The following is a 57,671-nucleotide window of genomic DNA, read 5'->3' on the forward strand; positions in this document are numbered from 1 at the left end:
CGATCGCCAGTACGAAAAACGCCGTTGCGGCCAGCCGACGAATCAACGTCAACGGCAGCTTCTCCGCCGCAAAATTCCCCGCCAGCACCACCGGCACGTTGGCAATCAACATCCCCAGCGTAGTGCCGATAATCACCAGCCATAGTTCCGGGTATTGCGCGGCCAGCATCACCGTGGCGATCTGGGTCTTGTCGCCGATTTCCGCGATGAAAAATGCAATCAGCGTGGTCAGGAATGGCCCGAACTTGCGCGTGGTGCTGGCTTCGTCATCGTCGAGTTTGTCCGGCACCAGTGTCCACAGCGCCGTGGCACAGAAGCTGGCCGCGAGAATCCAGTGCAGCACCGCATCGGAGAAGAAACTCCCGAACCAGGCGCCTACCGCACCGGCAGCCGCATGGTTGGCCAGGGTCGCGGCGACGATGCCGGCGATGATGGGCCAGGGCTTGCGAAAGCGAGCAGCGAGAATGAGCGCGAGCAGTTGCGTCTTGTCGCCGATTTCGGCCAGGGCAACGATTGCGGTAGGTACGAGCAGTGAATCCAGCATCAGGTAGGTTTCCAGGGGCGGGTCGACACGGCTATGACACGTACAGCCTTCCCGCCCCGGGTAAGGTGTGCGTGTCATAGGTCTTGTCAAACCCCGGTCCGTCTGTGCGGACTCCTGGGTCGCATACGCCATGGTCTGCTGACCAAGTATGTTGACGTATGCCGGACGAGCGTGGGCTCGTGGGAGACTACTCCCCTAGGACGGAGCGGATTCTGCCTAGGCAAAACCCATTCGGCAAGCCTTCTTTTTCAAACGCCCGTCAGGGACGCTTGGCCCGATAGATGCGAAAACCATTGCCTTCGGCTTTGACGGCGCAGATGCCCAAATGCTCTTCGATCAGCGGCTGGTACTTCAGGAAACTGTTGGCGACCAGGCGCAGTTCGCCGCCTTTTGCCAGATGTTTTGCTGCTTTTCGCAGCAAGTTTTCCGTAGCGAAGTAATCGGTGTGCACCCCGACATGGAACGGTGGGTTGCTCAGAATCGCGTTCAAGCCCATCGGCGCGGCGTCGATGCCGTCACCGGTCAACACTTCGGCGTCCAGACCATTGGCAGCCAGGGTCAGGCGACTGCTGGCGGCGGCGAAGGCGTCCACATCGAGCAGCGTCACGGTGTTATGCGGATAGCGACGTTTTACCGCAGCGCCCAATACGCCGGCGCCGCAACCAAAGTCGAGCAAATGCCCGCTGGGCAGCTTGTCCAGGTGTGCCAGCAACAGTTCGGTGCCACGGTCCAGGCGGCCATGGCTGAACACGCCTGGCAGGCTCACTACCTTGAGCGGCCCGTCGGCGAGCGGTACGTCGAAGATCTGCGCCAGGCTATCCAGTTCGAGCGCTTGCGGCGCGTTGCCCACCGTGACTTGCCAAAGCTGACAATGCCGCGCGTTATCCAATTTGCGCGGTTTGCCGAAGGGGATCATCTGCTTGGCGGCGCTTTCGATGCCGGCTTTTTTCTCGCCGACCAGAAACAGTTCGGCACCGGGCAGGCGCGCGGCCACGGCGTTGAGCAGGTAGTCGGTGAGGTCTTTGGACTTGGGCAGGAAAATCACCGCCGCATCGAATGCGCGCTCAGGCACAGTCACGCCGAACTGGCTGCGCTCGGGAAAACGCGCCGCAAGCGCCGCCTGATCGCCGGCATGCCAGCACCAACCGTGGGCATCGGGCAGGCGCCCGAGCAAATCGTCGGCCGGCAAACCGACCAGCAGCAGGTTGCCTTGAAAAAGTTCGGCCTGGCGAAGCAGTACTTCACTGCGCGGATCCATGGTCTGCTCCTTGAAAAGGGGCGCAGTTTATCAACTGAAGACGCGAAGCGGGGCACCGTTGAAAAAGCCCAGGGCGTTTTCGCGCAATTGCCCGACGATCCGTTGCCGCGCTTCACGGCTGCCCCAGGCGTTATGGGGCGTGACGATCAGCCGAGGAATGTCACCGGCCAGCAGCGGGTTGCCCTGGACCGGAGGCTCGACACTCAGCACATCCGTGGCCGCACCGCCCAGGTGCCCGCTGCGCAGCGCATCGGCCAGCGCCTGTTCGTTGATCAAGCCACCGCGTGCAGTGTTGACGACAAACGCGCCGGGCTTGAGCAGCGCCAGTTCGCGCGCGCCGATAAGGTCGCGGGTGTGCTCGTTGAGCGGGCAATGCAAGGTCAGCGCATCGACCTGCGCCAGCAGTTCATCCAGCGGCACGCGGTTGGCGCGGGCAGGGCGCCCGGGAATCGCGCCGAGCATCACGCGCATGCCGAAGGCTTCGGCCAGGCGCGCCACGGCACTGCCCAGCTCGCCATGCCCGAGCAGGCCGAGGGTTTTGCCTTCCAGCTCGACAATCGGGTAGTCCAGCAGGCAGAACTGCCTGGCCTGCTGCCATTTGCCCGCGGCCACATCCCGTTGATAGTCGTTCAGGCGCGTGGCGAGGTTGAGCAGCAGCATGAGTGTGTGCTGGGCCACCGACGGCGTGCCGTAGCCCTGGCAGTTACTCACGGTGATGCCTTGGGCGCGGGCGGCGTCGAGGTCGATGTTGTTGGTGCCGGTGGCCGACACCAGGATCAGCTTGAGGTCGGGGCAGGCCGCCAGAGTCTCGGCGTTGAGCGGGATTTTGTTGCTGATGGCGACGTGAGCGCCCTGCAAGCGTTCGAGCACATTCTGCGGCGTGGTCTGCTCGAACAGCTGCAGCTCGCTGAAGCAGTCGCGTAGGCCGCTGAGGTCGAGGTCGCCGAGGTCCAGGGAGGGGTGATCGAGGAAGACGGCGCGGCGATTGTTCATGATCAACTGTACCTTTTGCGACGAGGTTTGAAGGCGTAATCTGCTGAGCCTATCAGATGAAATAATCCGTTACTTCAGGGAGCGCGCATGTACGTCGCCGAGTTTTTAACCGTAGCTTTGATTCACCTGTTGGCGGTGGCCAGCCCTGGGCCGGACTTCGCCGTAGTGGTGCGCGAAAGCGTGACCCACGGTCGGCGCGCCGGTACCTGGACCGCGCTGGGCGTCGGTTCGGCGATTTTTCTGCATGTCGGTTACTCGCTGCTGGGCATCGGCTTGATCGTGTCCCAGTCCATCGTGCTGTTCAATGCGCTGAAATGGGCGGCAGCGGCCTACCTGCTGTATATCGGCTTCAAGGCGCTGCGCGCGCAGCCGGCCAAGCCCGTGGCCGATGGCGAACTGCATCGCGAGGCAGGCGAGCGCACCCCACGCGGCGCGTTCACGGCGGGTTTTGTGACCAACGGCTTGAACCCCAAGGCCACGCTGTTTTTCCTGTCGCTGTTCACGGTGGTGATCAACCCGCACACACCGTTGGCGGTGCAGGCCGGTTATGGCGTGTATCTGGCGGTGGCGACGGCGCTGTGGTTTTGCCTGGTGGCCATGCTGTTCAGTCAGCAGCGCGTGCGCGCCGGGTTTGCGAAGATGGGGCATTGGTTTGATCGCACCATGGGCGCGGTGCTGATTGCGATCGGGGTGAAGCTGGCGTTTACCAGCATGAAGTAAACCTGATCTGTGTGGGAGGGGGCTTGCTCCCGATGGCGGTGGATCAGCTAATGAATGCTTGGTTGACACACCGCTATCGGGGGCAAGCCCCCTCCCACATTGGACCTCAGTGGGTTCAAGATGATGGCTAAAAGCTAGCATTTGCTGGGCCCTGCAAATCATTCCTTTGGCTGATTTGGTTGAAACATAACGTCTCTACAGTGCAGGTCTTCACGCCAAGACCGCGCAGTCATAAAAGGGATTCGTATGTTGCAGACCCGTGTCATTCCCCCCGCCGAAGGCGCTTACCAGTACCCGCTGTTGATCAAACGCCTGTTGATGTCCGGGACCCGTTACGAAAAGACCCGGGAAATCATCTACCGCGACAAACTGCGCTACACCTACCCGACCTTGATCGAGCGCGTCGCGCGCCTGGCCAATGTGCTGACCGAAGCAGGGGTCAAGGCCGGTGACACGGTGGCGGTGATGGATTGGGACAGCCATCGTTACCTGGAATGCATGTTCGCCATCCCGATGATCGGCGCGGTGATCCACACCATCAACGTGCGCCTGTCGCCGGAACAGATCCTCTACACCATGAACCACGCCGACGACCGCTTTGTGCTGGTCAACAGCGAGTTCGTTGGGCTTTACCAGGCCCTCGCCGGGCAACTCACCAGCGTCGACAAGACCTTGCTGATCACCGACGACGACAGCAAGACCGCTGACCTGCCCAACCTGGTGGGCGAGTACGAAACCCTGCTGGCCGCAGCGAGCCCGACGTACACCTTCGAGGATTTCGACGAGAATTCCGTTGCCACCACCTTCTACACCACCGGTACCACCGGCAATCCCAAGGGCGTGTATTTCACCCACCGCCAACTGGTGCTGCACACCATCGGCGTGGCGACCATCATGGGCAGCGTCGACAGCGTGCGTTTGCTTGGCACCAACGACGTGTACATGCCGATCACGCCGATGTTCCACGTACACGCCTGGGGCCTGCCGTATGTGGCGACCATGCTCGGCCTGAAGCAGGTCTACCCCGGCCGCTACGACCCCGAATACCTGGTGGCGCTGTGGCGCCAGGAAAAGGTCACCTTTTCGCACTGCGTGCCGACCATCCTGCAAATGGTGCTCAATGCCAAGGCCGCCCAGGGCGTGGATTTCGGCGGTTGGAAAATCGTCATCGGCGGCAGCGCGCTCAACCGTTCGCTGTACGAAGCCGCCAAGGCCCGTGGCATTCAGTTGACGGCCGCGTACGGGATGTCCGAGACCGGGCCGCTGGTGTCCTGTGCCCACCTCAATGACGAGCTGATGGCCGGCAGCGAAGATGAACGCACCACCTATCGCATCAAGGCTGGCGTGCCCGGCCCGTTGGTGGAAGCGGCGATCATGGACACCGACGGCAACTTTCTGCCTGCCGACGGCGAATCCCAGGGCGAACTGGTACTGCGTGCGCCCTGGCTCACCGAAGGCTATTACAACGAGCCGCAAAAGGGCGCCGAGCTGTGGGCCGGTGGCTGGATGCACACCGGCGATGTCGCCACCCTGGACGCGTTCGGCGTGATCGATATCCGTGACCGCATCAAGGACGTGATCAAGACCGGTGGCGAATGGATCTCCTCGCTGGCCCTGGAAGACTTGGTCAGCCGTCACCCGGCGGTACGTGAAGTAGCGGTGGTGGGCATTGCCGACCCGCAGTGGGGCGAGCGCCCGTTTGCCCTGTTGGTGCTGCGTGATGGCCATGTGATAGGCGCCCGTGAGCTCAAGGAACACCTCAAGCCGTTCGTTGAATTGGGCCACTTGAGCAAGTGGGCGATTCCGAGCCAGATCGCCGTTGTTACGGAAATTCCCAAGACCAGCGTCGGCAAGCTCGACAAAAAACGTATCCGTATCGACATCATCCAATGGCAGGCCAACAACAGCACCTTCCTGTCGACCCTCTGACACCGCTCGCCGCGCCCGTTCGGGCGCGCGCTGCTCTATCTCAAGCCTTTACTTGTGATTTGCCGAATTTCAGCCATCCTTGCCGCGTCGACCTTCGTCGGCGTGGCGAAAGGGTCGTGGCAGACGGGTTGGTGATGCAAATCACACTTTAGAGGGATCAAGCACTACCCCCTGCTGGCTATAGTCCCTTCCAGAGTTTTTCGTGGATGTTGCGCTTCGGGCGAGGGTCGCCTGGTTGTCGCTCGGCATTGGAATCGTTGTATCCCGGCCGTTACATGCATCTTCCGAAAGAGCTCACTGCCATAACAATAAAATGCACATGGAGTAGCGTCGATGACCTCAGTAAACCAGTTCTGGCGCCGGGCACGACTGCCCCTGGCCGTCAGTCTCGCTTCTACGCTCGCCGGGCCCGCATTCGGCGTCAGTTTCAACATCGGTGAAATCGAAGGGAGTTTTGACTCATCCCTGTCGGTAGGCGCCAGTTGGAGCACGTCCAAGGCCAATCGCGACCTTATCGGCGCCAACAACGGCGGCAAGGGCTTGTCCCAGACCTCCGATGACGGGCACCTGAACTTCAAGCGCGGAGAAACGTTCTCGAAGATTTTCAAGGGCATCCACGACCTGGAACTGAAGTACGGCGACACCGGTGTGTTTGTGCGTGGCAAGTACTGGTACGACTTTGAGCTCAAGGACGAAAGCCGTCTGTTCAAGGACATCAGCGACAACAACCGCAAGGAAGGCGCCAAATCATCGGGCGGGCAGATCCTCGATGCGTTCGTCTACCACAACTACTCGATCGCCGACGCACCGGGTTCCGTGCGGTTTGGCAAGCAGGTGGTGAGCTGGGGCGAAAGCACCTTCATTGGCGGCGGTATCAACTCCATCAACCCGATCGACGTGTCGGCGTTTCGTCGTCCAGGGGCCGAAATCAAGGAAGGCCTGATTCCGGTCAACATGTTCTACGTGTCCCAGACACTCACCGACAACCTGTCGGCCGAGGCGTTTTACCAGCTGGAATGGGACCAGACCGTCACCGATAACTGCGGCACCTTCTTCTCCCAGCCGGACGTGATTTCCGATGGCTGCAGCAATAACCTGCGGGTACTGAACAAGCGCTCGACCATCCCCGCCGCCGCATTGCCGACGTTGGGCGCCCTGGGTGTGGACGTGAACAGCGAAGGCGTACTCGTGCGCCGTGGCCCGGACCGCGATGCCCGCGACAGCGGCCAGTTCGGCATGGCCATGCACTACAACTTCGAGCCGCTGGATACCGAATTCGGCGCCTACTTCATGAACTACCACAGCCGTGCGCCGATCTTCAGTGCACAGGGTGCGCCGTCGTCGGCCTACACCCGTCCACTGGGTCCGCTGGGGGCCTTGCGTCCGTTGATCGTGGCGGGCAGCTCCAACTACTTCGTCGAGTACCCGGAAGATATCCGCCTCTACGGTTTGAGCTTCTCCACCACCCTGCCTACCGGCACCGCCTGGAGCGGTGAGTTGAGCTACCGTCCGAACGCGCCGGTGCAGTTGAGCACCACTGATATCCTGTTTGCCGGCGTCACGCCGATTCCGGGCTTTGGCAACGCGTCGGTGCTCAAGGGCTCGCCAGGCCAGGACCTGCACGGTTACAACCGCAAGGAAGTGACCCAGTTCCAGACCACCTTCACGCACTTCTTCGACCAGGTAATGGGCGCCAGCCGCCTGACCACCGTGGGTGAAATCGGCGTGACCCACGTGGGTGGCCTGGAAAGCAAATCCCAGGCGCGCTACGGCCGCGACCCGGTATTCGGTCCCGGCACCTTGCCAGGTGGGTTCTGCAACGCGCTTAACAACTCCACCGCCAACGGCGCCGGCTTGCCCAATGCGGCGGGCCTGAACACCAACTGCAACAACGACGGCTATACCACGGCAACCTCCTGGGGTTATCGCGCCCGTGCCATCTGGGAATACCCGGACGTGTTCGCCGGCGTCAACCTCAAGCCCAACGTGGTCTGGTCCCATGACGTCAAAGGTTACTCGCCGGGCCCTGGCGCCAACTTCGAAGAAGGGCGCAAGGCGGTCAGTCTGGGCCTGGATGCCGAATACCAGAACACCTACACCGCGAGCCTGGCCTACACCAACTTCTTTGGTGGCAAGTTCAGCACCGTGGATGACCGTGACTTTGTCGCGTTGAGCTTTGGCGCCAACTTCTAAGCACACTCTTTTCAAGTGGCATGTATTCAGGAAGACCAGAGTATGAAAATAACTAAAAGTCTGTTGCACGTGGGTGTGCTTGGGCTGTCGATCCTGGCGAGCAACGTCATGGCGGCGGTCTCGGCCGATGAAGCAGCCAAGCTCGGCACCAGCTTGACCCCGATGGGCGCCGAAATGGCCGGTAACGCGGCCGGCACCATCCCGAAATGGACGCCGATGGCGACCAACGCGGGCGCCGTGGATGCCAAAGGCTTCCTGGCCAACCCTTATGCCAGCGAACAACCGCAGTTCACCATCACCGCGCAAAACGTCGAGCAATACAAAGACAAGCTGGCGCCGGGGCAGTACGCGATGTTCAAGCGTTACCCGGACTCGTTCAAGATGCCGGTCTATCCGACCCATCGCGGCGCCACGGTGCCGGCGGAGGTGTTCGCCGCGATCAAGAAAAACGCCACCACCACCAACCTGGTGTCTGGCGGCAACGGCCTGGAAAACTTCGAGACGGCCGTGCCGTTCCCGATTCCGAAAAGCGGCGTGGAAGTCATCTGGAACCACATCACCCGTTATCGCGGGGGCAGCGTCACCCGCCTGGTCACCCAGGCCACACCGCAAACCAACGGTTCCTACAGCCTGGTGTACTTTCGCGATCAGTTCGTGTTCCGCGACAAGATGAAGGACTTCGACCCGAAAAACCCAGGCAACGTGCTGTTCTACTTCAAGCAGCAAGTCACCGCGCCGGCGCGCCTGGCCGGTGGTGTACTGCTGGTGCACGAAACCCTCGACCAAGTGAAGGAGCCGCGTTCGGCGTGGGTCTACAACGCCGGTCAGCGCCGTGTGCGCCGGGCACCGCAAGTGTCCTATGACGGGCCGGGGACTGCCGCCGATGGCCTGCGTACTTCCGACAACCTCGACATGTACAACGGCGCGCCGGACCGCTACGACTGGAAACTGGAAGGCAAGAAGGAAATCTACATCGCCTCCAACAGCTACAAGATCGATGATCCGAAACTCAAGTACGCCGACATCATCAAGGCCGGCCATATCAACCAGGATCTGGCGCGCTATGAGCTGCGCCGTGTCTGGCATGTGGTCGCGACCTTGAAGGAAGGCCAGCGGCACATCTACGCCAAGCGTGACTTCTTCATCGACGAAGACACCTGGCAAGCGGCGGTGATCGACCACTACGACGGCCGTGGCCAACTGTGGCGCGTCGCCGAAGCCCATGCCGAGAACTACTACGACAAGCAGGTGCCGTGGTATGCCCTGGAAACCCTCTACGACCTGCAGTCCGGCCGCTACCTGGCCCTGGGCATGAAGAACGAAGAGAAACAGGCTTATGACTTCGGCTTCACCGCCACCACCAGCGACTTCACTCCAGCGGCCCTGCGCCAGGATGGCGTGCGCTAACCTGAACCTATGTTGATACCCCTGTGGGAGGGGGCTTGCCCCGATAGCGGTGGTTCAGTCAACTAAGCGTTGGCTGACACACCGCCATCGGGGGCAAGCCCCCTCCCACATTTTTGTTTGGGGCGTTTGCGGGATATTTTTTGTCGCAGTTCTTTTTCAGGCATTTGTTGCAAAGATCTACAATCCAGCCGCTTTTACCGCTAGTCTGCGGACATCTGCAGTGCCGACAACAGCCTTCTACAAGAGCCCGGCGATGACTGATCTGTCCCGAATCCAAGGGCCTGCCAGCGCGGTGATTCCGACCCTGGAAGGCCGTTTCTACAGGCCGCCGCTGCCTGACGGCTACGTGCTGCGCCCACGCCTGTGCGAACGCCTGGGCGCCGGCCTGGAAGGGCGACTGTTGCTGGTCAGCGCGCCGGCGGGGTTTGGCAAGAGTTCCCTGGCGGTGGAGTTCTGCCAGAGCCTGCCCGCCCACTGGCAAAACCTGTGGCTGGGCCTGAGCCCACGGGACAGCGACCCTGGCCGTTTTCTCGAGCGCCTGCTCGAAGGCTTGCGCCAGTACTTCCCGCAACTCGGCGCCCAGTCACTGGGCCTGCTGAAAATGCGTCAGCGTCACCAACCCTTCGCCTTTGAAGAATGGCTCGATGGCCTGCTCGATGAGCTGACGGTGCACCTGTCCGTCAAGGCGCCGCTGTTACTGGTGCTGGATGACTACCACCTGGCCCAGGGGCCGGTGCTGGACCGTTGCCTGCAGTTTTTTCTCAATCATTTGCCCGCTGGCCTGGTGGTGCTGGTCACCAGCCGCCAGCGCCCGGATTGGCACCTGGCGCGCCTGCGCCTGTCGCGGCACCTGTTGGAATTGCATGAGCAAGACCTGCGCCTGACCCATGACGAATCCCTGGCTGTGCTGGACCGGCACAGCAGTTCGTTACGGGGCGAGGCCCTGGAAAACCTGATTCGCCGCAGCGAGGGCTGGGTCGCCGGGCTGCGCTTCTGGCTGCTGGCGGCTTCCGAAGCCGGCAATGACGGCGCCCTGCCGCAGGACCTGAACGGTGGCGAAGGGCTGATTCGCGATTACTTGCTGGAAGAAGTCATCGACTGCCTGCCTGCAGAGGTGCAAGCGTTCCTCTACGACACCGCACCCCAGGAGCGCTTTTGCAGCGAGCTGTGCGATGCGGTCCGCGAGGCCCATGACAGCCCGGAAATCCTGCGCTACCTGCAGGCCCATCAGGTGTTTCTGGTGCCGCTGGATGAACACGGTCACTGGTACCGTTATCACCACTTGTTTTCCGACCTGTTGCGCGCCCGCCGCGAAAAGAGCGCCACGTTACCGTTGGCCAGTCTGCACCTGCGCGCCTGTCGCTGGTTCAACGCCCAGGGCCTGATCGATGAGGCGGTGGAGCAGGCGCTGCGGGCCGGGCACCTGGATGTGGCGGCGAACCTGGTGCAGAACCTCTCCGAAGAACAGCTGCTGGCCGAGCAGAATGTCGGCATGCTGCTGCGCTGGAAGATGGACTTGCCCGACAGCCTGTTGATCAGCACCCCGCGCTTGATCGTGCTGTACAGCTGGGCGCTGGGGCTGGCGTGCCAGTTGGATGCGGCGCAGGAGCTGTCCGGCTACCTCAGTCGCTTCCTGCCGGCGCCGTCGGCCACCGCGCAAAAATCCATGCTGGCCCAATGGCTGGCACTGAGCGGGATCATCGCCCGTGGGCGAGGGGACCGCGAATTGACCCTGCGCTATTGCAACGAGGCGTTGGAGAGTCTGCCGCACAAGCGTTATGGCCAGCGTTTGATGTGCCTGTCGACGCTCTCCAACCTGGCGATCGTCGATGCCGATCTGTGGCGGGCTCGTGGCCTGAACCGCGAATCCCTGGAACTGGCGCAGCGCGTCGGCAACCCGCTGTTTGAAGCCTTGGCCCATTACGACCGGGCGCGGGTGCTGCAGGCGCGGGGCGAGATCCTGCGCGCCCTCGACGAAGTGCGCCAGGGCCTGCTGCGCCTGCAGGGGCTGGCACCCCAGCGGCTCTACGCCGTACGCGCGCGGTTGTCGTTGTATGAAGGCTACCTGCTGCTGCTGCGTTACCAGCCCGAAGCCGGGCTTGCGCGTTTGCGTGCTGGCCTGACCGAAGCCCGTGCCTGCCGGGATATCAGTGTGCTGATCGGGCATTGCGTGATCGCCAGCTTCGAAGGGCGGCGAGGCGATTTCTCCGCTGCCTTTGCCGAGTTGGCCGAGGCTGAGCGCTTGATGCATATCTGGGACGTGCCGCCGATCTACTACTTGGCGATGATCACCCTGATAAAATGCGAGCTGTGGCTGGCCCAGGACCGTACCGACCTGGCCGATGCCTGGTTGACGCGGCTGGGGCAAACCTACACGGGCGAGCAGGCGGCCGCCGCACCGGAGTTTCATCCGCACTTGCCCCAACATGTGGAGCTGCAACAGGCCGCGCTGGATGCCATTCGCCATCAACCCGATAGGGCATTGCGACGGCTTGATGACCTGGCGCAACAGGCGCTCGGCAGTGGCCGCCAGATGATTGCCCTGATGGCGCTGACCCAGCAGGCCCAGGTGCTGCTGGCGTGTGGCCAGGAAGCCAAGGCCAGGCCGGTATTGGCCCGCGCACTCGAAGCCGGCGCGGGCGGCGCGTTGCAACCGTTCCAGCGGTTGCTCGAGGACTATCCGGATTGGCTGCGCGAGCAGTTGGGCAAGCCGCCCCATCAGCCGTTGCACCAGGCCTTGCTGGCGCTGCTACCGGCAAGCGCCGTCGTTGCGATCGCGCCTCACCATGAAACCCTGAGTACACGGGAGCTGGCGGTCCTGCAGTTGATCGCCCAAGGCTGTTCAAACCAGGAGATCAGCAACCAGTTGTTCATTTCCCTGCACACAGTGAAAACCCACGCCAGCCATATCAACAGCAAGCTGGGCGTGGAGCGCCGCACCCAGGCGGTGGCGCGCGCCAAGTCGATGGGCTTGCTGAGCTGATTGCGCCACCGTTCACTGCGCGCTCGGGCACTGCTTCAGGGACGAGCCTGCAGCGCGGTTGATCAGCGCGGCGAAGCGCTTGAGGTTGTTCTGGTGCGCCACCACCACGTCATCGATGCTCGGGCCCGCCGGTGACTGCAAGGTCGAGCGGCAGGTCAGCGCAGGGCGATCACCGCCGCCAGCCGGCCTGAGGCGCCAACGCACATCGAGCAGCGCGTATTGCCCAGGCACCGAATCGAAGCGCTGTACTTCCACGCGCAATGACACGGCTTGTCGGGTATCGCTGCCGGCCAACTGGTCGACCAGCGCGCTCCTCAGCTCATCGGCGAGGGTGGCGGCCCACCACTGGGTTTCGAGGATCGCCAGGCCACTGTCGCCCTGGCGGATCACGATCTGTGCGCGGTCGACTTGGGGCGGCACAGTGATGCTTTCAATGCTGATGCCACCCCCCTCCGTGCGAGTGGCGTTATCCCAGTGCGCCGGGGTCAGGGTATGGAATGCAATCGGCTCGCTGCGGCATGCCGCGAGCAGTAGCAGGGCGGTCACCAGGGTGATTCTCAACGGCACTGTCATGGCGGCTCCAATGGTCATTTGCGGGGTGGCCCTTGCAGGTCAAGGGGCGCGGCATTATCGGCGCGACCGCGAATCAGCGACTCCGGATGCCGGCCCAGGTAATCCGAAAGTTCGCGCAGGGAGCGCGACATGCGCGCCAGTTCATCCAGAGTCTGGGTCAGTTGTTCGCGCTGCGGCGAGTCTTCGGCCAGGGTGGAACTGGCCGACTGCAGGGTCTTGCTCACGTCGCCCAGGGTCGTCTGCACGCCGGGCAGGGTCTTGGCATTGAATTGCGCCAAGCCCTTGCGCAGCTCGACCAGGCTGGCATCGAGATTGCCGGCGATACGCTCGACCGGCAGTTGGCTGATCTTGTTGACGATGCCTTCGAATTTCTCTTGCAGTTGTTCCAGGTTGCCGGGAAGGGTGGGGATGCCCACGGGGCGCTGGTTCGGGTCAAACGCGACTTTCTCGGCCTTGGGGTAGAAGTCCAGGGCGATGTACAGCTGACCGGTCAGCAGGTTGCCGCTGCGCGCCTGGGCGCGCAGGCCGTTTTCGATGAAGCTGCCGATCAGGCGTACGCCGGCCGCTTCATCGTCAGGGTTATTGTTCATCGCCTTGAGCAGCTTGGTGTGCGCCTGGCCGAGCAATTGCGGGTAGATCACGATGCCGACGTTGACCGGGAAGCTGCGCTTTTTGGCATCGAAATCCAGGTTGATCGAGACCACTTTGCCAAACTCGACGCCGAGGAATTCCACCGGTGCGTCGACTTTCAGCCCGCGTAGGGCCTGATCGAAGCGCAGCACCATGTATTGCCCCTTGCCATTGGGCGGGGCGAGGGCACTTTGCTGGTCTTCAAACAGTTCAAAGTTGCGGTTTTCCTCGGCAGGCTTGTCGTTGGGGTTGTAGGGCGGAGCCTGGAAGGAGACGCCGCCCATCAACATGGACGACAACGATTCGGTCTTCAGCGCGAAGCCATTGGCGCCGACGCTGAGGTCGACACCGCTGGCGTTCCAGAAGCGCGTGTTCTCGGTGACGTACGCATCATTGGGCGCATGCACGAACACCTCGATATTCACGCCCTTGCCCTCGCTGTCCAATTCATAGGCAACGACCTGGCCGACCGGGATCTTGCGGTAATAGACCGGCGAGCCGATATCCAGCGACCCCAGGCCCTGGGTATGCAGGGTGAAGCGTTTGCCTGGCTCGCCATAGGTGATGGGCGGCGGGTTTTCCAGGCCTTTGAACTGTTTGGCACGGGTGTCGGACTGGCCGATATCGGCACCGATGTAGTCGCCGGAGAGCAAGGTGTCGATGCCGGACACGCCGCCGGCGCCGATGCGCGGCCGCACCACCCAGAATTTCGAATCTTCGCGGGTGAAGCTCTCCGCCTGCTTGGCCAACTCGACGGTGGCGTTGACGCTTTTCTGGTCATCGCTCAAGGCGACACCGGTGACCTGGCCGATGACCACGTTGCGGTACTTGACCTCGGTCTTGTTGGCGACCAGCCCGCTGCCGGTCTTGAAATTGAGGGTGATGGTCGGGCCCTGTTGCAGCACGCTATGGACCACCAGGGAGATACCCACCAGCACGGCGACAATCGGCACGATCCAAACCAGCGAAACGCTGAAGCGACGCGTCTTGATTACGGGTGTTCCCGCAGGGGTGTCAGCATCAGCCTTGGATGAGCTCATCCGAGGTCTCCTCATTGTGTGGATTTTCCCAGATCAGCCGGGGATCGAAACTCATGGCCGCGAGCATCGTGAACACGACCACCAAACCAAAAAACAGAATGCCCAGGCGCGGCTCGATGTCGCCCAGGGCCTGGAACTTCACCAGCGCGGCCACCAGTGCCACCACGATCACATCCAGCATCGACCAATAGCCGATCAGCTCGATAAACCGAAACAGCTTTGAGCGTTCCTTGCGCGCCCACTGGCTATTGCGTTGCACCGTGATCAGCAGCAGCCCCAGGGACACGAACTTGATGCCCGGCACGGCAATGCTGGCGATGAAAATGATCAGCGCAATGTCCCACGCGCCATGCTGCCAGAATTCCAGCACGCCGCTCATGATGGTGCTGTCCGCCCCGGAGCCGAGCATGGTGGTGTTCATCACCGGCAATATGTTCGCCGGCACATAGAACGCCAGTGCCGTGAGCAGGTAGGCCCAGGTGCGGGTCAAGGACTGAACCTTGCGCCGGTGCAAGGGGGCGCCGCAGCGATCACACTCGGTGGGTTCGCTGCGCATGTCGCACGGCTGGCCGCAGGTGTGGCACAGGCACAGGTTGAGTTCGCGGGCGGTGGGCGGTGAATTCATAGGGTGTCCCACAGATCACGCACATCGCGCCCGGCGATGCGGATCAGCAAAAGGCTGAGGGCGGCCAGCGCGAACAGGCCGATGCCGGGTATCACATCGAGCATGCCGGCCAGCTTGAAGACCGCCACCATCGCGCCCAACAGGCACACCTCCAGCATGCTCCAGGGCCTGAGGGCTTCCAGCCAGCGCATGCACAGCTTGAAGGCCGGTGAGCGCCTGCCGGAGAGGGCAAAACTCAACACCCAGATCAGCAGCAGTAGCTGAAACACTGGCGCGATGATCATGGAAATCGCTGCCACCAAAGCGATGAATGTGATCGGCCCCTGGCTCAGCGCAACCACCGAATCCCAGAGTGTCGCGCTGTTCTTCAGGCCCTGCAGGCTGATGCTCATCACCGGATAAAAATTGGCGAACGCCCACAACACCGCTGCGGTGAGCGTCAGTGCGAGGCGCTGCTGCACCGACAGGCCGTTATAGCGCTGCAGTACTCCCTCGCAGCGTACGCACAGGGCTTTCTGATGCTTGGCGAGCGTGACTTTCTGGTACACGCAGTCGCAGTGTTCGCAGATGATCTGTTGATTCGCCATGCGTGTTGCTCCAGATGCGACTGCCTGCGGTGTGGGTCATGCCGTGGGTTCAATGGCGTTTGCGTAGCTTAGCAGCCTCGCAGGCTGTAAGACGATGAAGAACGGGGCTGTGGCTGCGGCGTGACGTTACTCACTCCAGGGCATGGTCCGGATACATGCCTGGGCGAGGCGTAAGAATCCTTTTGTGCGTGCTTGATTGATGAGCGTCGGCCCCATTTGAATCCCCTTGGCTCAGGCGAAAGTCGCTATGCTTTGTTACACCAGCAAGCGGCGCCCACGGAATTTTTACCGCTTGCCATGTTCCAAACCCGGCACAGGTCCGTTGCCCATGTCCTCTGCATCACAGAATGCAAAAGTAGGAGCTTCCTTCATGTTCACTCCGCGTCGTCTGCTTGTTGTCGCCACCGCCGTAGCCCTGTTGTCCGGCTGCGCTTCACCCAACCCTTATGACGGCAGCCAGGGACAGGCCGGCAATGGTTCCGAAAGTGGCATGAGCAAAACCGCCAAGTACGGCGGCCTCGGCGCGCTGGCCGGGGCATTGGCCGGTGCGGCCATCGACCATAACAACCGTGGCAAGGGCGCGCTGATCGGCGCAGTCGTTGCGGGTGCCGGCGCCGCCGGCTATGGCTACTACGCCGACCAGCAAGAGAAAAAACTGCGCGAAAGCATGGCCAATACCGGAGTTGAAGTGCAGCGCCAGGGTGACCAGATCAAGCTGATCATGCCCGGCAATATCACCTTCGCCACCAACTCCGACGCCATCTCCAGCAGCTTCTACCAGCCGCTGAACAACCTGGCCAACTCCCTCAAGCAGTTCAACCAGAACACCATCCAGATCGTTGGCTACACCGACAGCACCGGCAGCCGTCAGTTGAACATGGGCCTTTCCCAACGCCGTGCGCAGAGCGTGGCCAACTACCTGACCTCCCAGGGCGTCAGTGCTGCCAACCTGAGCGCACGCGGCGCCGGCCCGGATAATCCGATCGCCAGTAACGCTGACGTCAATGGCCGTGCCCAAAACCGTCGCGTAGAAGTGAACCTCGGCCCGATCCCAGGCCAGCAGTACGGCCAGCCGGGTGCCCAGCAACAGGCGCCACAACAGAACAACCAGTTCCAGGGCAACCCGTACTCGCAGTACCAGTAAACAACCGCCACGAAAAAGGGCGCCGTGCAGCAATGCATGGCGCCCTTTTTTGCGCTTGCGGTTACATCAGTCGATGTATTCGAACACCTTGACGATTTTCTGCACTCCGGACACACCCTGTACCAGGTTGGCGGCGCGAGTGGCTTCAGCCTGGGTCAACAGGCCCATCATGTAGACGATGCCGTTGTCGGTGACGATCTTGATACGCGAGCCCGGAACGGCGCTGTCGGTGAGCATTTGCGCCTTGATCTTGGTGGTCAGCAAGGCATCGTTGCTGATGGCCAGCAGCGTGATCGGGTCCATGACCTGCAGTTCGTTGTGCACCTTCTTGACCCGTTGCACCGCCGAGGCGGCTTGTTCAGCCTGGGCCTTGAGTTCGGCGCGCGGGGTTTGCCCGGCCAGCAGCACGACGCCGTTGAAGCTGGTGACCACAATGCGTGACGCGCCATTGCCCAGGTCCGTAGCCGCTTTGGCGACGTTGACCTTGACCTTGGTTTCAATCAGCGAGTCGTCGATGGTGCTGCCGAAGGTCCGTGTGCCCCGGTCGTCCTGGATGGGGGTGTCCCGTGTAGCGGTGATTGCCGTACTGCAGCCGCTGATGGCGAGGCACAGCGTGATGGCCAAAAGGCTGAGGCGATTAACGGTCATTCTTCACTCCCGAACAGTTGGCTGTCGATCAGATCGCACAGGCAGTGGATCGCCAGCAGGTGGACTTCTTGAATGCGTGCAGTGACAGTGGCCGGAACGCGAATCTCCACGTCCTCAGGCAGCAGCAACGAGGCCATGCCGCCGCCGTCGCGCCCGGTCAATGCTACGACAATCATTTCGCGATCATGTGCGGCCTGGATCGCTTGAATGATGTTCGCCGAGTTGCCACTGGTGGAAATCGCCAGCAACACATCGCCCGGCTGGCCGAGGGCACGGATCTGTTTGGAGAAGATTTCGTTGTAGCTGTAGTCGTTGGCGATCGAGGTGATGGTCGACGAATCGGTGGTCAGGGCGATCGCCGGCAGGCTCGGACGCTCGCGCTCGAAGCGGTTGAGCAGCTCGGAGGAGAAATGCTGGGCGTCACCGGCCGAGCCGCCGTTACCGCACGAAAGCATTTTGCCTTCGTTGAGCAAGGCGTTGACCATGACCTGACTGGCTTGCTCGATGTGCGGTGCAAGTACGTCCATCGCCTGTTGCTTGGTGTCGATGCTGGCCTGGAAAAGCTGGCGAATTCGGGATTGCATGTCCATCTGTGTGACCTTAATGAGCGCGGCTGTTTGGCACAGAAATGTGCAGCCCGCAAAGCAAAGAGCAAAAGTGTGGGGTGAAGGTGCCGGGTGAGTCAGCTGTCGAAGGCATCTTTGAGCCAATTCAAGTCAGCTGGACCCGACGGTGTGCTTTCCATGGCAACCACATCGAAACGGCAGGGGCTGTCGGCCCAGCGATGCTCTTTTTGCAGGAAAAACTGCGCGGCGAGTATCAGCTTTTGACGCTTGCGCCCATCGATACTGGCGAGCGCGCCACCCCATTGTGCGTGTTTTCTGTAGCGGACTTCGACGAATACTACTGTATCGCCGTCAAGCATGACCAGATCCAGCTCACCGCGTTTACATAACCAGTTCTGCGCCAGAAGGCGCAGACCCTGTTGTTGCAGATAGTTCAGCGCGTAGCGTTCGGCATCCTTGCCGCTTTGTGCGCTGGACCGCTCGGGCATCAGCGCGGGGTATCCGGCAGGCGCTGGATCTCGCCACCCACGAACTTCGCCCACGGCATCTGACGGTCAACGCGCTGGTTGGCGCTGATGCCCAGGTTACCGGAGAGGCCGTCGACACGGGTGTCCGGCAACGCCTTGAGCTGGCCCAGGCGTGGCGCCAGGCGATAGGCATCCACGCCCATCGCATACAGGCGACCGAGGCTGCCATTGGCTTGCGGCCATTGTGCGGCGACCTGGTTGCGCAGTGGGTCGGTGGTGTTGAGCAACCAAGGGGTTTCGCAGAACATCACGTTGGTCATGTCCAGGTACTGGTTGCGGTCGCCACTGGCGCTGAAGACGTGGGACGTCGCATAGACAGGCACGTCACCGGCGTATTGGAAGTTCAGGGTCGGCTTGATCTGCTGAGCCAGTTGCGGGGTGACGGCCAGGAAGATGAACTCGATGTCCTGGCGACGCGAAGGCTGGGCGGCAACGTCAGTGCCGACGGTGTTTTGCAGGCTCTTGGCGCGGCCTTCGCTTTTGCGCAGCTGGAACAGGTCGGCGATCTGCTGGGCCAGGGCCACAGGCTGGTCGACATACTCGACACCCATGACGGTGCCGCCGTTGGCTTCCCAATCCTGACGGAAAGCTTTGTAGACACGCTCGCCCCATTCGCCACGTGGCACCATGGCGGCGGCGCGATGCAGGCCGTCGGCACGGGCGCGGCGGGACACTTCACGGGCTTCGTCTTCAGCGGCCAGGCCGAACTGGAACAACTGCGCCGGGGCTTGATCGCCTTCGCTGTAGTTCAGCGCCAGGGTGGTGATCGGCAATTGCGGACGTGCACTGAGCTGTTTGACCAGTGGCTTTTCCAGCGGGCCAACCACCAGTTGCACGCCGGCGGCCTGGGCTTTGGCGTAGAAGTCGTCGATGGAGGTCAGGCGCGAGCTATCGTAGAACTCAATCACCGGCGGCTTCTGCCCGGCCTGTTCGGCCTGGTAGTGAGCGGCCATGAAGCCTTCACGCAATGCCTTGCCGACCGACGCCAAGGCGCCTTCCTGCGGCAGCAGCAGGGCGATCTTGGTCAGAGGCTGGCTGGCCAGTTCCTTGAGTTTGGTCAAGGGCGTTGGCAATTGCACGGCCGCCGGATGGCCCGGGTTGCGCGCGCGCCAGGTGTCGATGGCGGTTTGTTGCTGCTCCAGCGTGCCGGCGCCCTTGACCGCCTGGGCCAGGGTGATCCAGCCGTCCAGCGTCGGGTTGCCGGTGGCTTGCAGCTGCTCGGCGGGCAGAGCGGCAATCAACACCCAGATCGCTTCGTGGTTGCTGTTGGCGGCGTCACCGGTGAGCAGCGGCGCCATGGCGACACGCTCCCGCGCTGCCGCCAGGGTCTGGCCGTCGGCTTCATAGGCACGGGCATGCACGGTGCCGGTGCGCACTTGTTGATCGACCGGCAGCTCCTTCAGGCTTTGCAGGCTGGGGTGGTTCAGCGCCGTCAATGCAGCCTTGGGCTGGTTGCGGGTCATCGCCAGCTCGGCGGCCAGGGTGCTGGCGAACACTTGCGCGGCCGGTTTCAGGACATCCAGGGGCACCTGCGCAAGAATCTGCGAGGAACGGCCGGGGTTGTTCTGCTGGTAGGCCAGGTCAGCCGCACTCAGGCGCAGCAATGCGGCCTTTTCTGGCGTCTTGGCGGCCGTGGCCTGTTCGAGCAGTTGCTCGATACTGGCGTCGGGCGTGCGTGGTAGGTCGCCAAGGCTGGACGAGGGCGAGCTGGCGCAAGCGGCCAGCAAGGCAGCGAGGCAGAGGGCGGAGAGCAGCCGCAGGCAAGCGATCATGTAAGTGTTCCTGATACCGATCAAATTAGCGTGGAAGTGTACCCAAGCACTGGCCCAGGCGCGATGTTCGTGGCGTGAAACCGTGGATTTAGGTCGTGCAATTGTTGCGTTTTACTGACAATGGCTGAAACGACATCCGCCGTGACGGCATATTTTCAGCGCATTGACGCGCTACAATGTGGCTTTTGCCAACCATCGAGGTGTGCGTTTTGACTGCTCCAGGTCCTTTGAATTCCACTGCAGGCTCGCTTTTTGTCGTGGCGACGCCCATTGGCAACCTGGACGACATCAGCGCCCGGGCATTGAAAGTGTTGCGCGAGGTTAAATTGATCGCGGCGGAAGACACGCGACACTCCCAACGGTTGATGCAGCATTTTGGAATCCCCACGCCACTGGCGGCCTGCCATGAACACAACGAGCGCGAGGAGGGCAGCCGTTTTATCACCCGTTTGCTGGCAGGTGATGATGTTGCGCTGATCTCCGATGCGGGCACGCCGCTGATTTCCGACCCGGGCTACCATCTGGTCCGCCAGGCGCGCGCCGCTGGTATCAATGTAGTGCCTGTTCCAGGCGCGTGCGCGCTGATTGCAGCATTATCTGCAGCGGGCTTGCCGTCGGACCGCTTTATCTTCGAAGGCTTCCTGCCCGCCAAGACGGTAGGGCGTCGCGCGCGTCTGCAGGCGCTGAAGGAAGAGCCGCGCACCCTGATTTTCTACGAAGCTCCGCACCGCATCCTGGAGTGCCTGCAGGACATGGAGCTGGTGTTCGGCGGAGCGCGCCTGGCGCTGCTGGCTCGCGAGTTGACCAAGACCTTTGAAACCCTCAAGGGCCTGCCGCTGGAAGAGCTTCGCGGGTTTGTCGAAGGCGACAGCAATCAGCAGCGCGGAGAGTGCGTCGTGCTGGTGGCCGGCTGGACGCCTCCAGAGGATGAAGATGCAGTCGGCAGCGAAGCCATGCGCATCCTCGATTTGCTGCTCAAGGAGATGCCGCTCAAGCGGGCTGCCGCCCTCGCCGCGGAAATTACCGGGGCGCGCAAGAATGTGTTGTATCAGGCGGCGCTGGATAAACAGAAAGCCGAATAGTTCCGGGGCCGGGCCGGTGTTTCGTCCGAAGGTGATGGCAATGCTGCACTTTTAATACTTGTCCTGAGGCCGTCGTGCCGTTAACCTGCGCGGCGGAGAGTCGATTGGACAGTCGCTGCCCTCTATGAAAATTAGGGGGGGGAGGAAAGTCCGGGCTCCATAGGGCGAAGTGCCAGGTAATGCCTGGGAGGCGTGAGCCTACGGAAAGTGCCACAGAAAATAACCGCCTAAGCACTTCGGTGCCGGTAAGGGTGAAAAGGTGCGGTAAGAGCGCACCGCACGACTGGCAACAGTTCGTGGCTAGGTAAACCCCACTTGGAGCAAGACCAAATAGGGTCCCAAGGCGTGGCCCGCGCTGGGACCGGGTAGGTTGCTAAAGATGTCCAGTGATGGCCATCGTAGACGAATGACTGTTCAAGACAGAACCCGGCTTATAGATCGACTCTCCACCTTTTTCCTTCTGCCTGAACCTCGGGCAGAAAACCCGGTAGTAACGCAAGAATCCCTCCTTGCCAAATCATTGGCAGATGCGTCTTCGTAATACCAAAAAAATCTTACTCTTAATAAATTACTTTAACTCTGGGCCATAGTGCTTTGAGTTATTTGTGCTTGTTGAGTCAAAAACCACGCTGAACTCGGGTTTCTCCTCCCGTTACGCTCGTAAATCTCCGTTCTGTAAGGCTTTTCCTTGTATCCGCGCCTTGACGGTGTGGTGGGCGCATTCCTATAGTGTGCGCAAGTGGCGGAAAGTGGCACAAAGTGGGTTTTTTGAACGTAAAACGCTAAAAATTGGAGAAACGCACCTGTGTTTCGCGGAGCTAACGCTATCAGTCTCGATGCAAAAGGCCGTCTCGCCATGCCGAGCCGGTATCGTGACGAGCTCATTTCGCGAAGTTCGGGGCAGTTAATCATCACGATTGACGCGGTTGACCCTTGTTTGTGTGTTTACCCCCTCGATGAGTGGGAGTTGATTGAAACCAAATTGCGCGCTCTGCCTTCATTGCGTGAAGAAAACCGCCGCCTGCAGCGTTTGCTGATCGGTAATGCCGTCGACCTTGAACTCGATGGCAGCGGTCGTTTCCTGGTGCCGCCGCGTTTGCGCGAATACGCCAGGCTCGACAAGCGCGCAATGCTGGTAGGCCAACTGAACAAGTTCCAATTGTGGGACGAAGATGCCTGGGATGCTGTTTCTGCAGCTGACCTGGCTGCTATTCAACAACCGGGCGCCATGCCTGATGAACTGCGTGATTTGATCCTGTGACTATTGATAGCGGCTTTAACCACATCACCGTACTGCTTGACGAAGCCGTTGAGGCTCTCGCCGTACGCGCGGATGGCTGCTATTTGGATGGCACCTTCGGCAGGGGCGGGCACAGTCGGTTGATACTCAGCCAGCTCGGGCCCAACGGTAAACTCCTCGGGTTCGACAAAGACCCTCAAGCGATTGCCACCGGGCAAGCGCTAGCGGCCGAAGACGGCCGCTTTGTCGTTGTGCAGCGCAGCTTTGCCGAGCTGGGCGCCGAAGTCGCCGAGCGCGGCATGGCGGGCAAGGTGGCCGGGATTCTGCTCGACCTCGGCGTGTCTTCGCCGCAGCTCGATGACCCGGAACGCGGCTTCAGCTTCATGAATGATGGCCCCCTCGACATGCGCATGGACCCTACCCGTGGCGTCAGCGCCGCGCAGTTCATCGCCACCGCGCCGGTGGAAGAAATTGCCCGGGTGTTCAAGGAGTACGGCGAAGAACGCTTCGCCGGTCGCATGGCCCGCGCCGTGGTCGAGCGCCGCGAAATCCAGCCGTTCGAACGCACCGCTGACCTGGCCGAAGTGCTGAAGGTGGCCAACCCTGCATGGGAGAAGGGCAAGAACCCCGCTACCCGCGCATTCCAGGGCCTGCGCATTCACGTCAACAACGAATTGGGCGATCTGGAGGCTGGCCTCGAGGCTGCCCTGGACGCGCTGGAAGTGGGCGGTCGCCTGGTGGTGATCAGTTTCCATTCCCTGGAAGACCGTATCGTCAAACTGTTCATGCGGCGTCTGGTCAAGGGCGAGTCCGACAACCTGCCGCGCAATCTGCCGGTGCGTTTCGAAGCCTTTGTGCCGAAAATCAAAATCCATGGCAAAGCGCAGTTCGCCTCCGAAGCTGAACTCAAGGCCAACCCACGTTCGCGCAGCGCCGTCATGCGCGTCGCGGAGAAATTGCGGTGAGCAAGCTTTTCGCCAAACCCCTGCCGGGCGGCAGCTTCTTTATGTTGCTGCTGTTTATCGGCGTGCTGGTGTCCGCGATTGCGGTGTCCTACAGCGCGCATTGGAATCGTCAATTGCTCAATACCCTCTATGGAGAGTTGAGCGTGCGCGACAAGGCGCAGGCGGAATGGGGCCGGTTGATCCTGGAGCAGAGCACGTGGACGGCCCACAGCCGTATCGAAGTGCTGGCCACCGAACAACTGAAAATGCACATTCCGGGCGCGGCCGACGTACGCATGGTGGCGCCATGATGAAACTTGAAGGCGCACTCTACCCATGGCGCTTCCGCCTGATGCTCGGCTTGCTGGCATTGATGGTGGGGGCGATCGTCTGGCGGATCTTCGACCTGCAGGTCGTCGACCGTGACTTCCTGATCGGCCAGGGCGACGCCCGTAGCCTGCGGCATATTCCGATTCCTGCGCACCGCGGCCTGATTACCGACCGCAACGGCGAGCCTCTGGCCGTGAGTACCCCGGTGACCACCTTGTGGGCCAACGCCAAGGAACTGCAGGTAGCCAAGGACAAGTGGCCCGAACTCGCCGCTGCCCTGGGGCAAGACCGCAAAGCGCTGACCGAACGCCTGGAAGCCCAGGCCAATAAAGAATTTATCTATCTGGTTCGCGGGCTCACCCCGGAACAGGGCCAGCAAGTGCTCGACCTGAAAATTCCGGGTGTCTATGGCATCGAGGAATTTCGTCGTTTCTACCCGGCCGGTGAAACCACCGCGCACATGGTCGGCTTTACCGATATCGACGACCATGGCCGCGAAGGTGTCGAGCTGGCCTACGACGAGTGGCTGGCCGGCGTTCCCGGCAAGCGCCAGGTCATCAAGGACCGGCGCGGCAGACTGATCAAGGATGTTCAGGTCACCAAGAACGCCAAGGCCGGCAAGCCCTTGGCGTTGTCGATTGACTTGCGTCTGCAGTACCTGGCCAACCGTGAATTGCGTAACGCGATCATCGAGAACGGCGCCAAAGCCGGCAGCCTGGTGATCATGGACGTGAAGACCGGCGAGATTCTCGCCATGGTCAACCAGCCGACCTACAACCCGAACAATCGTCGCAACCTGCAACCGGCGATGATGCGCAACCGCGCAATGATCGACGTGTTCGAGCCGGGTTCGACCATGAAAGCCATCTCCATGAGTGCCGCCCTGGAAACCGGACGCTGGAAGCCCAGCGACAAGGTCGAGGTGTACCCAGGCACTTTGCAGTTGGGCAAATACACCATCCGCGACGTGTCGCGCACCGAGGGCCCGGTGCTGGATCTGACAGGCATCCTGATCAACTCCAGTAACGTGGGCATGAGCAAGGTCGCCTTCGATATCGGCGGCGAAACCATCTACCACCTGGCGCAGAAAATCGGCCTGGGCCAGCCCACCGGGCTCGATTTCCCAGGTGAGCGCGTCGGCAACCTGCCGAACTACCGCGACTGGAAAAAGGCCGAGACCGCCACGCTGTCGTACGGCTACGGCCTGTCGGTGACCGCGATCCAACTGGCCCATGCGTTCTCGGTATTGGCGAATAATGGCCGAATGGTTCCGCTGAGCCTGATTCACGTGGACGAAGCGCCGAAAGCCACCCAGGTGATCCCGGAAAAAGTCGCCAAGACCATGCAAGGCATGCTGCAACAAGTGATCGAGGCGCCGCGTGGCGTATTCCGCGCCCAGGTGCCGGCCTATCACGTGGCTGGCAAGTCCGGTACTGCGCGTAAAACCTCAGTGGGCACCAAGGGTTATGCGGAAAATTCCTACCGTTCATTGTTCGCCGGTTTCGGCCCGATGAGCGATCCGCGCTACGCCATCGTCGTAGTGATCGATGAACCGAGCAAGGCCGGTTACTTCGGTGGCCTGGTCTCGGCGCCAGTGTTCAGCAAAGTGATGTCCGGCACCCTGCGCCTGATGAACATCACGCCGGACAATCTTGCGCCAACCCAGCAAGCGAACGCCGCACCCCCGGCCGCTGCTGTAAAAGCCAATGGAGGGCGCGGCTGATGTCTCTTAGCCTGAACAAGATTTTTGCCCACGCCGGCCGCGATCTGCTGATTCGCGAGTTGAGCCTGGACAGCCGCAACGTGCGCGCCGGCGACCTGTTCCTGGCCGTGCCCGGTGGCAAGTTCGATGGCCGTGCGCATATTGCCGACGCCCTACAACGTGGTGCTGCCGCTGTTGCTTATGAAGTGGAAGGCGCTACTGTGCTGCCGATCACCGATGTGCCGTTGATTCCAGTCAAGGGCTTGGCCGCGCAGTTGTCCGACATTGCCGGGCGCTTCTACGGTGAACCGAGCCGTCACCTGAACCTGGTGGGCGTGACCGGCACCAACGGCAAGACCAGCGTGACTCAACTGGTCGCCCAGGCCCTGGACCTGCTGGGTCAGCACTGCGGCATCGTCGGTACCCTGGGCACCGGCTTCTATGGTGCGCTGCAAAGCGGCCTGCACACCACGCCGAACCCGATTGCCGTGCAGGCGACCCTGGCCGACCTGAAAAAAGCCGGCGCCAAGGCGGTTGCCATGGAAGTGTCGTCCCATGGTCTCGACCAGGGCCGTGTCACGGCCCTGGCGTTTGACGTGGCGGTGATGACCAACCTGTCCCGCGACCACCTCGATTACCACGGCACCATGGACGCGTATGCAGCGGCCAAAGCCAAGCTGTTCGCCTGGAATCACCTGAAGTGCCGGGTAGTGAACCTGGATGATGCCTTCGGTCGCCAACTGGCAGCTCAAGACAGCGAAGCGCGCTTGATCAGCTATAGCCTGGAAGACACCCGTGCGTACCTGTACTGCCGCGAAGCCCAGTTCAGCGACGAGGGCGTGCGCGCCACCCTGGTAACGCCACAAGGCGAGCACCATTTGCGCAGCACGCTGCTCGGGCGTTTCAACCTGAGCAACGTATTGGCAGCCATCGGTGCCTTGCTCGGCCTGGATTACGCCCTCGACGAAATTCTGAAAGTACTGCCCAAACTGGAAGGCCCGGCCGGCCGCATGCAGCGCCTGGGTGGCGGTACGCAACCGCTGGTGGTGGTCGATTATGCCCACACCCCTGACGCATTGGAAAAAGTCCTGCTGGCCTTGCGCCCGCACGCCAAGGGCAAGCTGCTGTGCCTGTTCGGCTGCGGCGGCGACCGTGATCGCGGCAAGCGTCCGTTGATGGCCGAGATCGTCGAGCGCCTGGCCGACGGCGTGCTGGTGACCGACGACAACCCGCGCAGCGAAGACCCGAGCCGGATTTTCGACGATATACGCGTAGGCTTCAAAGACACCGCCAACGTCACGTTCGTGGCCGGTCGCGGCGCAGCCATCGCCCAATTGATCGCCGGTGCCAGCGCGGATGACGTGGTGGTGCTGGCTGGCAAGGGGCATGAGGATTACCAGGAAATCAACGGCGAGCGCCATGCCTTCTCCGATCTGGTCGAGGCGGGTCACGCCCTGGCCGCCTGGGAGGTCGCCCATGCTTAAGCCGATGACTTTCAGCGAACTGGCCCAGGCGTTGTCGGCCCGGGTGCTGTCGAGCGATTGCACGTTCGACGGCGTCAGTATCGACAGTCGCAATATCCAGCCCGGCCAGTTGTTCATCGCACTCACAGGCCCGCGGTTTGACGGTCACGACTACCTGAACGACGTCGCCGCCAAAGGCGCAGTGGGTGCCTTGGTGCAACGTGAAGTGGCGCACGCGACGTTGCCGCAGCTGCTGGTCGCCGATACGCGGCTTGCGTTGGGTCAACTGGGCGCGCTGAACCGTGCCGCTTTCGACAAGCCGGTTGCCGCCATCACCGGCTCCAGCGGCAAGACCACCGTCAAGGAACTGTTGGCCGGCGTACTGCGCACGCGCGGGCCGGTACTCGCCACCCGGGGCAACCTGAACAATGATTTCGGCGCACCGCTGACCCTGCTCGAACTGGCCCCGGAACACACGGCGGCAGTCATCGAGCTGGGCGCTTCCCGCGTCGGCGAGATTGCCTACACCGTGGCGCTGACCAAGCCCCATGTCGCGGTTATCAACAATGCCGGTACCGCCCATGTCGGTGAATTCGGCGGCCCGGAAAAAATCGTCGAAGCCAAGGGTGAAATTCTTGAAGGCCTCGACGCTTCGGGCACCGCGGTACTGAATCTTGACGACAAGGCCTTCGAGACCTGGCGCGTACGCGCTGCCGGTCGCAAGGTGCTGACCTTTGCCGTGCGCAACGCCGCAGCCGATTTTCATGCCAGCGACATCACCGTTGATGCGCGTGGTTGCCCGTCCTTCACCTTGCACACGCCGCAAGGCAGTGAACACGTGCAACTGAACCTGCTGGGCAACCATAACGTCGCCAACGCCTTGGCCGCTGCCGCTGCCGCCCACGCCCTGGGTGTGTCGCTGTTCGGCATCGCCACAGGCTTGGGCGCGGTGCAGCCGGTCAAAGGACGCACCGTCGCGCAATTGGCCACCAACGGCATGCGCGTGATCGATGACACTTACAACGCCAACCCGTCTTCCGTTAACGCCGCCGTGGATCTGCTCAAAGGCTTTGATGGCCGCAAGGTGCTGGTACTTGGCGACATCGGCGAATTGGGCGACTGGGCTGAACAAGGGCACCGCGAAGTCGGCGCCTATGCCGCCGATAAGGTCGACGCGTTTTACGCCGTCGGCCCGAACATGGCGCACGCGGTAAACGCCTTCGGCCCTGGCGCGCGGCATTTTGCGACCCAAGGCGAATTGATCCAGGCGTTGGCTGCGGCTGAACACGACACACACACAACCATTTTGATCAAGGGATCGCGCAGCGCGGTGATGGAAAACGTCGTCGCAGCCTTGTGTGGCTCAAGTACGGAGAAACATTAATGCTGCTGCTGCTGGCTGAGTATCTGCAACAGTTCCACAAAGGCTTCGCGGTCTTTCAGTACCTGACCCTGCGCGGGATCCTGGGTGTGCTGACCGCGCTGTGTTTGTCGCTGTTTCTGGGGCCGTGGATGATCCGCACCCTGCAGAACCTGCAAATTGGTCAATCGGTTCGCAATGACGGCCCGCAGTCGCACCTGTCCAAGTCCGGCACCCCGACCATGGGCGGCGCGTTGATCCTGTCGTCTATTGGCGTCAGCACCGTGCTCTGGGCTGACCTGCACAACCGCTACGTGTGGGTGGTGCTGCTGGTGACCCTGCTGTTCGGCGCCATAGGCTGGGTCGATGACTACCGTAAAGTGATCGAGAAGAACTCCAAGGGGCTGCCGAGCCGCTGGAAGTACTTCTGGCAGTCGGTATTCGGCCTGGCGGCGGCGATCTTCCTCTACACCACCGCACCAAGCGCTGTGGAAACCACCTTGATCATCCCAATGCTCAAGGATGCCAGCATTCCACTGGGCATCGGTTTCGTGGTGCTGACCTATTTCGTGATCGTCGGCTCCAGCAACGCGGTCAACCTGACTGATGGCCTCGACGGCCTGGCGATCATGCCGACGGTGATGGTCGGCGGCGCCCTCGGCATTTTCTGCTACCTGTCGGGTAACGTGAAGTTCGCCGAGTACCTGCTGATTCCCTACGTACCGGGCGCGGGTGAGCTGATCGTGTTCTGCGGCGCGCTGATCGGCGCCGGCCTGGGCTTCCTGTGGTTCAACACCTACCCGGCACAAGTCTTCATGGGCGACGTCGGCGCACTCGCACTGGGTGCGGCCCTTGGCACCATCGCGGTGATCGTGCGCCAGGAAATCGTGCTGTTCATCATGGGCGGTGTGTTCGTGATGGAAACCCTGTCGGTGGTCATCCAGGTGGCTTCCTTCAAATTGACCGGGCGCCGTGTATTTCGCATGGCGCCGATTCACCACCACTTTGAACTCAAGGGCTGGCCCGAGCCACGCGTGATCGTCCGTTTCTGGATCATCACCGTGATTCTGGTACTGGTCGGCCTTGCCACCCTGAAACTGAGGTAGAAACGAGTGTCCCTGATCGCTTCAGACCACTTCCGCATCATTGTCGGCCTCGGCAAGAGCGGCATGTCCCTGGTTCGCTTCCTGGCGAACCGGGGCACGTCGTTTGCCGTGGCCGACACGCGGGAAAATCCACCGGAGCTGGTCACGCTGCGCCGTGACTACCCGCACGTGGAAGTGCGTTGTGGCGAATTGGACGTCGAATTTCTGTGCCGCGCCGATGAGCTTTACGTGAGCCCCGGCCTGGCATTGGCCACACCGGCCCTGCAAGCAGCAGCGGCGCGTGGCGTGAAGCTGTCCGGCGATATCGACCTGTTTGCGCGTCACGCCAAGGCACCGATCGTGGCGATCAGTGGTTCCAACGCAAAAAGCACCGTGACCACCCTGGTCGGCGACATGGCGATGGCTGCCGGCAAGCGTGTGGCGGTGGGCGGCAACCTTGGGGTGCCGGCGCTGGACCTGCTCAGCGACGACGTCGAGTTGTACGTGATGGAATTGTCGAGCTTCCAGCTGGAAACCACCCACGACCTCGGTGCCGAAGTGGCTACTGTGTTGAACGTCAGCGAAGACCATATGGACCGCTACAGCGGCCTGCCGGCGTATCACCTGGCCAAGCATCGTATCTTCCGGGGCGCCAAGCAGTTTGTGGTCAACCGCCAGGATGCCTTGAGTCGTCCACTGATAGGCGAAGGCATGCCTTGCTGGACCTTCGGCCTGAGCAAGCCCGATTTCAAAGCCTTTGGCATTCGCGAAGAGAACGGCGAGAAATACCTGGCCTTCGAATTCCAGAACCTGATGCCGGTGCGCGAGTTGAAAATCCGTGGCGCCCATAACCAGTCCAACGCCCTGGCGGCCTTGGCGCTCGGCCACGCGGTGGGCCTGCCCTTCGACGCCATGCTCGCCAGCCTGCGCACCTTCGCCGGCCTTGAGCATCGCTGCCAGTGGGTGCGCGACCTCGACGGCGTCAGCTATTACAACGACTCCAAGGCCACCAACGTCGGCGCTGCCCTGGCGGCCATCGAAGGCCTGGGTGCCGATATCGACGGCAAGCTGGTGCTGATCGCCGGTGGCGACGGCAAGGGCGCCGACTTCAAGGACCTTAAAGCGCCGGTCGCTGCGCATTGCCGCGCCGTGGTGCTGATGGGCCGTGATTCGGACCTGATCGCCGCAGCCCTGGGCGACGCGGTGCCGCAAGTGCGCGCTACCTCCCTGGACGACGCGATCGCCCAGTGCAAAGCCCTGGCCCAGCCGGGTGATGCGGTACTGCTGTCGCCAGCCTGCGCCAGTTTCGACATGTTCAAGAACTATGAAGAGCGCGGCCAGTTGTTCGCCCGCGCCGTGGAGGCTTTGGCATGAGCCTCAACCTGAAAAACATCATCAAACCGTACCCGTCGCCGATCATTACCGGGCGCGGCATCGACCTGGATTTCCCGATGCTCGCCGGTTGCCTGGCGCTGCTCGGCCTGGGCCTGGTGATGATCACCTCGGCGTCCTCCGAAGTGGCCGCCGTGCAGTCGGGCAACACCCTGTACATGATGATCCGTCACCTGGTGTACCTGGTGATCGGCCTGGGCGCATGCATCGTCACCATGATGATCCCGATCGCCACGTGGCAGCGCCTGGGTTGGCTGATGCTGATCGGGGCGTTCGGCTTGCTGGTGATGGTGATCCTGCCCGGCATCGGCCGCGAGGTGAACGGTTCGATGCGCTGGATCGGCTTCGGTGCCTTCAACGTGCAACCCTCGGAAATCGCCAAGGTGTTCGTGGTGATCTACCTGGCCGGCTACCTGGTGCGCCGTCAGAAAGAAGTGCGCGAAAGCTGGATGGGCTTTTTCAAGCCATTCATCGTGCTGCTGCCCATGGCCGGCCTGCTGCTGATGGAGCCCGACTTCGGCGCCACCGTGGTGATGATGGGCGCCGCCGCCGCGATGCTGTTCCTGGGCGGCGTCGGCCTGTTCCGCTTCACCTTGATGGTGGTGCTGGCGGTCGCGGCCGTGACGATTCTGGTGCAGGCGCAACCCTACCGGATGGCCCGTCTGATTACCTTTACCGACCCATGGTCCGACCAGTTCGGTTCCGGCTACCAGTTGACCCAGGCGCTGATTGCCTTCGGTCGCGGCGAGTGGCTGGGCGTGGGCCTGGGCAACAGTGTGCAGAAGCAGTTCTACCTGCCCGAAGCGCACACCGACTTCGTGTTCTCGGTACTGGCCGAGGAACTGGGCGTGGTCGGTTCGCTGTGCACCGTCGCGCTGTTCGTGTTCGTGTGTGTACGCGGCATGTACATCGGCTTGTGGGCCGAAAAGGCCAAACAGTATTTCGCCGCCTATGTGGCGTACGGCTTGTCGTTCCTGTGGATCGGCCAGTTCCTGATCAATATCGGCGTGAACGTCGGGCTGCTGCCGACCAAGGGCCTGACCTTGCCGTTCCTCAGTTACGGCGGCAGTTCGTTGGTGATTTGCTGCGCCTGCCTTGGCTTGTTGTTGCGCATCGAGTGGGAGAGTCGTACTCACCTGGGCAGCGAAGAGATGGAGTTCAGCGAAAGCGACTTCGCCGAGGAGCCGACCCATGGGCGCTAACGTGCTGATCATGGCTGGCGGCACCGGGGGCCATGTGTTCCCGGCCCTGGCCTGCGCGCGCGAATTCCAGAACCGTGGCTACAGCGTGCACTGGTTGGGAACGCCGCGTGGCATCGAGAACGAGCTGGTGCCGAATGCCGGCTTGCCGCTGCACCTGATCAACGTCACGGGCTTGCGGGGCAAGGGCAAATTGTCGCTGCTCAAGGCGCCTTTCGTGTTGCTTAAGGCGGTATGGCAGGCACGCCGGGTTATCCGTGAGTTGCAGCCTGTGTGTGTGCTCGGCTTTGGCGGTTATGTGACCGGCCCCGGCGGCGTGGCGGCGAAACTCGCCGGTATCCCCGTGATCGTGCATGAACAGAACGCCGTCGCCGGTACCGCCAACCGTTTGCTGGTGCCATTGGCCGCGCGGGTGTGTGAAGCGTTCCCGAATACCTTCAGCGCGTCGAGCAAGCGCCGTACCACCGGCAACCCGGTGCGCACCGAGCTGTTCATGGACATCGCCCGCCAAGCGCTGGTCGGACGCAAGGCGCACCTGCTGATCCTCGGCGGAAGCCTGGGCGCCGAGCCGCTGAACAAATTGCTGCCGGAGGCGCTGGCGCAACTCCCTGTGGAATTGCGGCCTGAGATCTTCCACCAAGCCGGCAAGCAGCACGATGAAGTCACCGCCACGCGCTATCGCGAGGCCGGTGTCGAGGCGACTGTCCAGCCCTTCATCAAAGACATGGCCCACGCCTATGGCTGGGCCGACCTGGTGGTCTGTCGCGCTGGTGCGCTGACCGTCAGTGAACTGGCTGCCGCCGGTCTGCCGTCGTTGCTGGTGCCTCTGCCCCACGCAATCGACGATCACCAGACCCGCAACGCCGAATATTTGGCCGGGGAGGGCGCTGCCTTCCTGCTGCCGCAAAGAACGACTGGCGCCGCCGATTTGGCCGCACGCCTGACCGAGGTTTTGATGCAACCGGAACGACTCAACAGCATGGCGAGCACCGCAAGCCGCCTGGCCAAACCTGACGCAACCCGCACCGTGGTCGATATCTGCCTGGAGGTGGCCCATGGTTGAGAATCAGAAAGCCATGCCACAACCGGAAATGCGCCGCATCCGTCGCATCCACTTCGTCGGTATCGGCGGCGTGGGCATGTGCGGCATTGCCGAAGTATTGCTGAACCTGGGCTACCAGGTGTCCGGCTCTGACTTGAAAGAGTCGCCGGTCACCGAGCGCCTGAAGTCCTTTGGCGCGCAGATCTTCATCGGCCACCGCGCCGAGAACGCCGCCGAGGCGGATGTGCTGGTGGTGTCCAGCGCTGTGAACACGTCCAACCCGGAAGTGGCCACCGCCCTCGAGCGCCGCATCCCGGTGGTGCCGCGTGCCGAGATGCTCGCTGAGCTGATGCGCTACCGCCACGGCATCGCCGTCGCCGGTACCCACGGCAAGACCACCACCACCAGCCTGATCGCCTCGGTGTTCGCCGCCGGTGGCCTGGACCCGACCTTCGTCATCGGTGGCCGCCTGAATGCCGCCGGCACCAATGCCCAGCTCGGCACCAGCCGCTACCTGATCGCCGAAGCCGATGAAAGCGACGCGAGCTTCCTGCACCTGCAACCACTGGTCGCCGTCGTCACCAACATCGACGAAGACCACATGGCAACCTACGACGGCGACTTCAACAAATTGAAGAAAACCTTCGTCGACTTCCTGCACAACCTGCCGTTCTACGGGTTGGCCGTGGTGTGCCTGGACGATCCGGTGGTGCGCGAAATTCTGCCGCAGGTCAAGCGTCCTACCGTGACCTACGGCTTCAGCGAGGACGCCGACGTGCGCGCGATCAATGTGCGCCAGGAAGGCATGCAAACCTTCTTCACCGTGCTGCGTCCCGACCGCGAGCCGCTGGATGTGTCGGTCAACATGCCGGGCAACCACAACGTACTGAACTCCCTGGCAACCATCTGCATTGCTACCGATGAAGGTGTCAGCGATGAAGCCATCGTCGAAGGCCTGTCGCGCTTTGCCGGTGTCGGCCGGCGCTTCCAGGTCTACGGCCAGCTGCCGGTTGAAGGCGGTGAAGTGATGCTGGTGGACGACTACGGCCACCACCCGACCGAAGTCGCCGCCGTGATCAAGGCCGTGCGCGGTGGCTGGCCGGAGCGCCGCCTGGTGATGGTCTACCAGCCGCACCGCTACAGCCGCACCCGTGACCTGTACGACGACTTCGTCAATGTATTGGCCGATGCCAACGTGCTGTTGCTGATGGAGGTGTACCCGGCCGGTGAAGAACCGATTCCGGGCGCCGACAGCCGCAAACTGTGCAACAGCATCCGTCAGCGTGGGCAGTTGGACCCGATCTACGTTGAGCGGGGCGTCGACCTGGCGCCGATCGTCAAGCCGCTGCTGCGCGCTGGCGACATCCTGCTGTGCCAGGGCGCCGGTGATATCGGTGGCCTTGCGCCTAAATTGCTGGCCAGTCCGCTGTTTACCGCCGCAAAGGGGAAGTCGAAATGATCACTGACTACGCCTCCCTGTTCTCCACTGTCGCGCCTGCCGACTTCGGCCGCGTTGCCGTGCTGTTCGGCGGCAAGAGCGCCGAGCGCGAAGTGTCGCTCAAATCCGGCAATGCCGTGCTTGAGGCGCTGCAAAGCGCCGGTGTGAACGCATTCGGCATCGACGTGGGCGATGATTTCCTCGCCCGCCTGCAGGCCGAAAAGATCGACCGTGCCTTCATCATTCTCCACGGCCGTGGCGGTGAAGACGGCAGCATGCAGGGCCTGCTCGAGTGCGCCGGCATCCCCTATACCGGCAGCGGCATCCTGGCGTCGGCGCTGGCGATGGACAAGCTGCGCACCAAGCAGGTGTGGCACAGCCTGGGCATTCCCACGCCGCGTCACGCCGTGTTGCGCAGCGAGGACGATTGTATTTGCGCAGCCAAGGAACTGGGCCTGCCTTTGATCGTCAAACCTGCCCATGAAGGCTCCAGTATCGGCATGGCCAAAGTGAACTCGGCCGCTGAATTGATCGACGCATGGAAAGCGGCAAGTACCTACGATTCGCAAGTGTTGGTGGAACAGTGGATCCAGGGTCCCGAGTACACCATCGCCACCCTGCGTGGCCAGGTATTACCGCCTATCGCATTGGGCACGCCCCACACTTTTTACGATTACGACGCCAAGTACGTGGCCTCCGATACCCAGTACCGGATCCCATGCGGCCTTGACGCAACCAGGGAACAGCAATTGATGGACCTCACGGCGCAAGCCTGTGAGGCGCTGGGTATCGCCGGTTGGGGGCGGGCAGACGTGATGCAGGATGACCAAGGGAATTTCTGGTTCCTGGAAGTCAACACCGCACCCGGGATGACCGACCACAGCCTGGTCCCTATGGCCGCCCGTGCCGCCGGTCTGGATTTCCAGCAGTTGGTGCTGGCGATCCTGGCCGACAGCATTGAGCCAAGAGGCTAAGCACATGAAAGGCGTATCGCTTCGTCATCAGCCCCCACAAGCACCGAGCCGCAAGCCGGTGCCACGGGGTGCCAGCCGCATGGTGGCCAAAGAGCCGATGTCGGCGCGCCTGCCCAAAGCCAACTTTGGTTTCATCAAGGCGCTGTTCTGGCCGGTGTTGCTGGTGGTACTGGGCTTTGGCACCTACGAAGGGGCGCAGCGTCTGTTGCCGTATGCCGACCGGCCGATCACCAAGATCAGCGTGCAGGGCGACTTGAGCTATATCAGCCAGCAAGCGGTACAGCAGCGCATCAGCCCGTTCCTGGCGGCGAGCTTCTTTACCATTGACCTGGCCGGCATGCGCGCGGAGCTGGAACAGATGCCGTGGATCGCCCATGCCGAAGTCCGCCGCGTATGGCCGGACCAAGTAACGATCCGCCTGGAAGAACAGCTGCCCGTGGCCCGCTGGGGCGATGGTGCGCTGTTGAACAACCAGGGCCAGGCATTTGCGCCGCGTGAAGTGGCGAACTATGAGCACCTGCCGCAGCTGTTCGGGCCGCAGCGGGCGCAACAGCAAGTGATGCAGCAGTACCAGGCCTTGAGCCAGATGCTGCGGCCACTGGGCTTCTCCATCGCACGCCTGGAATTGCGTGAGCGGGGCAGCTGGTTTCTGACGACCGGGGCAGGCAGTTCCGGCCCGGGCATCGAGTTGTTGCTGGGACGCGACCGCTTGGTGGAAAAGATGCGCCGCTTTATTGCCATCTATGAAAAAACCTTGAAAGAACAGATTACGAACATTGCGAGCGTCGACCTGCGTTACGCCAACGGCCTGGCCGTCGGTTGGCGTGTACCGGTAGCGCCCACGGCAGCACAACCCGCTGTCGCGAAGAATTAAGAAGAGGCAGGACCCATGGCAAACGTGCAAAGCGGCAAAATGATCGTCGGTCTCGATATCGGCACCTCCAAGGTGGTGGCGCTGGTGGGCGAGGTCGGTGAAGACGGCACGATCGAAATCGTCGGTATTGGCACGCATCCGTCCCGGGGCCTGAAGAAGGGCGTGGTGGTGAACATCGAGTCCACCGTGCAATCGATCCAGCGCGCCATCGAAGAAGCGCAGTTGATGGCCGGTTGCCGGATCCACTCGGCGTTTGTCGGCGTGGCCGGCAACCACATCCGCAGCCTGAACTCCCACGGCATCGTGGCGATCCGCGACCGTGAAGTCAGTGCGGCCGACCTTGAGCGCGTCCTCGACGCCGCCCAGGCCGTGGCGATCCCGGCTGACCAGCGCGTGTTGCACACCTTGCCCCAGGACTACGTGATCGATAACCAGGAGGGCGTTCGCGAGCCACTGGGCATGTCGGGCGTGCGTCTGGAAGCCAAGGTCCACGTAGTGACCTGCGCCGTCAACGCCGCACAGAACATTGAAAAATGCGTGCGTCGCTGCGGCCTGGAAATCGACGACATCATTCTTGAGCAGCTGGCTTCGGCCTACTCGGTGCTGACCGACGACGAAAAAGAACTGGGCGTGTGCCTGGTGGACATCGGCGGCGGCACCACCGATATCGCGATCTTCACCGAGGGTGCGATCCGTCACACCGCCGTGATCCCGATTGCCGGCGACCAGGTCACCAACGACATCGCCATGGCGTTGCGCACACCGACCCAGTACGCCGAAGAAATCAAGATCCGTTACGCCTGCGCCCTGGCCAAGCTGGCCGGTGCCGGTGAAACCATCAAGGTGCCAAGCGTCGGCGACCGTCCACCGCGCGAGCTGTCGCGCCAGGCCCTGGCCGAAGTGGTCGAGCCGCGCTACGACGAGCTGTTCACCCTGATCCAGGCCGAATTGCGCCGCAGCGGCTACGAAGATTTGATCCCGGCCGGCATCGTGCTGACCGGTGGCACCTCGAAGATGGAAGGCGCGGTCGAACTGGCCGAAGAGATCTTCCACATGCCGGTGCGCTTGGGCGTGCCCCATGGCGTCAAAGGCCTGGGCGACGTGGTGCGCAACCCGATTTATTCCACCGGTGTGGGCTTGCTGTTGTACGGGCTGCAAAAGCAGACCGATGGCATTTCCCTGTCGGGCCCGAGCATCCGTGACAGCTACCGCAGCGATGACGAAGCGAAAGCGCCGTTGTTCGAGCGGCTGCAGGCTTGGGTAAAAGGCAATTTCTGAAGATTTACCGCTACACCGCAACACCCGTAATAAGCAGTAGGCGAAAAAACTAGAGAAAACGAAAGGAGAGGGAACATGTTTGAACTCGTAGACAACATCCCCGCTAGCCCGGTTATCAAAGTAATCGGTGTCGGCGGTGGCGGCGGCAACGCTGTCAACCACATGGTCAAGAGCAACATTGAAGGCGTTGAATTCATCTGCGCCAACACTGATGCCCAGGCGCTGAAAAGCATCGGCGCGCGGACCATCCTGCAATTGGGCACAGCCGTGACCAAGGGCCTCGGCGCTGGCGCCAATCCGGAAGTCGGCCGTCAAGCCGCCCTGGAAGACCGCGAGCGTATTGCCGAAGTGCTGCAAGGCACCAACATGGTGTTCATCACCACCGGCATGGGCGGCGGTACCGGTACCGGTGCAGCGCCGATCATTGCCGAAGTGGCCAAGGAAATGGGGATTCTGACCGTCGCTGTTGTGACGCGTCCGTTCCCGTTCGAAGGCCGCAAGCGCATGCAGATCGCCGACGAAGGCATCCGTCTGCTATCTGAAAGCGTCGACTCGTTGATCACCATTCCCAACGAGAAGCTGCTGACCATCCTGGGCAAGGACGCCAGCCTGCTGTCCGCGTTCGCCAAGGCTGACGATGTACTGGCCGGTGCCGTTCGCGGTATCTCTGACATCATCAAGCGTCCCGGCATGATCAACGTCGACTTTGCCGACGTGCGTACCGTGATGAGCGAAATGGGCATGGCGATGATGGGCACCGGCTGCGCCAGCGGTCCGAACCGTGCACGCGAAGCCACCGAAGCAGCCATTCGCAACCCGCTGCTGGAAGACGTGAACCTGCAAGGTGCGCGCGGCATCCTGGTGAATATCACCGCAGGTCCAGACCTGTCCCTGGGTGAGTACTCCGACGTGGGTAGCATCATCGAAGCCTTCGCATCCGAGCACGCCATGGTCAAGGTCGGCACCGTTATCGACCCGGACATGCGCGACGAACTGCACGTGACCGTGGTTGCGACCGGCCTGGGCGCAAAAATCGAGAAGCCTGTAAAGGTCATCGACAATACCGTCCATACCAGCCACGCCAGCCAGCAAGCGGCCGCTCCAGCGCCTTCGCGCCAGGAACTGCCGTCGGTGAACTACCGTGACCTGGACCGTCCGACCGTGATGCGCAACCAGGCTCAGGCCGGTGCTGCGGCGTCCCGTAGCCCGAATCCGCAAGACGATCTGGACTACCTGGACATCCCGGCATTCCTGCGTCGTCAGGCCGATTAATGGAATGTATCAGGGCTATGAAGGTGATTGGTGTTCAGCAAAGGTCTGGTCTGCTATTATCGCCAGCCTTTGTTGATACCAGTTCGCAATTTGCGCTGAAGCGGTCCAAGCCATGATTAAACAACGCACCCTGAAGAATATTATTCGTGCCACAGGTGTAGGTCTGCACTCCGGGGAAAAGGTATACCTGACCCTCAAGCCTGCACCTGTCGACACCGGCATCGTGTTTGTGCGTGCCGACCTGGACCCTGTGGTGCAGATACCTGCTCGCGCGGAAAACGTTGGCGAAACCACTATGTCGACCACATTGGTCAACGGTGACGTCAAAGTGGACACGGTGGAGCACTTGCTCTCGGCCATGGCCGGTTTGGGCATCGATAACGCCTACGTCGAGCTCTCCGCGTCCGAAGTCCCGATCATGGATGGCAGCGCTGGACCCTTCGTATTCCTGATTCAATCTGCCGGCCTGGAAGAACAGGACGCAGCCAAGAAGTTCATTCGCATTCTGCGGGAAGTGACAGTAGAAGACGGCGACAAGCGCGCCACCTTCGTCCCGTTCGAAGGCTTTAAAGTGAGCTTTGAGATCGATTTCGATCACCCGGTATTCCGTGACCGCACCCAAAGTGCAAGCGTGGATTTTTCCAGCACTTCGTTCGTAAAAGAAGTCAGCCGCGCCCGTACCTTTGGTTTCATGAGTGACATCGAGTACCTGCGCAAGCACAACCTCGCACTCGGCGGCAGCGTTGAAAACGCCATTGTGGTCGACGCGGATGGTGTACTGAACGAAGACGGCCTTCGCTATGAAGACGAATTCGTGAAGCACAAGATCCTCGATGCAATCGGTGACCTCTACCTGCTGGGCAATAGCCTGATAGGCGAGTTCAAAGGCTTCAAGTCGGGCCACGCTCTTAACAACCAGCTGCTGCGCAAGTTGATTGAGCAGACAGACGCTTGGGAAGTCGTGACCTTCGAAGATGCCAGCACCGCACCGATCTCTTACATGCGTCCCGTTGCGGCGGTGTAAGTAACAACTCTCTTCTTTAGTTTTAAAGGCTGCCTTCGGGTGGCCTTTTTTTATGCCCCGGCGTTGATCGTCCGATTGCGGCCACTGTGCTTGGCCTCATACAACGCCTGGTCGGCCCTGAGCAGCAAGTCCTCGAGGGACATACCGCTGCGCTTCTCCCAGGTACTCATGCCGATGCTCACGGTAATCGGCTGCTCGTCCCATGCCGGCCGTGGCAAGTGCTCAACACCACTGCGGATATGCTCGGCGATCACCCACGCGCCCTTGGCGTCGGTATCGGGCAGCACCACCGCGAATTCTTCACCGCCGTAACGTGCGGCAAGGTCGGCCGGGCGGCGGATATTGCTGTCGATCACCTGCGCCACCGTGCGCAGTGCGTCGTCCCCGCCCTGGTGGCCATGGCGATCATTGAAGGCCTTGAAGTGGTCCACGTCGATCATCAGCACCGTCAACGGCTCGGTTGAACGTTGCGCGCGGTCCCATTCCAGGCGCAGGCGTTCGTCGAGAGTGCGGCGGTTGGCCAGGCCAGTGAGGGCATCGGTACCTGCCAGTTCTGACAGCACCTGCTCGGCCCGGTGACGCCGTCGCAGCTCCATGCACAGCGCCCAGGTCAGCCACAACAGGCCAATGCAGAGCACCCCCGTCGCGAGACTGACCAGCCACGCCGCCCGTCGCCATGGCGCGAACACTTCGTCGCTGGCCAACGCCACCGCGACGATCAGCGGCAAATCGCCCACGTTCGAGAAACTGTAGAGCCGAGGCAGCTGGTCGAGGCTGGAGACGCTGCGGAAAGTGCCGTCTCGCTCGCGCAGCATGCGCGCCACATTGGGCCGCTGGCTCAGGTCCTTGTTGATGATATCCGCTTCCAGCAACGGTTCTTGCGCCAGCAAAATGCCCTGGTGGTTGAGCAGGTTGATGGTGCTGTTGCTGCCGATATTCAGGCTGCTGAACAGTTGGTGGAAGTACGACAGACGCATGGAGGCGACAGCCACACCCAGGAAGCGCCCGTCCGACGACGAAACGCGGCGGCTGAATGCAATGCGCCACGGGTCATCGCATTCGCAGCGGGCCCTGAACGGGCGACTGATATACAGCCCGATGTCGGGATTGGTGCGATGAATCTGGAAATAGTCGCGGTCGGCGAAGTTGCCGGCCTTGGGCGTGAGCAGGGACGAGTCGGCAATCACCTCGCCGCTCGGGCCCAGCAACAGGATGTCGCCTTTGTACGGCGCTGTGGCGGAGCGGTCGAACAGCACCAGGTGCCGGATGCTCGCGGATACGCCCTGCAGGTCAGTGCGCTCGGTCGCGGCGATCAGGCCTTTGAGGGCCATGTCATAGAGCTCGACGTTGCGTAGCACATCGGCATCAATCAACTGGGTAATGGTAGTGGCGGTGCGCTTGGCGGTCTGCAAGGTGTTGGCGTGTTCGCGATTCAACAATGCGATGACGATGCCCACGATCAGCAACACCGTGAGGGTGCTGCTCAGGATCAGCAGGCGTTCCGGGCGGCGGGTAGGGCGGGCAAGGCTTGAACTCATCGGGCGTACTTCTGCTCTGAGGATGCCTTTAGCGTAGTAGCAACTCTGGAAGATGGCGCAGAAGCAAAATGTGGGAGGGGGCTTGCTCCCGATGGCGGCGAATCAGTCAAAGTATTATTGACTGACACTCTGCCATCGGGGGCAAGCCCCCTCCCACATTGGGCCTTCATTGTTATTCAGATTGGGGTTAGAACACGTTGATTGGGTAGTCGACGATCACGCGGTACTCATCCACATCCCGATCCACCGCCGAGTAGCCATTGCCGCCACGGTTGGTCGCCCATTGCAGGCGTACCGCCAGGTCCTTGGCCTTGCCGCCCTGCACCACGTATTTCAGGTCGATATCGCGCTCCCAGTGCCTGGCATTCTTGCCGTCGGCGCTGTACCAGCTGCTGTAGCCCCGGCTGTTCGGGTCTACCGTGGTCAGGTCGGTCTTGCCGCTGATATACGACACGGCGGATGTCAGGCCGGGCAGGCCGAGACCGGCGAAGTCGTAGGCGTATTTGAGCTTCCACGAACGCTCGTTGGGGCCGTTGAAGTCCGAGTATTGCTGGGAGTTGTCCAGGTACACGCTGTCACCCTGGGTAATGTAGTCGAACGGCGTGTTGCCGTTGACCCGCTGGTAGGCGGCGGTAACGCTGTGGTTGCCCACGCCCAGGGTCATATGGAGGCTGTAGGTGTTGTTGTCGATAGCGCCCAGCAGTGCCTGGCCGGTGTCCTGGGTGTGGTAGTAATGCAGGCCGGGGGTCAGGCTGACCAGGTCGTTCAGTGCATAGGTGTACTCGAGGTCGTAGTAGTACTGGTGCCACACGTCCTTGAGTTCAGCGGCGTACAGGTTGCTGGTCAACCCGGGGATGCCGCTGAACGCTACACCGGCCCAGTTCAGGTGCTGGGCGTCGGCGTTGGCCGGCAATGCGCCGTAGCTGGTGCCGATGCGCCGGTGGCCGCTCTGGTTGTAGAGCTTGGTGAAGCTGGCCTGGCCGCCTTCGAACATCCAGCCGTCGAGCCTGTGGTTGGCCAGGCTCACGCCGCGAAACGTCTGCGGCAGCATGCGGGTCATGCCGCCGGCGATCACCGGGTTGTTGAGGAACAGGTCGCCGGCCTTCAGCTCGGTATCGAACGCGCGCAGTTTCAAGGTGCCGCCAGCGGTGGAGAAGGTGCCGGGCGCTTTGCCGTTGCCGCTGCCGTACGGAAGGATGCTGGAACCGTCGGTGCCACCACCGCCGTCGAGCTTGAGGCCGAGCATGGCGTTGAGGTCCAGGCCGACGCCTACGGTGCCTTGGGTGTAGCCGGAGGTGAAGGTACCGATAAAGCCCTGGCCCCATTCTTTGCTGTCATCGGTATGTAGGTCGCGACGGTCGCGATTCATGTAGTAGTTGCGGGTGTCGATCGTGAGGTGCGAACCCTCGACGAAACCCTCGGTGGGCGTGGCGTCTGCCCCGTGGGCAAGGGGAGTGATCGTTGCTGCGATGGCGAGGAATAACGGGGTGAATGTCAGCGAGTTCTTCACCGGTGGAGCTCCTTTGGTCAATCATGAACGGCCAGTGTCGTGAGGTGTGCCTGGCCTTTTTTACGGCAAAAAAAAGCCGCTGAAGTCAGCGGCTTTAAGACAGATTCCCAGTGTAGAGCCCTGGAAATAAGTCGAGGGAAATTCGGGTGAGGCTGGCTGCTTTTGCCGTCGCGCTCATCGATGCGTCAAAGTAACGCAGGCGAGCGGTGCGATACAGAGTGTAACAAGATAATGACTGTTGCCCAAATCGTAACAGTTAGGGCGGCTGGTTGGATTGAACTGATGCGCCGCGGTCCACCTGTGGGAGGGGGCTTGCTCCCGATAGCGGTGGGTCAGCCGGCTCATCTGTAGCTGACTCGCCGCCATCGGGAGCAAGCCCCCTCCCACATTTTGATCGCGGCGTGTCAGACGGGCAGGGTGATGCCGAAGGTATTTTCGCCGCCTTCGCTGCGCACAAACACATCCCCTCCATGCATCAACGCAATCGCCTTGACGATAGCCAGCCCCAACCCGTGATTGGCCCCGCTGTTGCTGCGCGACGCATCCACCCGATAGAAACGTTCGAACAGTCGAGGCAGGTGCTCGCTGGCAATCACCGCGCCTGGGTTGGTCACGCCGATCGTTACCTGATGCTCCAGCACATCGATGTTCACGTCGATGACCTGCCCAGGCGCGGTGTGCTGCACCGCATTGCTCAACAGGTTGATCAGTGCGCGGCGCAGATGGGCTTTTTCGATATGCACCTGGGCGTCGCCCTGTACCCGCACCTGAACCTGGGCATCTTCGAAGATGAAGTCCAAGTAGTCGAGGGTGGTGGCGACTTCATCGGCCAGGGAGCTTTCAATCAGCTTGGTGGCCTTGCTGCCCTGGTCGGCACTGGCGAGGAACAGCATGTCGTTGATGATCGAGCGCAGCCGTTCCAGCTCTTCCAGGTTCGATTGCAGCACCTCGAAATAATGCTCGGCCGAACGCCCGCGCGTCAGCGCGACCTGGGTCTGGCCGATCAGGTTGGTCAGCGGCGAGCGCAGTTCATGGGCCACGTCGGCATTGAAGGATTCGAGGCGCGAGTAGGCGAGTTCGACGCGGTCGAGGGTGGCGTTGAACGAATTGACGAACTGGCTCAGTTCCGGCGGCAGCGGTGACAGTTGCAGGCGCCCGGAGAGTTTGGGCGGCGCGAGTTTCTGTGCTTCGTCCGAGAGTTTTTCCAGTGGCTTGAGGCCGATGCGCGACACCCAGAAGCCCAGCAATGAGGCCATCACTACGCCGACCAGCGCCAGGCTGATCAGCGCTACCAGCAGATGATGCTGGGTGGCGCGGAAGTTCTCGATGTCGATGGCGATCATGAAGCGCAGCGGTGGGCGTTGATCCTTGGCGGCAAACTGGCTCACCAGCACCTTGAACGGGTAATCGTGGCCGGGCAGGTGCAGGTCGCGTTTACCGGTCGGGCCCTGGGCAAAGGCGCGAATCTGCGCATCCGGTTCACCGTATTCGTAACTTGGGTCGCTGCTGACCACCCAGAAGCGAATGCGCTTGTCTTCCTCCCCCAGCAGCTTGAGCTTGGCCTTGATCTTGACCCAATGCTCGGGCGTGCCGAAGCGGTTCACCGAGGATTCGAGCACGCTGTAGCGCGCATCCAGCTCGGCCCCCGGCAACAGTCCCAGGCCGCGATCCACTTGCTGGTACAGCGCGCCGCCGATCAGCACGAAGATCAGCAGCGCCACCAGGGTGAACATCCCGCTCAGGCGCAGGGCGATGGAGTTAGTCGGCACTGCGGTTCTCCAGCACGTAGCCCATGCCACGAATGGTGTGCAGCAGCTTGTGCTCGAACGGCCCATCGAGTTTGGCGCGCAGACGCTTGATCGCCACTTCGACCACGTTGGCGTCGCTGTCGAAATTGATGTCCCAGACCATCTCGGCAATCGCCGTCTTTGACAGGATTTCACCTTGGCGTCGCGCCAATACGCTGAGCAACGAGAACTCCTTGGCGGTCAGGTCCAGGCGCACACCGTTGCGACTGGCCTTGCGGCTGATCAGGTCGATCCACAGATCGGCGACCGTCACCTGCACCGGCTCATGGCCGCCACTGCGGCGGGTCAACGCCTGCAGGCGCGCCACCAGTTCCAGGAACGAAAACGGCTTGCCCAGGTAGTCGTCGGCGCCTTCACGCAGGCCACGGATGCGGTCTTCCACGCGCTCGCGGGCGGTGAGCATGATCACCGGTGTCTGTTTGCGTGCGCGTAAAGCACGCAATACGCCAAACCCGTCGAGCGCCGGCAGCATCACGTCGAGCACGATCACCGCGTAGTCGTTCTCCAGCGCCAGGTGCAACCCCTCGACGCCCTCGCGCGCCACGTCGACGGTGTAGCCTTGCTCCGTCAGGCCACGGTGCAGGTAGTCCGCGGTTTTTTCTTCATCTTCAATAATCAGGACGCGCATCAGCCATTTGTTCCAGGGCGGGGCCTTGGCCTCAGTGTGTGGTCGCCAGCGCGAGCGCTGGTTTGGGCCTGTGGAAAAATCGTTCAAGGTACAAGTATATGACCGGCGTGGTGAACAGCGTCAGCGCCTGGCTCACCAGCAAGCCGCCGACCACGGCGATGCCCAGAGGCTGGCGCAGCTCCGCGCCAGGGCCTGAGCCGAGCATCAACGGCACCGCGCCAAGCAGGGCGGCGAGGGTGGTCATGATGATCGGCCGGAACCGCGTGACGCAGGCTTCGTAGATCGCGTCCTCAGGCGCCAGGCCGCGTACGCGCTGGGCCTCCAGGGCGAAGTCGATCATCAGGATGCCATTTTTCTTGACGATGCCGATCAGCAGCACCAGGCCGATCAAGGCCATGATCGAAAAGTCCTGGCCCAGCAGCCACAGCATGATCAACGCGCCCAGGCCCGCCGAGGGCAAGGTGGAAATGATCGTCAGCGGGTGCACGAAACTCTCGTACAGCACGCCCAGGATAATGTAGACCGCGACCAGTGCCGCGAGGATCAGCCACGGCTGGCTGGCCAGCGAGCTCTGGAAGGCCTGGGCCGCGCCTTGGAAATTACCGATGATCGTGCTGGGCATGCCGATGTCATTCTTGGCCTGGTTGAGCATGATCACCGCATCCCCCAGTGCCACGCCGGGGGCCAGGTTGAACGACAGGTTGGCGGCCGGGAACATGCCGTCATGGCTGATGGACAACGGCCCCACGCTCGGTGGATCGACCCTGGCCAGCGCCGACAGTGGCACCATCTCGTTGGTCAGCGGCGAGCGCAGGTAAAAATAGTTCAGGCTCTCGGCCTTGCCGCGCTGTTGGCGGTCCAGCTCCAGCACCACCTGGTACTGGTTGATCTCGGTCTGGTATTCGTTGATCTGGCGCTGGCCGAACGCGTCGTACAGCGCCTGGTCGACGTCGGTGGCGGTCAGGCCAAAACGCGCCGCGGCCTGGCGGTCGATGGTGATGTGGGTGATGCTGCCGCCCAATTGCAGGTCGTTGGACAGGTCCCGAAAGGCCGGGTTGCTGCGCAGTTTTTCGGTGAGGCGCTGGGTCCAGGTGTTCAGGGTCGGGCCGTCGTTGCTCTTGAGTACGTATTGGTACTGGGCGCGGCTGGGGCCGGAGCTCAAGTTGATGTCCTGGCCGGCGCGCAGGTACAAGACGATGCCCGGCACCTTCGCCAGTTGCGGGCGGATGCGGTCGATGAACTGGCTGGCCGACACATCGCGATCACCCCGGTCTTTCAAGGCGATCCAGAAGCGCCCGTTGGCGATGGTCTGGTTGCTGCCGGTCACACCCACCGAGTGGGAGAAAGCTTGCACCGCCGGGTCGGCCTTGACGATGTCGGCCAGTGCCTTGTGCTTGGCGACCATGTCCGGGTACGACACATCGGCTGCCGCCTCGCTGGTGCCCAGCACGAAACCGGTGTCCTGCACCGGGAAGAAGCCTTTGGGGATAAACACATAGCCGACCACGGCCAGGGCCAGGGTCACCACGAAGATCGCCGCCATGCTGCGTTGATGGGCCAGGGCTCGCCGCAGGTTGCGCGCATAGCCGGCCAGCAGGCGCTCGCTGAAGGTCGGTTTGGCATGGGCGTGATGGGTTGGCGCACGCATGAACAGTGCGGCGAGGGTGGGCGCCAGGGTCAGCGAAACCACCACCGAAATCAGGATGGTGGAGGTGGCCGTCAGCGCAAATTCCTTGAACAGCCGCCCGACCACGCCGCCCATGAACAGCAGTGGAATAAACGCCGCCACCAGCGAGAAGCTGATGGACACCACGGTAAAGCCGATTTCGCCGGAGCCTTTGATCGCGGCTTCGCGCTTGCCCAGGCCGGCCTCCAGGTGACGGTGAATGTTTTCCACCACCACGATCGCATCGTCCACCACAAAGCCCACGGCAATCACGATGGCGACCAGGGTCAGGTTGTTCAAGCTGAAGCCCATCACATACATCAGCGCGAAACTGGCCACCAGCGATACACCGAGCACTGCAGACACAATCAACGTCGCCGACAGCTGGCGCAGGAACAGCGCCATCACCGCCACCACCAGCAGGATCGCGATCAGCAGGGTCATTTCCACTTCATGCAGCGAGGCGCGGATGGTCTTGGTGCGGTCGGTCAGTACACTGACCTGCACCGACGCCGGCAGCATGGCTTCCAGGCGCGGCAGTGCTTGCTGGATGCGGTCGACCGTGTCGACGATATTCGCCCCCGGCTGGCGCGAAATCACCAGGTTAACCCCCGGCGTATCGCCTGACCAGGCCTGCACGTAGGCGTTTTCCGAACCGTTGACGACTTTGGCGATATCCCGCAGTTGCACGGGTGCGCCGTTCTTGTAGGACACAATCAACTGGCCGTATTCGTCGGGGTGAAACAGTTGATCGTTGGTCGACAGGGTCGACACGCTGTTGGCCCCGTAGATCGCGCCTTTGGCCAGGTTCAGGCTCGATTGCTGGATGGCCAGGCGGATGTCCGCGAGCGTCAAGCCGACTGCCGCGAGTTTGTCGGGGGAGGCCTGCACGCGAATCGCCGGGCGCTGCTGGCCAGTGATGTTGATCTGGCCGACACCGTCGATCTGGCTGATCTGACGCGCCAGCAGGGTTTCCACGTAGTCGCTCAGTTCGGTGCTCGGCATGCTCGCGGAGCTGACGCTGAGGATCAGCACCGGGCTGTCGGCCGGGTTGACCTTCTTCCAGGTCGGCAGGCTCGGCATATCGCTGGGCAGCTTGCCGGAGGCGGTATTGATCGCGGCCTGCACTTCCTGGGCGGCGGTGTCGATGCTTTTGTCCAGAGTGAATTGCAGGGTCAAGAGGCTCGAGCCCAAGGCGCTGCTGGAGGTCATCTGGGTCATGCCGGGGATGGCGCTGAATTGCACCTCGAGCGGCGTTGCCACCGATGAGGCCATGGTGTCCGGGCTGGCACCGGGCAATTGCGCAGTGACCTGGATCGTCGGAAATTCCGCTTCCGGCAGTGGCGCAACGGCCAGCCGCGGGAAGGCAATGATCCCCAGCAGCACCAAGGCAAACGTCAGCAGCAGGGTGGCGACCGGGTGATCGACGCACCAGGCCGAAGGCGAGCGGCTGCCGCTCATGGCTGCACCTTGGCGTCGACGGTCTGGATCACCTGCGGCGGTTCCTTGAGCACTTGCACCTGGGCGCCCGCCTTGAGCCGCGACTGGCCATCGCTAACCAGCACATCCCCGGCCTGCACGCCCTTGATGATGTTCAGCTCGCTGTTCTGGTAGGTGACTTGCACGGGCACCACCTCCACCTGCTCACCGTTGAGCCGGTACACGAAATGTGAGTCCAGGCCACGCTGCACCACCGTCGGCGGCACCACCAGGGCGTTCCTGTCGAGGGCGGTCTGGATCTTGATGGTCACCAGTTGCCCCGGCCACAGCTTCTGCGTGCCGTTCGGGAACTCGGCCTTGGCGCGCAGGGTGCCGGTGGTGGAACTGATCTGGTTGTCGATCAGGCTCAAGTGGCCTTCCCCCAGCAGGTCGCCGGTCTGGCCGTCGGTATCGGCGCCCAGGTAGGCATCGACGCTGGCTTTTTGCGGGGCGGCGATCAGGCCTTGCAAGGTCGGCAACATCTGCTGCGGCAGGGAAAACTCAACCGCGATCGGGTCGATCTGGGTGACCGAGAACAAGCCTTGGGTATCGCTCATGCGCAGGAAGTTGCCTTCATCCACCGTGCGAATGCCAACGCGACCACTGACGGGGGAACGAATCTGGGTGTAGGAAAGTTGTACTTGAGCCGAATCAATCGCCGCCTGGTTGCCCTGCACGGTGGCCTTGAGCTGGTTCACCAGGGCTTGTTGCTGGTCGTAGGTCTGCTTCGATACGCCATCGTCGATACTCAGTTCCTTGTAGCGCTTGAGGTTGACCTGCGCCACTTGCAACTGCGCCTGGCTTTCCCCCAATTGCGCCTTGGCCTGGTCGAGGCTGGCGCGGATCGAACGGTCATCGATGGTTGCCAGCAAGTCACCGGCCTTCACCCGTTGGCCTTCCTTGACCAGCAACCGGGTGAGGATGCCGTCGATCTGCGGGCGGATCACCACGCTGTGCAACGACAACACCGTGCCAATGCCGCTGACGAACCGCGGGACATCCTGTTGCGCCGCGCTTACCACGCGCACGGGAATAGCGCTGGGTGCCGCCAGCCGGGCCTTGGCGGGCCGAGTCAAGGTCCAGGCTGCCAGCGCCAGGACCAGAAGGGCGCCCACCAGCAGGGCCGTGTTTCGTTTTATGGGCATAGGAGGAACGCCGAAAGCGCAGTTGCAAGTTTCAAGCTGCGAGCTGCAAGTTTATGTGAATGCCTTATAACCCCGTAAGCCGGTCAGCACGATGACTGCAAACTGACAGCCGTGACAGCTGAGCGATTTTAACTTGCGGCTTGAAGCTTACCGCTGAAAGCTCCGGCCCCGTATACTCACGCCTTTACACACATTGCTGCGCCGGAGCCCTTATGACTTCCCCGATCCAACCCCCCGTTGAAGCGGTCGACCTCGTCGATTCGGTCGATGCCGACGGCGTTGAAAAAGCCGAAATCCCGGCGTTCAAGTTCCCTTTCAACCCGGGTGAACTGGCTGGGGCCAAGCAGGCCGCCCAGCCCTGGTACAAAGGTGGCGCGAAGAATGGCCATACCAAAACACCGGGCATGGCGCCGCCGGGTACGCGTCGTTCGATGGGTAAACGTTGAGAGTAATGCGCATATTCGCCGTATAGGCAATTGCCTACAACTCGCGTCGATATTTCTTATTGTAGGTCCGCGACCGTTTCTTGAAAGCTTGCGCAGCATCGCCTTGCCCTGATCATTTGTATCGGGACATGGCGACGCAGCTCTCTCCGGAAAAGGACGTTTCCCGTGGCTTTGATACATTTCTGTGTGGCGCTTGCCCTCCTGTTATCGGTGGAGGCCATGGCCGCCGCCGAGCCGCCGCGACGCGAAATCCGCTTCGCTGTCGCGGCGCATTTCCCCCCCTTTCAAAGCCGTAATCCGCAAGGGCAATTGGTGGGGCTCAATATCGAATTGGGTAACGCCCTGTGCGTGCAGCTCAATGTGCATTGCACGTGGGTCGACCAGATCGTCATGGAAAACTTCCCCGCCCTCGATGCCCGGCAATTTGACGCGATCATGGGGATGGCACCGACCTTGAGTCGACAGCAGAGAGTCAACTTCAGCGATGACCTCTACCCGATCACCACCTGGCTGGTGGCCCGCAGAAACTCGGGCTTGAGCCCGCACAAGCGGTTACTCAAGGGCAAGCGGGTCGGAGTGTTGGTCAGGAGCAATCGCGAAGCCTTTGCCCGGTCGCAGTGGGCGCCGGCTGGCGTGATCATCGAGAGCTACTGGCTCAACGACCAACTGGTGCGCAGCCTGGTTGCGGGCGAGATCGATGCGACGCTGCAGGGCGCCGTGGAAATCCGGGAGGCCTTGCTCGACACGCCTGAAGGCATGGATTTCGATTTCATGGGCCCGCCGGTATCGTCTGACCTGTTGGGCAACAGTGTCGCGATTGCACTGCGCAAAACCGATACCGTGTTGCGTACCGAGCTCAACCATGCCCTTGAGCAACTCAAGCAGAACGGCGAGTACCAGCGCATCCTCCAGCCCTACCGCCTCGACACCGCGCCCGTGAACCCTTCGAGCCTCAAGCCGCCCGCAACGGGATAAACGCGTAATTGGCCGGCACTTCGGTATTGGCCGGCACTTCGGTAGCAATCTGCGCGCCGGCATCCAGCAGTTGTTCGGCAATATCCATCCCGGAGACGTGAAACACCCACTCGTTGGCCGTGATCGGCTGGTCAGTTGCCAATGCAATGGCTTGGGCAAACGCATTCATATCCGGCAAATACGCCGTGAACCCGTCGCCCTTGAGCGCGGTGGTACGAATCCCCAGCAAGGCACACACGGCCTCCTTGGTTTGCACATCGTCACGGTCGGCCTGGCGTGAACGGCGGATCAGTTCAGCCAGTTCAGCATCCATCAATTCCCCGCCCACGATCAACGCCGGCCCCTGTTCCCAGGATTCCGGCGGGCAATCTTTGGCGCTCGGGTTCAGCGGGATGTGCGGATTGATCTCCATCGGATAGATCCGGCACACCAGCGGACGTCGTTCGTAGATGCCGCAGCGATTGTCTCCGTCAAGATTCCGACAGCGCCCGGCGTTGTAGGCCGCAAAGGTGATCGCCACAAATGCCTGGGTGTTGCCACTGGGCACCACCACTGAGCGGCGCTCGGCATGTTCACGCTGCTGCTGGGGCAAACCCAGGCCGCTGGCGAGAAAACCTTCTACCAGAACAATGACATTGCCACCGTCCGCCGCCCACTGCCGGGCTTCGTCGAGGGTCAGGGGCACGTGGTGATCGGAGCAGCATTTGCCACAACCTACGCAGGAAAAGTGAGTATTCATGGCGGATCTGTCACCAGGCAAGGTCAGAAGGCAAGCATGGGCGGTGACGGGTTTTTACCTCTATCCACCGCTTGGGCTCTCTGGAAGCAAGTTATGCGCCAGTGAACGTCATTCCTCAACCACGTCGCGCAGGACGAACCGCATGCCTGCGCTTTCATACAGCTGCCGCGCGCGCAGATTGCTCTCCAGTACCTTGAGGTCCACATAGGGTTCGCCGCGCTGCTTGAAAACGTGGAAGGCATGCAACAGCAACGCTCGGCCAAGCCCCTGGCCCTGGGCGCAGGGGTGTATCGAGAGATTCTTGATAAAGGCACTGGTCCAGCATTGCGCCACGCCGAGAATGCCCTCGGCGTTACTGGCTACCAGGCACAACGTGGGGTCGAACTCGGCATCGGTAACGAATTGCCGGCACCATTGCTCAAGGCTCGCGACACGGCCACCGCCCTGATCCTGAGTCATGCGCAATACCGCGTGAATTGCCGGGGCCAGTTCATCGCGATAGTGGTCCAGCTGGGTATTGGCCGGCCACTGTGGCGCCGGCAGGCTGCCAGTCAGGTCGCGTCGCAGCAGTTGGAAATGCTCAGCCAAGGCTTACAAGCCCTTTTGCGCCACGGTTTGCGCAGCCACCACCAGGCACTTGGTCAGCTCGGGGGAGGAAAACTTGGTCAGCACCGCATCGGCGCCGGCCAGGCGCGCTTTTTCACTGTTCATCGCGCTGTCCAGGGAGGTGTGCAACAGCACGTAGAGCTGCTGGAAGTCCGGGGTTTCGCGCAGCGTGCGGGTGAGGGCATAACCGTCCATCTCGGACATTTCGATGTCTGACACCACCACATTGATTTGCTCGCCCGTGCCTTGCAGCTCCAGCAGCACATCGATGGCCTCCTTGGCGCTGCGCGCGGTGTGACACGTCAGCCCGAGGTTGCGCAGCGTATGCACCGATTGCTGCAGCGCCACTTGGCTGTCGTCCACCACCAGGATGCGTGCATGGCCGAGGACTTCGGCTTCTTCCATGGTCAGGTCGGTTGGCGCAGCTTCTATCGGCGCCGGGGCGATGCCATGGATGACTTTCTCGATATCCAGCACCTGCACCAGGCCACCTTCCACCTGGGTCACCCCGGTGATGAATGCGCGATTGCCGCCGGAGCCATAGGGCGGTGGGCGGATATCGGTGGTCAGGCAATGCACGATCTTGCTCACCGCCTGCACGTGCAAGCCCTGCTTGGAACGGCTGACATCGGTAACGATCAGGCAGCCGCCGTTCGGGTCCTGCAACGGCATCTCGCCCAGGGCGCGGCTCAAGTCGATCACCGCCAACGAGTTACCGCGCAATGTGGCAATGCCTTTGACGTGAGGGTGCGACTCCGGCAGTTTGGTCAGCGGAGGGCAGGGGATGATTTCGCTGACTTTCAGCAGGTTGATCGCCATCAGCTTGCCGCTGCGCAAGGTAAAGAGCAGAAGCGAAAGTGAGTCTGCGCGGGCTTTGGTGGTGGACATAAAAACCTTCTGTGGATCAGGGATGACGATCTTCTATGGAAGGTTATCGACTTGGGGGGCCTGGGCTTTAACCGGATTTTGTGTCGAGTCTCAATGTGGGAGGGGGCTTGCCCCCGATGAGGGAGTGTTAGTCAGCACATCTGTGACTGACCCACCGCCATCGGGGGCAAGCCCCTCCCACATGTCAGCCTTTCCAAACCTGTGGGTTCACCAGGTCCTGCGGGCGCTGGCCGAGCAAGGCGCTGCGCAGGTTGTCGAGCGCGCGGTTGGCCATGGCTTCGCGGGTTTCATGGGTCGCCGAACCGATATGCGGCAGCGTCACCGCATTGCTCAACTGGAACAGGGGCGACTCGGCCAGCGGTTCCTTTTCATACACATCCAGCCCCGCGCCACGAATGCGCTGGGTTTGCAGGGCCTGGATCAACGCGGGCTCGTCCACGACCGGGCCACGGGAGATGTTGATCAGGATCGCACTGGACTTCATCAGTGCCAGTTCCCGGCTGCTGATCAGGTGACGGGTCTTGTCGCTTAGCGGCACCACCAGGCAAACGAAATCCGCCTCGGCCAGCAGCTGGTCCAGGCTGCGAAACTGTGCGCCCAGCTCTTGTTCCAGTGCGCTCTTGCGGCTGTTGCCGCTGTACAGGATCGGCATATTGAAGCCCAGGCGCCCACGCCGGGCCACGGCCGCGCCGATATTGCCCATGCCGACGATGCCCAGGGTCTTGCCGTGCACATCGCAGCCAAACAACGGGGCGCCAACGCTGGCTTTCCACTGGCCGGCCTTGGTCCAGGCGTCCAGTTCGGCCACGCGGCGTGCGCTGCTCATCAACAGGGCGAAGGCCAGGTCGGCGGTGCTCTCGGTGAGCACGTCAGGGGTATTGGTGAGCATGATCCCGCGCTCGTTGAAGTAGGCGACATCGTAGTTGTCGTAGCCCACCGACACACTGGACACCACCTCCAGGTGGCGCGCGCCTTCAAGCTGTTCGCGGCCGAGCTTGCGGCCAACGCCGATCAGACCGTGGGCGTGGGGCAGGGCTTCGTTGAATTGGGCGTTGATGTCCCCCAGCTTGGGGTTGGGCGCAATCACCTCGAAATCCTGTTGCAGGCGTTCGATCATTGGCGGGGTGACACGGCTGAAGGCAAGGACAGTCTTTTTCATTGCAGGCGGGCTCATCGACTACGGAAGAATGCCAAGCAACCTAACATATTGTCAGGACCCCGTTGAACCCATGTGGGAGGGCAAGCTCCCTCCAACAAGGTTCTTTATCGTCTGCCAGGAATCAGTTCGCCAAACGCGCACCGCTGAGGGTGCCGCTCAACTCGTACGCCACCAATTCCGCTTGATGCGCCGCGAGAATCTCCGGCAACGAACCGCGCAAGTATTCCACCCAGGTCTTGATCTTCGCATCCAGGTATTGGCGCGACGGGTAGATGGCGTACAGGTTCAGTTCCTGGGAACGGTAGTTGGGCATTACCCGCACAAGCGTGCCGTTACGCAACCCTTCTATCGCGGCGTACACCGGCAGCAGGCCGACGCCCATGCCGCTGGTGATCGCGGTTTTCATCGCGTCGGCCGAATTGACCAAAAACGGCGAGCTGTTCACCGCAACGCTTTCCTGGCCTTCGGGCCCGTTGAAGGTCCATTTATCCAGCTGGATCACCGGGCTGACCAGGCGCAGGCAGGCGTGATTGAGCAAATCCTGGGGGCGTTGTGCGCAGCCCTTGGCTTTGACGTATTCCGGCGAGGCGCAGGCGATGCTGTAGGTGATGCCCAGGCGCTGCGAGACGAAACCGGAATCGGGCAGTTCGCTGGCCAGCACGATGGACACGTCATAGCCCTCATCGAGCAGGTCCGGCACGCGGTTGGCGAGCGTCAGGTCGAAGGTCACGTCGGGGTGGGTGCGGCGGTAGCGGGCAATCGCGTCGATCACGAAGTGCTGGCCGATACCGGTCATGGTGTGCACTTTCAATTGCCCGGCGGGACGCGCATGGGCGTCGCTGGCTTCCGCCTCGGCTTCCTCGACGTAGGCGAGGATTTGCTCGCAGCGCAGTAAATAGCGCTTACCGGCCTCGGTCAGCGCGATGCGGCGAGTGGTGCGGTTGAGCAAGCGGGTTTGCAGGTGGGCCTCAAGGTTTGAGACCGCGCGCGAGACGTTGGCGGTGGTAGTGTCCAGCTGCGCGGCGGCGGCGGTGAAGCTGCCGGCCTCTGCAACGCAACTGAACGCGCGCATGTTTTGCAAAGTGTCCATGGGGTGTTCTCAAGGGAGATGGCAAATTGTGACAGAAAGTTGCGCCGTCCAGTGATCCCTACCAACGGATTATCGCCTTAACGGTAACAAAGATTCACAGGAATGACAGCTTATCGGCGCTCATCGCGGGCCCTAGAATTGCGCCACCTCTCCCCGTAACACCCTCTCAGGAATTCGTCAGCGTGCCGCGTCGCATCAGCAGAGAGCTGAAGACTCTCAGTGTTTGGGCCTTTACGCTCGCCATCAGCGGCTGTATCGGAACCGCAGGAATCGGCCCCCAGGGCCAATCCTTGAATGCCAACGAGCTGGCCACGGACGAAGCGATCCAGAACGCCGCCAGCGACGCCCACTGGCCCACCGCCCGATGGTGGCAGGCCTACGGCGATCGGCAACTGAACCGCTGGGTCGAACTTGCCACGCAAAACAGTCCGAGTATGGCCATGGCCGCCGCACGGGTGCGTGAAGCGCGCGCCATGGCCGGGGTGGCGGAGTCTGCCGAGTCCCTGCAGATCGACAGCGACACCACCCTCAAACGCCACAACTGGCCGAAGGATCAGTTCTACGGCCCCGGCGAATTGAGCGGTGCGAACACCTGGGATAACAATTCATCCCTGGGCTTGAGTTATGCACTCGACCTGTGGGGCCGCGAAAGCAACGCCACCGAGCGTGCCGTCGACCTGGCCCATATGAGCGTCGCCCAAGCGCGCCAGGCCCAGCTCGAACTGCAGAACAACGTGGTGCGCGCCTACATCCAGTTGTCGTTGCATTACGCCGACCGCGACATTGTCGCGGCAACCTTGGCCCAGCAACAGCAGATGCTGGATCTGGCCAACAAACGCCTGGACGCCGGGATCGGCACGCACTTCGACGTCAGCCAGGCCGAGACCCCGCTGCCGGAAACCCACCGTCAGTTGGACGCGCTCGATGAGGAAATCGCCCTGAGCCGCAACCAGTTGGCGGCGTTGGCCGGCAAAGGCCCGGGCGAGGGTGCGCAGTTGCAACGCCCCAGCCTGTCGCTGGCCGCTGCGTTGAAATTACCCTCGAACTTGCCTGCGCAATTGCTCGGCCAGCGACCGGATGTGGTCGCCAGTCGCTGGCAGGTGGCGGCGCAGGCGCGTGGCATCGACGTCGCCCATGCAGGCTTCTACCCCAACGTCGATCTGGTCGGCAGCCTCGGTTTCATGGCCACCGGTGGCGGCATGCTGGAGTTCCTTGCGGGCAGCAAATTCAATTACAACGTCGGCCCGGCTATTACCCTGCCGATCTTCGACGGTGGGCGTCTGCGTGCGCAACTGGGGCAAGCCAGCGCCGGTTACGACATCGCCGTGGCGCATTACAACCAGACCCTGGTCAATGCGCTCAAGGGCATCAGTGATCAACTGATCCGTCGCGAGTCCATGGACAAACAGGCGGCGTTTGCCGCGCAATCGGTGGCGTCCGCGCAGAAAACCTACGACATCGCGATCATCGCCTATCAACGGGGCCTCACCGACTACCTCAATGTGCTGAATGCCCAGACCCTGCTGTTTCGCCAGCAGCAGATAGCGCAACACGTACAGGCCGCACGCCTGAGTGCGCACGCCGAACTGGTGACTGCCTTGGGCGGTGGCCTCGGTGCCGACGACGATGTACCGCGCAACGACAAGACCCTCCCCGGCAAGACCCCTGCGGCGCTGGCCGTGTTCGATCACTGAGTAGATGGCCATGATTCCTTTGCCTGCACCCCTGCGCTGGCTGCACGCCCTTGAGTGGCGCCGTGGTTTTTTCGACTGGGCGCGCAGCGATGGCGTGACCTGGGTGTATATCTTCAAGGTGCTGCTCGCTGCGTTCCTCACGCTGTGGCTGGCGATGCGCTTGGAACTGCCGCAGCCGCGCACCGCGATGATCACGGTGTTCATCGTGATGCAACCGCAGAGCGGCCAGGTATTCGCCAAGAGTTTTTACCGCTTTCTCGGCACCTTGGCCGGGTCGGCGGTGATGGTGTTGCTGATCGCTTTGTTTGCGCAGAACACCGAACTATTCCTCGGCGCGCTGGCCATCTGGGTGGGTATCTGCACCGCCGGCGCCACGCGTAACCGTAACTTTCGCGCCTACGGGTTTGTGCTCGCCGGCTACACGGCGGCGATGGTCGGCTTGCCGGCGCTGGCCCACCCGGA

At 61.9% G+C, this 57,671-nt stretch carries 49 protein-coding genes, 1 other RNA gene and 1 riboswitch (2 of these 51 cut by a window edge); of the genes, 28 read left to right on the forward strand and 22 right to left on the reverse strand.

All coding sequences use genetic code 11. From position 1 onward, the window contains the following. The 3 genes from C4J90_RS04620 to C4J90_RS04630 all read right to left on the reverse strand — a co-directional run. Positions 1 to 544, reverse strand: partial view of a TMEM165/GDT1 family protein gene (locus C4J90_RS04620; RefSeq protein WP_124361337.1) — the 5' portion only. Its footprint begins 41 nt before the window's first position; 544 of the gene's 585 nt are visible here — the first part of the coding sequence; it begins with the start codon at positions 542 to 544; the stop codon falls past the left edge of the window. A gap of 89 nt (positions 545 to 633) precedes the next feature. After that, a riboswitch (yybP-ykoY riboswitch) is annotated at positions 634 to 752 on the reverse strand. Positions 753 to 803: 51 nt separating this feature from the next. Next, entirely contained in the window at positions 804 to 1,802 is a 999-nt protein-coding gene (locus tag C4J90_RS04625) for a class I SAM-dependent methyltransferase (RefSeq protein ID WP_124419304.1), read from the reverse strand. Between the two features lie 30 nt (positions 1,803 to 1,832). Further along, the gene (locus C4J90_RS04630) at positions 1,833 to 2,798 is read right to left on the reverse strand and encodes a 2-hydroxyacid dehydrogenase (RefSeq protein ID WP_124415996.1); all 966 of its coding nucleotides are present in this window, start codon (positions 2,796 to 2,798) and stop codon (positions 1,833 to 1,835) included. Between the two features lie 84 nt (positions 2,799 to 2,882). On the opposite strand from C4J90_RS04630, the gene C4J90_RS04635 reads away from it, so the two are divergent. The 5 genes from C4J90_RS04635 to C4J90_RS04655 all read left to right on the forward strand — a co-directional run bounded on the left by C4J90_RS04635 (position 2,883) and on the right by C4J90_RS04655 (position 12,027). After that, a complete protein-coding gene (locus tag C4J90_RS04635; protein WP_124361339.1) occupies positions 2,883 to 3,515 on the forward strand; it encodes a LysE family translocator in 633 nt (210 codons plus the stop codon). A gap of 246 nt (positions 3,516 to 3,761) precedes the next feature. Next, positions 3,762 to 5,444 carry a fatty acid--CoA ligase gene (locus tag C4J90_RS04640; RefSeq protein WP_124419305.1) on the forward strand — a complete coding sequence of 561 codons (1,683 nt, stop codon included), beginning with the start codon at positions 3,762 to 3,764 and terminating at the stop codon, positions 5,442 to 5,444. Positions 5,445 to 5,777: 333 nt separating this feature from the next. After that, positions 5,778 to 7,637: a DUF1302 domain-containing protein gene (locus tag C4J90_RS04645; RefSeq protein WP_124361341.1), complete on the forward strand. Its 1,860-nt coding sequence runs from the start codon at positions 5,778 to 5,780 to the stop codon at positions 7,635 to 7,637. A gap of 42 nt (positions 7,638 to 7,679) precedes the next feature. Further along, positions 7,680 to 9,044, forward strand: a complete 1,365-nt coding sequence (locus C4J90_RS04650; RefSeq protein ID WP_124361342.1) for a DUF1329 domain-containing protein — start codon at positions 7,680 to 7,682, stop codon at positions 9,042 to 9,044. 253 nt (positions 9,045 to 9,297) lie between these two features. After that, positions 9,298 to 12,027: a LuxR C-terminal-related transcriptional regulator gene (locus C4J90_RS04655; protein ID WP_124419306.1), complete on the forward strand. Its 2,730-nt coding sequence runs from the start codon at positions 9,298 to 9,300 to the stop codon at positions 12,025 to 12,027. A 12-nt stretch (positions 12,028 to 12,039) separates the two neighbouring features. On the opposite strand, the gene C4J90_RS04660 is transcribed toward C4J90_RS04655, so the two are convergent. From C4J90_RS04660 to C4J90_RS04675, 4 genes are read right to left on the reverse strand one after another with little or no spacing between them, the layout of a single operon-like run. After that, complete coding sequence (locus tag C4J90_RS04660) at positions 12,040 to 12,600, reverse strand: membrane integrity-associated transporter subunit PqiC (RefSeq protein ID WP_124419307.1); 561 nt, start codon at positions 12,598 to 12,600, stop codon at positions 12,040 to 12,042. Positions 12,601 to 12,614: 14 nt separating this feature from the next. Then, positions 12,615 to 14,270, reverse strand: coding sequence for an intermembrane transport protein PqiB (locus C4J90_RS04665; protein WP_124369679.1), 1,656 nt, complete (start codon positions 14,268 to 14,270; stop codon positions 12,615 to 12,617). Then, positions 14,251 to 14,895: a paraquat-inducible protein A gene (locus C4J90_RS04670; protein ID WP_124413874.1), complete on the reverse strand. Its 645-nt coding sequence runs from the start codon at positions 14,893 to 14,895 to the stop codon at positions 14,251 to 14,253. The genes C4J90_RS04665 and C4J90_RS04670 overlap by 20 nt, the downstream gene beginning before the upstream one ends. Beyond that, complete coding sequence (locus tag C4J90_RS04675; RefSeq protein ID WP_124419308.1) at positions 14,892 to 15,482, reverse strand: paraquat-inducible protein A; 591 nt, start codon at positions 15,480 to 15,482, stop codon at positions 14,892 to 14,894. Before C4J90_RS04675 ends, C4J90_RS04670 begins: the two co-directional genes overlap by 4 nt. A gap of 370 nt (positions 15,483 to 15,852) precedes the next feature. On the opposite strand from C4J90_RS04675, the gene C4J90_RS04680 reads away from it, so the two are divergent. Further along, positions 15,853 to 16,626 carry an OmpA family protein gene (locus tag C4J90_RS04680; protein ID WP_124413876.1) on the forward strand — a complete coding sequence of 258 codons (774 nt, stop codon included), beginning with the start codon at positions 15,853 to 15,855 and terminating at the stop codon, positions 16,624 to 16,626. 66 nt (positions 16,627 to 16,692) lie between these two features. Here the strand turns inward: C4J90_RS04680 and C4J90_RS04685 are convergent, their stop codons facing one another. The 4 genes from C4J90_RS04685 to C4J90_RS04700 all read right to left on the reverse strand — a co-directional run bounded on the left by C4J90_RS04685 (position 16,693) and on the right by C4J90_RS04700 (position 20,139). Beyond that, a complete protein-coding gene (locus C4J90_RS04685; protein WP_124361348.1) occupies positions 16,693 to 17,274 on the reverse strand; it encodes a BON domain-containing protein in 582 nt (193 codons plus the stop codon). Beyond that, positions 17,271 to 17,864 carry a phosphoheptose isomerase gene (locus tag C4J90_RS04690; protein ID WP_024073509.1) on the reverse strand — a complete coding sequence of 198 codons (594 nt, stop codon included), beginning with the start codon at positions 17,862 to 17,864 and terminating at the stop codon, positions 17,271 to 17,273. Before C4J90_RS04690 ends, C4J90_RS04685 begins: the two co-directional genes overlap by 4 nt. Positions 17,865 to 17,956: 92 nt before the next feature. Further along, on the reverse strand, positions 17,957 to 18,328 hold the full coding sequence (locus C4J90_RS04695; protein WP_124413877.1) for a YraN family protein: 372 nt from the start codon (positions 18,326 to 18,328) through the stop codon (positions 17,957 to 17,959). Next, a complete protein-coding gene (locus C4J90_RS04700; RefSeq protein ID WP_124413878.1) occupies positions 18,328 to 20,139 on the reverse strand; it encodes a penicillin-binding protein activator in 1,812 nt (603 codons plus the stop codon). The genes C4J90_RS04695 and C4J90_RS04700 overlap by 1 nt, the downstream gene beginning before the upstream one ends. Positions 20,140 to 20,315: 176 nt before the next feature. Here C4J90_RS04700 and rsmI point away from each other — a divergent pair, with 176 nt between their 5' ends. The 18 genes from rsmI (at position 20,316) to lpxC (ending at position 39,838) form a co-directional block, all read left to right on the forward strand. Beyond that, positions 20,316 to 21,221: a 16S rRNA (cytidine(1402)-2'-O)-methyltransferase gene (gene rsmI, locus C4J90_RS04705; protein ID WP_164484510.1), complete on the forward strand. Its 906-nt coding sequence runs from the start codon at positions 20,316 to 20,318 to the stop codon at positions 21,219 to 21,221. A gap of 96 nt (positions 21,222 to 21,317) precedes the next feature. Then, positions 21,318 to 21,671, forward strand: an RNA gene (gene rnpB, locus C4J90_RS04710) — RNase P RNA component class A. A 355-nt stretch (positions 21,672 to 22,026) separates the two neighbouring features. Then, a complete protein-coding gene (mraZ, locus tag C4J90_RS04715) occupies positions 22,027 to 22,482 on the forward strand; it encodes a division/cell wall cluster transcriptional repressor MraZ (RefSeq protein ID WP_004371993.1) in 456 nt (151 codons plus the stop codon). After that, entirely contained in the window at positions 22,479 to 23,426 is a 948-nt protein-coding gene (rsmH, locus tag C4J90_RS04720; RefSeq protein ID WP_164484511.1) for a 16S rRNA (cytosine(1402)-N(4))-methyltransferase RsmH, read from the forward strand. The genes mraZ and rsmH overlap by 4 nt, the downstream gene beginning before the upstream one ends. Continuing rightward, entirely contained in the window at positions 23,423 to 23,716 is a 294-nt protein-coding gene (ftsL, locus tag C4J90_RS04725; protein WP_124361353.1) for a cell division protein FtsL, read from the forward strand. The genes rsmH and ftsL overlap by 4 nt, the downstream gene beginning before the upstream one ends. Next, positions 23,716 to 25,458 (forward strand): penicillin-binding protein 2, encoded by a 1,743-nt coding sequence (locus tag C4J90_RS04730; protein ID WP_164485282.1) that lies wholly within the window; start codon positions 23,716 to 23,718, stop codon positions 25,456 to 25,458. Before ftsL ends, C4J90_RS04730 begins: the two co-directional genes overlap by 1 nt. Beyond that, positions 25,458 to 26,921, forward strand: coding sequence for a UDP-N-acetylmuramoyl-L-alanyl-D-glutamate--2,6-diaminopimelate ligase (locus C4J90_RS04735; RefSeq protein ID WP_124419309.1), 1,464 nt, complete (start codon positions 25,458 to 25,460; stop codon positions 26,919 to 26,921). Before C4J90_RS04730 ends, C4J90_RS04735 begins: the two co-directional genes overlap by 1 nt. After that, complete coding sequence (murF, locus tag C4J90_RS04740) at positions 26,914 to 28,284, forward strand: UDP-N-acetylmuramoyl-tripeptide--D-alanyl-D-alanine ligase (protein ID WP_124413880.1); 1,371 nt, start codon at positions 26,914 to 26,916, stop codon at positions 28,282 to 28,284. The genes C4J90_RS04735 and murF overlap by 8 nt, the downstream gene beginning before the upstream one ends. Then, entirely contained in the window at positions 28,284 to 29,366 is a 1,083-nt protein-coding gene (gene mraY / locus C4J90_RS04745; protein WP_124361357.1) for a phospho-N-acetylmuramoyl-pentapeptide-transferase, read from the forward strand. The genes murF and mraY overlap by 1 nt, the downstream gene beginning before the upstream one ends. A gap of 6 nt (positions 29,367 to 29,372) precedes the next feature. Next, on the forward strand, positions 29,373 to 30,719 hold the full coding sequence (gene murD / locus C4J90_RS04750) for a UDP-N-acetylmuramoyl-L-alanine--D-glutamate ligase (RefSeq protein ID WP_124419310.1): 1,347 nt from the start codon (positions 29,373 to 29,375) through the stop codon (positions 30,717 to 30,719). After that, on the forward strand, positions 30,716 to 31,939 hold the full coding sequence (gene ftsW / locus C4J90_RS04755) for a putative lipid II flippase FtsW (protein ID WP_065885825.1): 1,224 nt from the start codon (positions 30,716 to 30,718) through the stop codon (positions 31,937 to 31,939). Before murD ends, ftsW begins: the two co-directional genes overlap by 4 nt. After that, entirely contained in the window at positions 31,929 to 32,999 is a 1,071-nt protein-coding gene (gene murG, locus C4J90_RS04760; RefSeq protein ID WP_124413882.1) for an undecaprenyldiphospho-muramoylpentapeptide beta-N-acetylglucosaminyltransferase, read from the forward strand. Before ftsW ends, murG begins: the two co-directional genes overlap by 11 nt. Next, positions 32,992 to 34,437, forward strand: a complete 1,446-nt coding sequence (gene murC, locus C4J90_RS04765; protein ID WP_124419311.1) for a UDP-N-acetylmuramate--L-alanine ligase — start codon at positions 32,992 to 32,994, stop codon at positions 34,435 to 34,437. The genes murG and murC overlap by 8 nt, the downstream gene beginning before the upstream one ends. Beyond that, entirely contained in the window at positions 34,434 to 35,390 is a 957-nt protein-coding gene (locus tag C4J90_RS04770; RefSeq protein WP_124413883.1) for a D-alanine--D-alanine ligase, read from the forward strand. The genes murC and C4J90_RS04770 overlap by 4 nt, the downstream gene beginning before the upstream one ends. Before the next feature lie 4 nt (positions 35,391 to 35,394). After that, positions 35,395 to 36,264, forward strand: coding sequence for a cell division protein FtsQ/DivIB (locus C4J90_RS04775; protein ID WP_124413884.1), 870 nt, complete (start codon positions 35,395 to 35,397; stop codon positions 36,262 to 36,264). 15 nt (positions 36,265 to 36,279) lie between these two features. Then, entirely contained in the window at positions 36,280 to 37,542 is a 1,263-nt protein-coding gene (gene ftsA / locus C4J90_RS04780; protein WP_057724626.1) for a cell division protein FtsA, read from the forward strand. A gap of 75 nt (positions 37,543 to 37,617) precedes the next feature. Then, positions 37,618 to 38,814 carry a cell division protein FtsZ gene (gene ftsZ, locus C4J90_RS04785; protein WP_003216225.1) on the forward strand — a complete coding sequence of 399 codons (1,197 nt, stop codon included), beginning with the start codon at positions 37,618 to 37,620 and terminating at the stop codon, positions 38,812 to 38,814. Between the two features lie 112 nt (positions 38,815 to 38,926). Then, the gene (gene lpxC, locus C4J90_RS04790; protein ID WP_003171886.1) at positions 38,927 to 39,838 is read left to right on the forward strand and encodes a UDP-3-O-acyl-N-acetylglucosamine deacetylase; all 912 of its coding nucleotides are present in this window, start codon (positions 38,927 to 38,929) and stop codon (positions 39,836 to 39,838) included. 50 nt (positions 39,839 to 39,888) lie between these two features. Here the strand turns inward: lpxC and C4J90_RS04795 are convergent, their stop codons facing one another. From C4J90_RS04795 to C4J90_RS04820, 6 genes are all read right to left on the reverse strand, one after another. Beyond that, positions 39,889 to 41,376, reverse strand: a complete 1,488-nt coding sequence (locus C4J90_RS04795) for a sensor domain-containing diguanylate cyclase (RefSeq protein WP_124413885.1) — start codon at positions 41,374 to 41,376, stop codon at positions 39,889 to 39,891. Positions 41,377 to 41,563: 187 nt separating this feature from the next. After that, complete coding sequence (locus C4J90_RS04800) at positions 41,564 to 42,886, reverse strand: OprD family porin (RefSeq protein ID WP_124419312.1); 1,323 nt, start codon at positions 42,884 to 42,886, stop codon at positions 41,564 to 41,566. 404 nt (positions 42,887 to 43,290) lie between these two features. Further along, the gene (locus tag C4J90_RS04805; RefSeq protein WP_124419313.1) at positions 43,291 to 44,655 is read right to left on the reverse strand and encodes a heavy metal sensor histidine kinase; all 1,365 of its coding nucleotides are present in this window, start codon (positions 44,653 to 44,655) and stop codon (positions 43,291 to 43,293) included. After that, a complete protein-coding gene (locus C4J90_RS04810) occupies positions 44,645 to 45,322 on the reverse strand; it encodes a heavy metal response regulator transcription factor (RefSeq protein WP_124361366.1) in 678 nt (225 codons plus the stop codon). Before C4J90_RS04810 ends, C4J90_RS04805 begins: the two co-directional genes overlap by 11 nt. A 31-nt stretch (positions 45,323 to 45,353) precedes the next feature. Next, complete coding sequence (locus C4J90_RS04815) at positions 45,354 to 48,449, reverse strand: multidrug efflux RND transporter permease subunit (protein ID WP_124419314.1); 3,096 nt, start codon at positions 48,447 to 48,449, stop codon at positions 45,354 to 45,356. After that, a complete protein-coding gene (locus C4J90_RS04820) occupies positions 48,446 to 49,612 on the reverse strand; it encodes an efflux RND transporter periplasmic adaptor subunit (protein WP_124419315.1) in 1,167 nt (388 codons plus the stop codon). The genes C4J90_RS04815 and C4J90_RS04820 overlap by 4 nt, the downstream gene beginning before the upstream one ends. Positions 49,613 to 49,824: 212 nt before the next feature. Between C4J90_RS04820 and C4J90_RS04825 the strand changes: the two genes are divergently transcribed. Next, the gene (locus tag C4J90_RS04825) at positions 49,825 to 50,058 is read left to right on the forward strand and encodes a hypothetical protein (RefSeq protein ID WP_124361369.1); all 234 of its coding nucleotides are present in this window, start codon (positions 49,825 to 49,827) and stop codon (positions 50,056 to 50,058) included. A 165-nt stretch (positions 50,059 to 50,223) separates the two neighbouring features. Further along, a complete protein-coding gene (locus C4J90_RS04830; protein ID WP_124361370.1) occupies positions 50,224 to 51,033 on the forward strand; it encodes a transporter substrate-binding domain-containing protein in 810 nt (269 codons plus the stop codon). Here C4J90_RS04830 and C4J90_RS04835 read toward each other — a convergent pair. The 5 genes from C4J90_RS04835 to C4J90_RS04855 form a co-directional block, all read right to left on the reverse strand. Further along, entirely contained in the window at positions 51,011 to 51,772 is a 762-nt protein-coding gene (locus C4J90_RS04835) for a YkgJ family cysteine cluster protein (RefSeq protein ID WP_124419316.1), read from the reverse strand. The genes C4J90_RS04830 and C4J90_RS04835 overlap by 23 nt on opposite strands. Positions 51,773 to 51,880: 108 nt before the next feature. Continuing rightward, entirely contained in the window at positions 51,881 to 52,360 is a 480-nt protein-coding gene (locus C4J90_RS04840) for an N-acetyltransferase (RefSeq protein ID WP_124419317.1), read from the reverse strand. Positions 52,361 to 52,363: 3 nt separating this feature from the next. After that, a complete protein-coding gene (locus C4J90_RS04845; RefSeq protein ID WP_124361373.1) occupies positions 52,364 to 53,266 on the reverse strand; it encodes a chemotaxis protein CheV in 903 nt (300 codons plus the stop codon). A 184-nt stretch (positions 53,267 to 53,450) separates the two neighbouring features. After that, complete coding sequence (locus C4J90_RS04850) at positions 53,451 to 54,425, reverse strand: D-glycerate dehydrogenase (RefSeq protein WP_124419318.1); 975 nt, start codon at positions 54,423 to 54,425, stop codon at positions 53,451 to 53,453. Between the two features lie 121 nt (positions 54,426 to 54,546). Continuing rightward, positions 54,547 to 55,515: a LysR family transcriptional regulator gene (locus C4J90_RS04855; protein ID WP_124361375.1), complete on the reverse strand. Its 969-nt coding sequence runs from the start codon at positions 55,513 to 55,515 to the stop codon at positions 54,547 to 54,549. Between the two features lie 182 nt (positions 55,516 to 55,697). Here C4J90_RS04855 and C4J90_RS04860 point away from each other — a divergent pair, with 182 nt between their 5' ends. Together C4J90_RS04860 and C4J90_RS04865 are read left to right on the forward strand one after the other, a co-directional pair. Beyond that, positions 55,698 to 57,209, forward strand: a complete 1,512-nt coding sequence (locus C4J90_RS04860) for an efflux transporter outer membrane subunit (RefSeq protein ID WP_124419319.1) — start codon at positions 55,698 to 55,700, stop codon at positions 57,207 to 57,209. A gap of 10 nt (positions 57,210 to 57,219) precedes the next feature. Further along, positions 57,220 to 57,671, forward strand: the beginning of a protein-coding gene (locus tag C4J90_RS04865) for an FUSC family protein (RefSeq protein ID WP_124419320.1). The gene runs 1,738 nt beyond the window's last position; only the first 452 of its 2,190 coding nucleotides appear in the window; the start codon lies at positions 57,220 to 57,222; its stop codon lies off the right edge, out of view.

It is taken from the genome of Pseudomonas sp. R2-60-08W (assembly GCF_003852335.1).
In the GTDB taxonomy this organism is placed as follows: Bacteria; Pseudomonadota; Gammaproteobacteria; order Pseudomonadales; family Pseudomonadaceae; genus Aquipseudomonas.

Coding starts and splice junctions, on each gene's coding strand:
- C4J90_RS04825 (WP_124361369.1), top strand. CDS start 49,825: ATGACTTCCCCGATCCAACCCCCCGTTGAAGCGGTCGACCTCGTCGAT.
- C4J90_RS04835 (WP_124419316.1), bottom strand. CDS start 51,772: ATGAATACTCACTTTTCCTGCGTAGGTTGTGGCAAATGCTGCTCCGAT.
- C4J90_RS04850 (WP_124419318.1), bottom strand. CDS start 54,425: ATGAAAAAGACTGTCCTTGCCTTCAGCCGTGTCACCCCGCCAATGATC.
- C4J90_RS04820 (WP_124419315.1), bottom strand. CDS start 49,612: ATGCCCATAAAACGAAACACGGCCCTGCTGGTGGGCGCCCTTCTGGTC.
- C4J90_RS04645 (WP_124361341.1), top strand. CDS start 5,778: ATGACCTCAGTAAACCAGTTCTGGCGCCGGGCACGACTGCCCCTGGCC.
- C4J90_RS04775 (WP_124413884.1), top strand. CDS start 35,395: ATGAAAGGCGTATCGCTTCGTCATCAGCCCCCACAAGCACCGAGCCGC.
- C4J90_RS04770 (WP_124413883.1), top strand. CDS start 34,434: ATGATCACTGACTACGCCTCCCTGTTCTCCACTGTCGCGCCTGCCGAC.
- C4J90_RS04635 (WP_124361339.1), top strand. CDS start 2,883: ATGTACGTCGCCGAGTTTTTAACCGTAGCTTTGATTCACCTGTTGGCG.
- C4J90_RS04695 (WP_124413877.1), bottom strand. CDS start 18,328: ATGCCCGAGCGGTCCAGCGCACAAAGCGGCAAGGATGCCGAACGCTAC.
- mraY (WP_124361357.1), top strand. CDS start 28,284: ATGCTGCTGCTGCTGGCTGAGTATCTGCAACAGTTCCACAAAGGCTTC.
- C4J90_RS04700 (WP_124413878.1), bottom strand. CDS start 20,139: ATGATCGCTTGCCTGCGGCTGCTCTCCGCCCTCTGCCTCGCTGCCTTG.
- C4J90_RS04655 (WP_124419306.1), top strand. CDS start 9,298: ATGACTGATCTGTCCCGAATCCAAGGGCCTGCCAGCGCGGTGATTCCG.
- C4J90_RS04665 (WP_124369679.1), bottom strand. CDS start 14,270: ATGAGCTCATCCAAGGCTGATGCTGACACCCCTGCGGGAACACCCGTA.
- C4J90_RS04845 (WP_124361373.1), bottom strand. CDS start 53,266: ATGTCCACCACCAAAGCCCGCGCAGACTCACTTTCGCTTCTGCTCTTT.
- C4J90_RS04815 (WP_124419314.1), bottom strand. CDS start 48,449: ATGAGCGGCAGCCGCTCGCCTTCGGCCTGGTGCGTCGATCACCCGGTC.
- C4J90_RS04650 (WP_124361342.1), top strand. CDS start 7,680: ATGAAAATAACTAAAAGTCTGTTGCACGTGGGTGTGCTTGGGCTGTCG.
- murC (WP_124419311.1), top strand. CDS start 32,992: ATGGTTGAGAATCAGAAAGCCATGCCACAACCGGAAATGCGCCGCATC.
- C4J90_RS04690 (WP_024073509.1), bottom strand. CDS start 17,864: ATGGACATGCAATCCCGAATTCGCCAGCTTTTCCAGGCCAGCATCGAC.
- murG (WP_124413882.1), top strand. CDS start 31,929: ATGGGCGCTAACGTGCTGATCATGGCTGGCGGCACCGGGGGCCATGTG.
- C4J90_RS04685 (WP_124361348.1), bottom strand. CDS start 17,274: ATGACCGTTAATCGCCTCAGCCTTTTGGCCATCACGCTGTGCCTCGCC.
- rsmI (WP_164484510.1), top strand. CDS start 20,316: ATGTGGCTTTTGCCAACCATCGAGGTGTGCGTTTTGACTGCTCCAGGT.
- C4J90_RS04855 (WP_124361375.1), bottom strand. CDS start 55,515: ATGGACACTTTGCAAAACATGCGCGCGTTCAGTTGCGTTGCAGAGGCC.
- C4J90_RS04730 (WP_164485282.1), top strand. CDS start 23,716: ATGAAACTTGAAGGCGCACTCTACCCATGGCGCTTCCGCCTGATGCTC.
- C4J90_RS04625 (WP_124419304.1), bottom strand. CDS start 1,802: ATGGATCCGCGCAGTGAAGTACTGCTTCGCCAGGCCGAACTTTTTCAA.
- lpxC (WP_003171886.1), top strand. CDS start 38,927: ATGATTAAACAACGCACCCTGAAGAATATTATTCGTGCCACAGGTGTA.
- C4J90_RS04810 (WP_124361366.1), bottom strand. CDS start 45,322: ATGCGCGTCCTGATTATTGAAGATGAAGAAAAAACCGCGGACTACCTG.
- murF (WP_124413880.1), top strand. CDS start 26,914: ATGCTTAAGCCGATGACTTTCAGCGAACTGGCCCAGGCGTTGTCGGCC.
- C4J90_RS04795 (WP_124413885.1), bottom strand. CDS start 41,376: ATGAGTTCAAGCCTTGCCCGCCCTACCCGCCGCCCGGAACGCCTGCTG.
- C4J90_RS04660 (WP_124419307.1), bottom strand. CDS start 12,600: ATGACAGTGCCGTTGAGAATCACCCTGGTGACCGCCCTGCTACTGCTC.
- C4J90_RS04675 (WP_124419308.1), bottom strand. CDS start 15,482: ATGGCGAATCAACAGATCATCTGCGAACACTGCGACTGCGTGTACCAG.
- ftsW (WP_065885825.1), top strand. CDS start 30,716: ATGAGCCTCAACCTGAAAAACATCATCAAACCGTACCCGTCGCCGATC.
- ftsZ (WP_003216225.1), top strand. CDS start 37,618: ATGTTTGAACTCGTAGACAACATCCCCGCTAGCCCGGTTATCAAAGTA.
- C4J90_RS04680 (WP_124413876.1), top strand. CDS start 15,853: ATGTTCACTCCGCGTCGTCTGCTTGTTGTCGCCACCGCCGTAGCCCTG.
- C4J90_RS04640 (WP_124419305.1), top strand. CDS start 3,762: ATGTTGCAGACCCGTGTCATTCCCCCCGCCGAAGGCGCTTACCAGTAC.
- ftsA (WP_057724626.1), top strand. CDS start 36,280: ATGGCAAACGTGCAAAGCGGCAAAATGATCGTCGGTCTCGATATCGGC.
- C4J90_RS04735 (WP_124419309.1), top strand. CDS start 25,458: ATGTCTCTTAGCCTGAACAAGATTTTTGCCCACGCCGGCCGCGATCTG.
- C4J90_RS04670 (WP_124413874.1), bottom strand. CDS start 14,895: ATGAATTCACCGCCCACCGCCCGCGAACTCAACCTGTGCCTGTGCCAC.